The following is a 55,292-nucleotide window of genomic DNA, read 5'->3' on the forward strand; positions in this document are numbered from 1 at the left end:
CGCAGCAGTTACGCCGGGGCGCTCGGCTTGCCACAATTCATGCCCAGCAGTTGGCTGGCCCACGCGGTGGACTTCGATGGCGACGGCCGCATCGACCTCACCGCGAGCGCGGAGGACGCCATCGGCTCGGTTGCCCAATTTCTGCGCGCGCACGGCTGGCAACGCGATCTGCCTGCGCGCTATGGTGTGACGCCACCGCCCCCCGGTGAGGCACTGGCCGCCTTGCTGGCGCCGGACATCCGGCCCACGTTCACGCTGGACGAGGTGCGCACGCTCGGCGCCCGGCCGGCGGCGGAGGCGGAGGGTCACACTGGCCTGCTGGCCCTGGTGGAGCTGCAAAACGGCGATCCCGCCAACGGTGGCGCGCCCCCGACCTACGTATTGGGCACCGAAAACTTCTTCGCCCTCACCCGTTACAACCAAAGCAGCTACTACGCGATGGCGGTGCTGGATCTGGGTCTGGCGGTCGAGCGTGCGCGGCAGGCGCGCTGATGCGCACGGGGGGTGTCGCGCCCGGGTCTGGTCTGCACGGCTTCCGGGGGTTCCCCTGACGGGCGCGCGGGCGGTCGCGCGCTACCATCGGTGATCCATTCGTTGATCCCGAGCAGAGGAGACTCCATGCGCATGATCCGCCAACTGGCCGCTGCCCTTGGCATCGGTGCCGCTTTGTTCGCCAGCACCGCCGCCGCCCAGTCGACACAGTTCATCAACGTCCTGACGGGCGGGCAAAGCGGCGTGTACTACCCCGTCGGCGTCGCTCTGTCGCAGATCTACGCCAAGGAGGTCCCCAACGCCCGCAGCACGGCCCAGGTCACACGCGCCTCGGCCGAAAACCTCAACCTGCTGCAATCGGGGCGCGGCGAAGCCGCCTTCACGCTGGCCGATGCGCTGTCCGACGCCTGGAAGGGCAATGAGGAAGCCGGTTTCAAGCAAAAGCTCGACAAGCTGCGCGGCATCTCGGGCCTGTACAACAACTACATCCAGATCGTGGCCAACGCCGACTCGGGCATCCGCACCCTGGCCGATCTGAAGGGCAAGCGGGTCTCGGTCGGGGCGGCACGTTCTGGCACCGAGCTCAACGCGCGCGAGATCCTCAAGGCCGCCGGCCTGTCCTACAGCGACCTGGCCAAGGTGGAGTACTTGCCCTTCGGCGAATCGGTGGAGCTGATGAAAAACCGCCAGCTCGACGCCACGCTGCAGTCCGCGGGCCTGGGGGTGGCCTCCATCCGCGACTTGGCCACGGCGATCAAGATCGTGGTCGTCCCCGTACCCGCCGATGTGGTGGCCAAGGTGGGCGACCCGGCCTACCAGCCCGCGGTCATCCCGGCCAACACATATACCGGCCAGACCGCGGATGTGCCGACGGCGGCCATCCCCAATTTTCTGGTCACCCATGCCGGCGTGCCCGAGGATGTGGTTTACCGCATGACCAAGGCCATGTACGACAACCTGGACACCCTGTACGCGGCCCACAACGCCGCGCGCGCCATCAAGCGCGAGAATGCGCTCAAAGGCATGCCGGTGCCGCTGCACCCCGGCGCCGAGCGTTACTACCGTGAGGTCGGCCTGCTGAAGTGATCGCCGCATGAACGCCGCCACGGACACCCCGCCGGCGGCCACCCCCTCCCATCGGGCCGACCTGCGCGGCCCGATTTTTTGGGTGGCCCTCGCCTTCGCCGCCTTCCAGCTTTGGATGGCGGCCTTCCACTCCTTGTCCAGCCAGGTCATCCGGGCCATGCACGTCGGTTTCGTGCTGTGGTTGGTGTTCCTGCTGTATCCGCCGTTCCGACAACAACCGGGCTGGCTCGGTCGAGCCGGACGGGCCCTGGGCTGGGGACTGGGCCTCGCCGGCCTGGGCACGGGGCTCTACCAATGGGCGTTCGAGGCCGACCTCACCCAGCGCGCCGGCGAACTGGCGGGCTGGGACTGGTGGGTCGGCATCGTCGCGATCGGCCTGATCTTCGAGGCGGCCCGGCGCGTCATGGGTTGGGGGCTGCCCATCATCTGCGCGGTCTTTCTGGCCTATGGCGCGTTCGGGCAACACCTGCCGGGCGCGCTGGCCCACCGCGGCTACGACTGGGAGATCCTCATCGCCACGCTGGGCTTCGGCACCGAGGGGATCTACGGCACACCGACCTATGTGTCGTCGACCTACATCTTCCTGTTCATCTTGTTCGGCGCGTTTCTGGAGCAGGCGGGCATGGTGCGGCTGTTCACCGACTTCGCCATGGGAACGGTGGGCCACTCGCGCGGCGGGCCGGCCAAGGTGGCGGTGATCTCATCGGGCCTGATGGGCACGATCAACGGCTCCGGCGTCGCCAACGTGGTGACGACGGGGCAGTTCACCATCCCGCTGATGAAGCGCTTCGGCTACAGCCCGGCGTTTGCCGGTGGCGTCGAGGCCACCTCCAGCATGGGCGGACAGATCATGCCGCCGGTGATGGGGGCGGTGGCCTTCATCATGGCCGAGACGATCAACGTGCCCTATCTGGCCATCGTCAAGGCGGCGCTGATCCCGGCCATCCTGTACTTCGTGACGGCATTCTGGATGGTGCACCTGGAGGCCGGGCGCAAGGGCCTGATGGGCCTGCCCCGGGAGCAATGCCCCGACCCGTGGGCCGCGGTGCGCGAGCGCTGGTATCTGCTGCTGCCGCTGGCCTGTCTGGTTGCGCTGCTGTTTTCCGGCTACACGCCGATGTTCTCGGGGACCGTGGGGCTGGCCCTGACGGTGGTGTTGATTTTTGGGGCCGCGGTGATGCAGGGCGTGCGCGGACTGCCACTGCGGATCCTGTTCTGGGTGCTGCTGGCGCTGGCGTGCAGCGGGTTCTTCCGGTTTGGGGCGGGTACCTTTTTCGTGGTGACGGCGGCGCTCGTGGGGCTGACCTATGTGCTGCGCGTCGGCGCCGACGCCCGCTGGACGGCGCTGCAGGCGCTGGTGGACGGCGCGCGCCATGCGCTGCCGGTGGCATCGGCCTGCGCGCTGGTGGGGATCATCATCGGCGTCATCAACCTGACCGGCGTGGCGGCCGAAATCGGCGGGCACGTTATTGCGATTGGCCGGGACAACCTGCTGCTGGCGCTGTTTTTGACCATGCTGACCTGCCTGGTGCTGGGCATGGGTATTCCCACGATCCCCAACTACATCATCACCAGTTCCCTGGCGGCGCCGGTGCTGCTGGAGCTGGGCGTGCCGCTGATCGTGTCCCACATGTTCGTGTTCTATTTCGGCATCATGGCCGATCTGACGCCCCCGGTGGCGCTCGCCGCTTTTGCCGCGGCCCCGATCGCCCGCGAATCGGGGTTGAAGATCAGCCTCAACGCCGTGCGGGTCGCCGTGGCCGGGTTCGTGGTGCCATACATGGCGGTGTACAGCCCGGCGCTGATGCTGCAAGGCGACCCGACTTGGCTGGCCGTGGTGGGGGTGGTGTTCAAGGCGCTGGTGGCCATCGGCCTGTGGGGTGCGGGGGCGATCGGTTTTTTGTGGGGCCCGCTGGCGTGGTGGGAGCGGATCTGGGCCATCGTCGCCGCCAGCCTGCTGGTGATGGCGCTGCCGGTCACGGACGAAGCCGGTCTGGCCGGGACCGTGGCGCTGCTGCTGTGGCATGGACTGCGCCGGCGCCGCCGCTTGCCCGTGCGGACGGGTTGAGCGATCGTGGCCGTGCCCGCGACCTGGGTGCTGTGCCTGCTGTGGGCGGCTTCGGCGGCGGACCTGCCACCGACGGACGGGGGGCCGCCGCTGGAAGCCGAAGTCGTGTTGCCCGCGCGCACCGTGACGCTGGCTTGGACGCATTCCATCGAGCGCGTGCGCTGGGAGGAGTCGTACGCCCTGCTCGCCCCCACCGACACCGGACAGCGCTGCACCCCCGCGCGCAACGGCGTCCTGTGCCCGCTGTGGGCCCGAGTACGGGGGTCGGGCGCGGGGATGGAGCCGGCGCCGGATGCCGTCTGGCGCGAGGGCGGCTATGAATGGTCGCCGCCCCCCGCCGCCCTGTCCGCCCTGCGGCTGATGCACTCGGCCTACACGGCTGACTACACCTTGTGTCTGGACGGCCGGTGTCGGCCGCTGCGCGAGTGGTCCGCCCAAGTCCCGTCCGGCGCCAGCGCCTCCGACGCGGGCGTGGTGCGGCTGCGCCCGTGCCGGGTGGCCGACGACGGCCCGGCGAGCGGGGGCATCAGGCCGACACCGGCAGCAAAAAGGTCTGGCTGATGCGCGTGCCCAGCGCGTTGACCCGCTCCAGAAACTGCGTCAGGAAGGCGTGCAGCCCGTTGGCCAGAATCTCGTCGATGCGGGCGAACCGCAGCTCGGCGCGCAGCCGGCCGGCGTGGCGCTCGGTCTCGGCGGAGTGGTCGTTGCGCACGGCCTCCAGGTTGCGCACCACTTCGTCCAGACAGGCGGTGAGGCTGCGCGGCATGTCCTGGCGCAGGATGAGCAATTCGGCCACCCGCTCCGGCGTGATCACGCTGCGGTAGACCTTGCGGTAGATCTCGAAGGCGCTGACGCTGCGCAGAATGCTGCTCCAGTGGTAGAAGTCCAGCGTCGGATCGGCGGCCGACAGGGGGCCGGCGGGTACGGACACCTCGGGCGCCGCGGCGTGAAACTTGACGTCGAGCATGCGCGCGGTGTTGTCGGCGCGCTCCAAAAACGTGCCCATGCGCAGGAAATGGAAGGCCTCGTCCTGGAGCATGGTGCCGTAGGCCACCCCGCGCGAGACGTGCGAGCGGAACTTGACCCACTCGAAAAAATGCCCCGGATCGCGCTCGAAGTCGCCGGCACGCAACAGGCGCTGCAGCTCCAGCCAGGTCTGGTTTTGCGTCTCCCACATTTCGGTGGTGAGCACGCCGCGCACGGCACGGGCGTTTTCCCGCGCCGCGCGCAGGCACGAGAAGATGCTCGATGGATTGTGCTCGTCGCGCACCATGAAGTGCAGCACGTCGCGCGCGCTGATCTCGCCATACTGGTATTGGTAGGCGGGCATCAGTTCGCTGATGCGCAACAGCGCCTCCCAGCCTTGTCGCGCCACTGCGTCGGACTGTGGCAGCAGCGAGGTCTGGTAGTGCACGTCCAGCATGCGGGCGGTGTTTTCGGCGCGTTCGGTGTAGCGCGCCATCCAGAACAGGTGATCGGCGGTGCGGGACAGCATGTCGGCCTCCAGAAAAATCGGGCGAGGGGTGGGGTCAGGCTTCCAGCACCCAGGTGTCCTTGGTACCGCCGCCCTGCGACGAGTTGACGACCAGCGACCCCTGGCGCAGCGCGACGCGCGTCAGTCCCCCGGGCACCATCTGCACGGTCTTGCCGGACAGCACGAAGGGGCGCAGGTCGATGTGCCGCGGCGCGATCCCCTGCTCGACATAGGTGGGACAAGTGGACAGCGACAGGGTCGGCTGGGCGATGTAGTGGTCGGGGCGGGCGCGCAGCGCCGCGCGGAAGTGCTCGATCTCCGCTGCCGTGGCCGCGGGGCCGACCAGCATGCCGTAACCACCGGCACCATGCACCTCCTTGACGACCAGCTCGGGCAGGTGGTCCAGGATGTAGGCCAGGTCTTGCGGATCGCGCCCCAGGTAGGTGGGCACGTTGGCGAGGATGGGCGACTCCCCCAGGTAGAACTCGATCATCTTGGGCACGTAGGGATAGAGGGATTTGTCATCCGCCACTCCGGTACCGATCGCGTTGCACAAGGTGACGTTGCCGCGGCGATAGGCGTCCAGCAACCCCGCGCACCCCAGGGTGGAGTCGGGCCGAAACGCCAGCGGATCCAGAAAGTCGTCGTCGATGCGACGATAGATCACATCCACCCGCTGCGGCCCGCGCGTGGTGCGCATGTAGACGAAGCCGTCGCGCACGAACAGGTCCTGGCCCTCCACCAGCTCCACCCCCATCTGCTGGGCCAGGAAGGCGTGCTCGAAATATGCGCTGTTGTAGATGCCCGGCGTCATGACGACGACGGTCGGCTCGGCCGTGTGGCTGGGGGCCACGGCGCGCAGCGTCTCCAACAGCAGGTCCGGGTAGTGCGCCACCGGGGCGACGCGATGGTCGCGGAACAGCTCGGGGAACAGCCGCATCATCATGTTGCGGTCCTCGAGCATGTAGCTCACCCCGGAGGGCACGCGCAGGTTGTCCTCCAGCACATAGTACTGGGCCTCGCCCGCACCGCCCGGTATGGGTGCACGCACGATATCGATGCCCGCAATGTGGGCATAGACGCCCATGGGCACGTCAACGCCCACCATTTCGGGGCGAAACTGGGCATTGCGCTCCACCTGCTCGCGCGGCACGACACCGGCGCGCAAAATCTCCTGCCCATGGTAGATGTCGTGGATGAAGCGGTTGAGCGCCGTCACCCGCTGCACCAGTCCGCGCTGCAACAACTGCCATTCGTGCGCGGGGATCACCCGGGGAATCAGATCGAAGGGGATCAGGCGCTCCGTGCCTGCGCCGTCCTCGTCCTTGTCGCCGTAGACGGCAAAGGTGATGCCGACGCGGCGAAAGATCATTTCCGCCTCCTCCCGGCGTGCGGCCATGCGCTCCGGCGGTTGTTCGGCCAGCCAGCGGCCATAGGCGGCGTAGTGGGGGCGCACACCGCCGTCGGCGGCGGTCATTTCGTCGTATCCGGTGCGGGGGGCTGGGGTCATGATCGGTCCCTGGGCGTTTGCGACGCGGAACGAAGCCGGCGCTCGCCCCGCGATTCGCAGTCCATGGTAGCAAGGCTCAGGCCAGCCGGCACACCGGATGGGGAGGCCACACAACGAACGGCGCGCCGCCCCACCGTGACGTGTCACCAATCGGTCACAGAAGACCGGTACGCTGGCGTGCTGCCATGAACGCCATGGATACGCCCATCCTGCCCCTGCCCGGTGCCTCGGCGCCACCCGACCCGCACAGCGTGCGCACCCTGCTGAGCGCGGGCTCGCTGCACATGCACCTGCAACCCATCGTGGACGCTGCGGCGCGCCGCGTCGTCGGGCACGAGGCCCTGGTGCGCACGCCCGCCAGCTGTGCCTGGCGCACGCCGGACACCTTGTTTGCCGCCGCCCGGCGCGAAGGCTGCACGCTGGAGCTGGAACACGCCTGCCTGGTCGCGGCCTTGGCGCGCCGCCACGACGCGCCCGGGCAACTGTTCGTCAACCTGAGTGCGCAGGCGCTGGTGCACGGCGCGCTGCGCATGGGCGGGGGGCCGGGTGCAACAGATCCGCTGCAGACGGCGGGACTGGACCTGGCCGGCGTGGTGCTGGAGCTGACCGAGCATGAGCGGGTGCACGATCTGACCGCCGTGCAGGAGGCGCTGTCGGTCTGGCGCGCCGCGGGCGCCGCGCTGGCACTGGACGATTTCGGCGACGGGCGTTCCAGCCTGCGCCTGTGGTCGGAACTCCGCCCGGAATACGTCAAGATCGACAAATACTTCGTGCGCCGGGTGCACCAGGAGGGTCACAAGCTCAAAACACTGCGGGCGCTGCAGCAACTGGCGGACACCTTCGGCTCGCGTCTGATCGCCGAAGGCGTGGAAGAGGCGGACGAGCTGATGGTGCTGCGCGATCTGGGCATCCCTTTCGTGCAGGGCTATTTGCTGGGGCATCCGCGCACGGAGCCCACCCCCGACGTGCCTGCGGCAGCGCTGGCGGTGCTGGACAGCCGCGAGATCGCCGTGCTGCCGGAAGACCGCCCCGTCATCCACCGCGGACTGACGGCCCGCGCCCTGCTGGTCGATGCGCCGGCCCTGCCTGCCGACGCCACGCACGAGGACGCGCTGGAGCTGTTTCACCACCACCCCGAGTTGGAAGCCGCGGCGCTGGTGGCCGGCGGCTACCCCGTCGGTCTGATCGCCCGCCGCACGCTGCAGGAGCTGTCCATGCAGCGCTATTTTCGAGATTTGTACGGGCGCCGTCCGTGCCTGCTGCACGCCAGCGCCGACCCGCTGTGCGTGGATGTGCACACCCCCATCGAGCAACTCACGCAGGTGCTGACCTCGCCCGATCAGCGCTATCTGCGCGACGGCTTCATCATCACCGAAGGCGGCCGCTACCTGGGCCTGGGCACGGGCGAGCAGCTCGTGCGCCGCGTGACCGAGGCGCGCATCGAAGCCGCCCGCCACGCCAACCCCCTGACCTTCTTGCCGGGCAATGTGCCGCTGACCCTGCACATCGAGCGGCTGCTGGACCACGGCGAGGCCTTCACGGCCTGCTATGCGGATCTGAACCACTTCAAGGCTTTCAACGACCACTACGGCTACTGGCGCGGCGACGAGATGATCCGCCTGCAAGCCCGCTGCCTGACGGGCGCCTGCGATCCGCGGCGGGACTTCATCGGGCATGTCGGTGGCGACGACTTCGTGCTGCTGATGCAAAGCGCCGACTGGCACGCCCGCCTGGAGGCCGCGCTGGAGCGCTTCAACCGCCTGGCCCGCGATCTGTACGACCCCGCGGCACGGCAGGCTGGCGGCATCCTGGCCGAGGATCGGCACGGGGTGATGCGCTTTCACGGCTTGACGACCGTGAGCATCGGCGTGGTGCGCGTCGTCCCCGGCCGCTATCGCAATGCCGAACAGGTGGCCAGTGCGGCGGCGGCTGCCAAACACCTGGCCAAGCAGGCGCAGCGCGGTATCCATGTGGTCGCGGAGGAATGGGAGGCTTCCCCGACAGATGGTCAATTCGCGCCGGCGTCCGACAGCGCATCGGCTCGGGGGTTTCCGGTGCCCGAGGTGCCCACGCGCGGCACGGCGTGCCAGTAGCGCGGTGCTCGCGCCCGTTCGCAGGCCAGGGCGGCCGGCTCTGCGCTGCGCCAAGTGACCGCCCCGCAAGTCGGGGTGTCCACCCAGGGAATACCCCGGTCTTGCAGCCGCTGCAAAACCGCCTGGTGCGGATGGCCGTAGCGGTTGCGCCACCCCGCTTGAATGACCACCGCGCGGGGTCGAAGCGCATCCAGCCAGACGGCCCCCGTGGAGGTGCGGCTGCCATGGTGCGCTGCCACCAACAGGCCGGTGCGCAAGGTCGGATCGGCTGCGACCAGGGACGCTTCCTCCTCCTGGCGGATATCCCCGACCAGCAGGGCCGCGTGCTCGCCCCGACCGATGCGCAGCACGCACGAGCGGGCGTTGTCGCCGCCCTGTCGCGGTGGCACCCAGTCGGGCGTCGGCGGGTGCAGAAATTCGAAGGAGACGCCGTCCCAGACCCACGACACACCGGCGGCGCACGTCTGAACCGGGCCCGCATGCCGCGCCCCGGGGTCGAAGGATGCCCACCAGGTGGCGGCGGGGAAGGCCTGGGCCAGCGTGGACAGTCCCCCCGCGTGGTCGCTGTCGTCGTGGCTGATGACGACCGCGTCGGGCACGCCGCCCAGGGCGCGCAGCCACGGCAGCAGCACGCGCTCGGCCGCATCGCTGCGCCCCATCGGCGGGCCGCTGTCGAACACCAAGGTGTGGCGAGCGGTGCGCACGATGGCGGCACTGCCCTGCCCCACATCGGGCAACAGCACTTCGAACGCCCCGGGCGGCGGCGTGGCGGGCCGGAAAGCCAACACGGGCCATAGCAGCCACAGCCCCCACACCCGCCAGCGCCACGGGGCGCGCCACACCAGCAGCACCGCCCCGGCGCAGGCGGCCACCGCCAGCGGCAGGGGCGGTGCCGGTCGCTCCCACACGGCCATAGGCCACGCCGCCAGCCAGCGCAGGACGGCCAACAGGGCCTGGGCCAGCCACGCGGCGGCCTCCCCCAAGGGCGCCACCGCGACGCCTGCCAGCGCCACCGGTGTCAGGGCCCATGTCACCCAAGGGATGGCGATCAGATTGGCCAGCAGGCCGATGACGGACACCTGGCCGAACAGCAACAGCGTCAGGGGCGCCAGGGCCACGGTGATGACGGCCTGCACCCGCAACAGCCCCATGACCGCATGGCGCAACTGCTGCCCCAGGCCGGTGGGTTGCCACGACGCCCCGCCCTGACCAAACAGAACCGCCACGGCAACGAAGCTCAGCCAAAAGCCCGGCTGCAGCAGGGCCCACGGGTCGAGCATCACGGCCACCACCATGGCGGCCAACCAGGTCGCGCCCCACGGCCAGCGTCGCCCGCTCAAGCGCAGGGCCACGACCAGCGCGAGCATGCTCACCGTGCGCTGGGCGGGCACGCCCCAACCCGCGAACAGGGCATAGGCCGTGGCCAGTGCCACGCCACCCACCCCCGCGGCCACGGGTACCGGCCAGCGCAACAGCACGGCGGGCCAGCGCCGCCCCACGCCCTGCCAGACGAACCCCACCGCCACGGTGGCGATCACCGCGAACATCGTCACATGCAGGCCCGAGATGGAGACCAGATGCGCCACACCCGTGGTGCGGATCGCGGCCCAGTCAGCGGCGGGTATCGCTCCCTGATCGCCCGTCACCAAGGCCGCGACCAGCCCCACCGCCGCCGACTCGTGTCGGGGCTGAAGCCGCTCCACGATCGCATCGCGCACGATCGTGCGAGCCCGCTCCACCGGGTGGCGCCAGGGATCGTCGGCGAGGCGGTGCGGGGCCTCGTGCCGCCCGCCCTCCAACATGCTGCCCGTGGCGACGATGCCCTCTCGCCACAGCCAGGCTTCGGCATCGAAGCCATGCGGATTGGCCAGCCCGCGCGGCGCGCGCAGTCGCAGGCGGCCCTGCCACGTCTCGCCGGGCAACACCTGCGGCACGGCGGCTTCGCCGCGCACCGCACCCAACGGCCGCCAAGTCAGGCGGATCGTGCCCCGAATGGGCAGCTCGTGGCCGTCGCGCGTGCGGGCCTGCACCACCTGGGCTTCGAACGCCACGCTCTGGGCGCTACGGCTGGGCATGGCCGTCACCCGCCAGACGGCCTGCACGAGCGCGCCGTCCGCCGCCGGGGGCAACGCCTGCGCGGCAAACCCGACGGCCCGCCCGCCCGTGGCGGCGAAAGCCAGCACAGCCGCGACCGGCAATCCAGCCCACCGGCTGTGGGGCCAGTATCGCATCGCCCGCATCAGCACCACGCCCGCCATGAGCGCTGCCAGCGCCAGTGCCCCGTAACCCCAACCTGGCCAGAGCGACGCCTGCGTGAGCTGCAACGCCGTCCCCAGGACCCACCCCAGCCCGACCGGCCCCCAGGCCCGGCGGATGGCGGCGGCCCCTGTCCAGATGTGCGCGCCTTCCGACATGGCGCGATCTTTGCTCGGTTCTATCGCGGATGCGTCCAAATGCGCCCGATGCCCCATCGGCATGCCCCCCTCCCTGTTCTTCCGTTCGCCAGAGCACCATGGCCATCCACGTGGCGCTCCGCCACGTCACCCATTATCGATACGACCGGCTCGTCCGTCTTGGCCCGCAGGTGGCGCGTCTGCACCCAGCGCCCCACAGCCGCACGCGCATCCTGTCGTAGCCCCGGCGCGTCGCGCCGGAGCCGCACTTCATCAACTGGCAGCAGGACCCGTTTGCCAACTACCAGGCGCGGCTGGTGTTTCCGCAGCCGACCCGGGTCGAGCGCGGTCCGCGGCGCACGGTGGATTTTCTGGTCGAACTGAACCGCCGGCTGCGACCGGACATCGCCTACACCATCCGGCTGGAGTCGGGCGTACAGACCCCGGAGGAGACGCTGGAAAAGGCCAGCGGATCCTGCCGCGACAGCGGCTGGCTGCTCGTGCAACTGCTGCGCCATCTGGGGCTGGCCGCGCGCTTCGTCACGGGCCATCTGATCCCGCTTGCCCCGGATGCCAAAGCGGTCGATGGCGCTCGGCTGGACGCCCCCTGGAGCGGGCGCGCCTGAGGCCTGCACCGCCACGGCTTGACGAACGCCCCCATCCCGGGCCGCCCGGTCCTGGTGGTCTGCATCAGCGCCGGCGGCGCGTGGTTCGGCGATACTCCCGGTGGTGACCCGTGTGACCCTTCCCCCCTCCTCGAACCGCCCGCTGCACGCCCGCGCGGGCGACCTTGCGCGGCCCAGCGAACAGGCGGCCGCCTGGGGGGAGCCGTTCCCGCCCGGTCATTTCGACGAATGGCGCAGTGGCGCGCTCGATGCCTGCGGCCTGTCGCCCGCCTGGGCGCAGTTCTTCGATGAGCTGGGCCCCGGCGGGCTGGACGAATTGCCCGCGCTCGCCAGCGCGCTGGAGCGGCAGATTCGCGACAACGGCATCACCTACAACGTCTATGCGGATGCCGACAACCCCCAGCGTCCTTGGTCGCTGGATTTGTTCCCCTTCATCGTCTCGCCGCAGGACTGGGCGCATCTGGAGACCGGCATCCTGCAGCGCGTGCGCCTGCTGGACGCCGTGCTGGCCGACCTCTACGGCCCGCGCACGCTGCTGCGCGACGGGCTGATTCCGCCCGCGCTGGTGCAAGGGCACCCGGGTTACCTGCGTGCCATGCACGGCGTGCGCCCGCCCGGGGACACCTGGCTGCACATCGCCGCCTTCGACCTCGCGCACGGCCCGGACGGGCAGTGGTGGGTGGTCTCGCAGCGCACCCAGGCCCCGTCCGGACTCGGTTATCTGCTGGAAAACCGCCTCGCCATCGGGCGCTTGTTTTCTGGGGCGTTCGAGGGCCTGCGGGTGCAGCGGCTGGCCGCGAGTTACCGGGCGCTCATGCGCGGGCTGACGGCGCTGTCCCCGCGTGGGGCCGAATCGCGCATCGCTCTGCTGACGCCCGGCCCGCACAACGAGACCTACTTCGAACACGCCTTCCTGGCGCGCTACCTGGGCCTGCCGCTCGTCGAGGGCAGCGATCTGGTCGTGCGGGATCGCCGGCTCTACCTCAAGACCCTGCAGGGGCTGGAGCCGGTCGATGTGCTCATCAAACGGCTGGACGACGAGTGGCTGGACCCGCTGGAGCTGCGCGCGGACTCCTCGTTGGGGGTGCCGGGCCTGCTGCAGGCCGTGCGCGCGGGCCACCTGCTGCTGGCCAACGCCCCGGGATCCGCCCCGCTGGAGTCGCCGGCGCTGCTCGGCTTTCTGCCGGCGATCCACGAGCGCTGGTTCGGCGGGCCGCTCACCCTGCCCTCCTTGCCGACCTGGTGGTGCGGCGAGGCAGCCGCGCTGGCGGATGCGCTGCCCCGGCTGGATCGGGCCGTGGCCAAGCCCACCCGCCCCGACCGCGACATCGAGACCCTGCTCGGCCCCAGCCTGTCCCCAAGCGAGCGCGAGGCGCTGGCCGAGCGCATCCGCCAATGGCCCGAGGACTTCACGCTGCAAGCCTATCTGCCGCTGTCGCAGCAACCGGCGTGGCGCCAGGGCCGCATCGTGCCGCGCTCGGCCCTGCTGCGCGTGTTCGCCCTGGCTGACGGTCCGCGCTCGTGGCGGGTGTTGCCCGGCGGCCTGGTCCGGCTGGCTCCAGGCGGGCAGCAGATCGTCTCCATGCAGCGCGGGGGCAGCAGCGCCGATTGCTGGGTCCGCACCCACGGTGACGTCGACCGCACCAGCCTGCTGCGCCAGGCGCCAAGCACGCTGTCCCTGGCGCTGCACCAGCGGCCCGTGACCAGCCGCGCCGCGGAAAATCTGTTTTGGCTGGGCCGCTACAGCGAGCGCGCGGAAAACACCGTCCGGCTGGCCCGCATCGCGCTGCAAGGCCTGCGCGGCGAGGACGCCAGCGACCCCGCCGTCCTGGCCTGGCTGACCGCCTGCGCGCGGCACAGCGGGCTGGTACTGCCCCAGGTGCCGGACGCCACCCAGGCCCCACGGGTGTTTGCGCGCGCCCTGGTGGCGCAGTTGGGCGCCGACAGCGGCGCCACCAGCGTCGGCTTCAACCTGCGGGCGCTGCGTCGCGCCGCCGACCAGGTCCGCGAACGCCTCTCGCAAGAACAGCGCAAACTGATCGATGCGCTGGCCACGGATTTCGACGGCCGCTGCCGGGCGTGGGCGCGGCGGTCCGATGGCGGCGAGGCCGAAGCCTTCGCCGTTTTGGAAGAGACCAGCGAACGCCTGTCCGCCATCACCGGCGCACAGGTCGATCGCATGGTGCGCGACGACGGCTGGCGGCTGCTGAGCATCGGGCGGCTGATCGAGCGCGTCGCCGCGCTGGCGCATGCGCTGGCTGCCGCGCTGCACAGCGGTGCCATCGACAGCGACGCTGGCTACGAGGCCCTGCTCGGGTTGTTCGACAGCACCATCACCTTCCACGCCTTGTACCAGCAGCGCCGCGATCTCGTGGCGCTGCTCGACCTGCTGGTCACCCACCGCGACAACCCGCGCGCACTCGCCTGGGTGCTCTCGACGCTGCGCGCCCGGGTGCGCAAGCTGCCTCAGAGCGAGCGCGCAACGGGGCAAGATCTGGTGACGATGCTGCCGGACCCGGACGACTGGGACCTGGTGACGCTCAGCGGGGCCAAGGGCGGCTACGGCCCCGGGGCGGCAACCACCCATTTGCGCCTGATCGAGCTGCTGCAGACCTGCGAGTCGTCCGTGCTGGGCCTGTCGGAGCGGCTGGGGCACACCTACTTCAGCCACGCGGACGCCACCGCGCAGACCCTGCTGGCCTGACCGCTGCCATGCGCCTGCACATCCGCCACCACACCCAATACCGCTACCACAGCCCAGTGGTGTCGTCCCACCACATCGCCATTCTCCACCCGCGCGACGCGGCCGGCCAGCGGGTCGTCTTCCATCGCCTGACCGTCGATCCCGCGCCCGCTCATCAAACGCAGGAGGTGGACGTCTACGGCAATCGGCGCACGCTGTTTGCCATCGACCGGCCACACACGACCCTCGACGTCGTGGCCGACTCCGTGGTCGACACCCAGGCGCCAGAGCAACCCCAGACCGACGAACCCTGGGAGCAGGTGCGCGAGCGGCTGCGCTACCGGGCGGGTACGCCCTATCGCCCCGAGGCGGAGTTCGTCTACGCCTCCCCGCACATCCCGCGCGAGGCGTTGATCGATACCGACCTGATGGCCTACGCCCGGGCCAGTTTCCCCCCGGGAGGGGGGTGGCTTGCGGGCTGCTGCGATCTGACCGCCCGGCTGCACGCGGATCTGGCCTACGCCCCGGCGAGCACCGAGGTGCACACGCCGCTGCTGACGGCGTTTCGCCAGCGTCGCGGGGTGTGCCAGGACTTCGCCCATGTGTTGATCGGAGCGCTGCGCGCGCTGGGCCTGCCGGCGCGGTATGTCAGCGGCTATCTGCTGACCCAGCCGCCGCCGGGCCAGCCCCGCCTGGTGGGGGCCGATGCCTCCCACGCCTGGGTAGCGGTACCCTGGGGCGAGCGCTGGTTCGACCTCGACCCGACCAACCGGCGCTGGGGCTGGGACCGCCCAGACGAGGGCTATGTCACCGTCGCCACCGGGCGCGATTTTGGCGACGTCTCGCCGCTGCGGGGCGTGATCCAAGGCGGTGGCGCGCACGCGCTGCGCGTCGCCGTCACTGTCGCGCCGCCGCAGGAATGGGCGGCGCTCGGCTGGGCCGCGCCAGGCACCGGCTGACTAGAATGCAAGCCCTTTACGGAGCCCGCACATCATGAGCGTTTACGATCGTTTGCAAGCCCTCGACATCCAACTGCCCGCCGTGGCGACGCCCGCCGCCGCCTACGTGCCGTTCGTGCACACCGGCAAGCTGGTGCTGCTCAGTGGCCACATCGCCAAGCGCGACGGCAAGCCCTGGGTCGGGCAACTGGGCCTGACCATGAACACCGACGAAGGCAAGGCCGCGGCCCGCGCCGTGGCCATCGACCTGCTGGGCACGCTGCACGCCGCTTGCGTGGCCGCCGGCACCGACCTCAATGGCGTCAAGCGCATCGTCAAGGTGCTCAGCCTCGTCAACTCCACCAACACGTTCACCGAGCACCATCTGGTGACGAACGGCTGCTCCGAGCTTTTGGGACAGGTGTTCGGCCCCGAGATCGGCGCGCACGCACGCAGCGCCTTTGGCGTGGCGCAACTGCCCTTCGGGGCGTGCGTCGAAATCGAGCTGATGGCCGAACTGGCCTGACGACTCGCCTCGCCGATCGCCTCAAGCGGGCGGTGGCAGGGCCAGCCCGCTTTCCTCGTAGATGGTGGCAAAGTCCGTGGTCAGCTCCACGCTGATCCACTCCACCGGGTCGCCCGGCGTGAGGGTGATGCGCTGCCAACCGATGTCGCCTTCGCGGCGATAGATTTCGATCAACGCCTCGTCCTGCGCGATCAACACATATTCCTGCAGGCTGGGCAGGGTGCGGTAGGCCAACAGCTTCTCGCGCCGGTCGGTGCCCGCGGTGGATTCGGAGAGCACCTCCACCACCAGGCGCGGCGACTCGACCAGAAAATCCTCGCTGCCAACCTGCTGGTGCTGCGGGTGGCAGGTCACCATCACATCGGGGTAGTAGATGCTCTGCTGCTTGGCCACGCGCAGCTTGGCATCGGCCATGAACGTGCGGCAGGGGCTGCCGCGCAGGTGGTGACGCAACAGCGTGTAGACATTGCCGGCGATGATGTTGTGCCGCAGCGAGGCGCCGGTCATGGCGTAGATCTGCCCGCCCACGTATTCGTGGCGCACGGGGCTGCGGGCTTCGAGGCGGAGGTACTCCGCCTCGTCCAGGGGCCGGTACAGTTCTGCTTTCATGGCGGGCCGTCTCCCCACGCTGAGCGTGTGACGCCCCATTATCGCCAAAGCAGCCGGCTCAAAGCCGCGGCTGCCAAAGGCCCATCACAGCATCCGCCACACCTGCAGGGGCTTGAAGCCGAAGCTGGCATCGCGCCCTTTGCGGCCACGGGCGGCGCGGGCGTTGTTGAGGCTGCGGATTTCCAGCACCTCATCCCGCCATTTGCCGCCCCGCCCCACACCGTCGATGCGCACGCTGCGCAGATAGGCCGCGGCGCCGGCCAGGGTGTCTTTGCCCTCCAGCCCCATGAGCATGAGGCCACGCCCGCCCTTGGGCTGGTGCTTGAGGTCGCTCAGATCGAAGGTGAGGATGCGCCCGCCACTGGAGACACAGCACACCTGGGTGGCCGGGGCCAAGGCGGACTGGGCGTCCCCGCCTTCCGGGGCCGTGGGCGGGGCGAGCACGGTGCCGTCCGGGGCGGCCAGCCGCACGACCATGCCGCCGCTGACCAGCGCGGGGCGGCACACGGTCTCGCCCTCGTTCAGGGTGATGAAGGCCTTGCCGCCTTTCAAGCGGCTCGTCATGTCCTCCACCGTGGCCAGAAAACCATAACCGCCCGAGCCGCTGAGCAGCCACAGGGACGACGCGGGCCCCGCCAGGTAATGCACCGGCTGCGTACCCGGCTCCAGGTCGATCAACGTGGTGATGGGCTGGCCGTCGCCGCGCGCCCCCGGCAGGCTGGCCACCGGCACGCTGTAAACGCGGCCGTTGCTGCCCAGCACGATGACCGTGTCCACGGTGCGGCATTCGAAGGTGCCGTACAGGCCGTCGCCCGCCTTGAAGGCGAAGCCCGCGGCATCATGCCCGTGGCCGGTGCGCGCGCGCACCCAGCCTTTGGCCGACACCACCACCGTCACCGGCTCGTCCACCACCTTGATTTCGGCCACGGCCTTCTTCTCGGCCTGGATGAGCGTGCGGCGCTCGTCGCCAAAGGTCTTGGCATCGGCCTCGATCTCCTTGACCATCAGGCGGCGCAGGCTGGCCGGGTTGGCCAAGATGTCTTCCAGCTTGCCCTGCTCCTCGCGCAACTCTTTGAGCTCCTGCTCGATCTTGATGGCCTCTAGCCGCGCCAACTGGCGCAGGCGGATCTCCAAAATGTCCTCGGCCTGGCGGTCGCTCAAGGCAAAACGCGCGATCAGCGCGGCCTTGGGCTCGTCGCTGGCGCGGATGATGGCAATCACCTCGTCGATGTGGAGCAGCACGATCTGCCGCCCCTCGAGGATGTGGATGCGGTCCAGCACCTTGTCCAGCCGGTGGCGTGAGCGGCGGGTGATGGTCGTCTGGCGGAAGGCGATCCACTCCTCCAGCATCTGCCGCAGGCTCTTGGGCACGGGCTTGCCGTCCAGGCCCACCATGGTCAGGTTGATGGGGGCCGACGTTTCCAGGCTGGTGTGGGCCAGCAGCGCGGTGATGAGTTCCTGCTGCTCGATGCGGCTGCTCTTGGGCTCGAACACCAGGCGCACGGGCGCTTCCTTGCTGGACTCGTCGCGCACCCCGTCGAGCACCGCCAGCAGGCTGGCCTTGAGCTGTGTCTGCTCCTGCGTCAGTGCTTTCTTGCCGGCCTTGACCTTGGGGTTGGTGATGTCCTCGATTTCCTCCAGCACCTTTTGCGCGCTGACGCCGGGCGGCAGCTCCGTCACCACCAGTTGCCACTGGCCGCGGGCCAGGTCTTCGATCTTCCAGCGGGCACGCACCTTCAGGCTGCCGCGGCCGCTGCGGTAGGCGTCGTGGATGTCGGCGGTCGGGCTGATGATCTGGCCGCCACCGGGGTAGTCTGGCCCGGGCAGCAGAGCCAACAGGTCGTCGTCGGGCAGTTGCGGGTTTTTGACCAGCGCCACGCAGGCGTCGGCCACCTCACGCAGGTTGTGGCTGGGAATCTCGGTGGCCATGCCGACCGCGATGCCGCTGGCGCCGTTGAGGAGCACGAACGGCAAGCGGGCCGGCAACTGGCGCGGCTCCTCGGTGGAGCCGTCGTAATTGGGCACCCAGTCCACCGTGCCTTGATCGATCTCGTCCAGCAGCAGGGTGCTGATCTTGGCCAGGCGGGCTTCGGTGTAGCGCATGGCGGCGGCACCGTCGCCGTCGCGGCTGCCGAAGTTGCCCTGCCCGTCGATGAGCGGATAGCGCTGCGCGAAGTCCTGCGCCATGCGCACCAGCGCGTCGTACGCGGCCTGGTCGCCGTGGGGGTGGAAGCGCCCCAGCACATCCCCCACCACGCGGGCGCTCTTGACCGGCTTGGCCGGCGTGTTGGCGTTCGGGCCACTGTAGCCAAGGCCCATGCGCTGCATCGCGTACAGGATGCGGCGCTGCACGGGCTTTTGGCCGTCGCACACGTCGGGCAGCGCACGGCCCTTGACCACGCTGAGCGCGTATTCCAGATAGGCCCGCTGCGCGTAGGCGGCCAGGCTGTCGGGGTCGGCCGCCGGCTCGGCGGGCGACCGGTCGGAAGGGGGCAACACGTCTAGACTCATGGGCGGATTGTCGCTCGCCTCGGGGCCTTTGCCCTCGACCCGCGTTGCGCGGTACGCAGGGGGCGACAATAACGAGCGACGACGTCACTTCCTTTTGCCGACAGGAGACTTTCGACATGTTCAGCCATGTGATGGTGGGCACCAACGACATCGACCGAGCCAAGCGCTTCTACGACGCCGTCCTGGGCGTGCTGGGGGCCCCCGAGGGCGTCCGTAACACCGCGGCCAGCGGTCATGAGCGGGTGTTCTACCGCCATGCGGGCAGCACCTTCGGGGTATCGCAGCCGATCAATGGCGAACCCGCCACCTGCGCCAACGGTGGGACGATCGGCTTCAAATGCGAATCGCCCGAGCAGGTGCAGCGCTTTCACGACGTGGCCGTGGCCCACGGCGGCACCCCCATCGAGGCCCCACCCGGCCCGCGCCACGGACCCAGCGGTACCCTCTACTTGGCGTACGTGCGCGACCCGGACGGCAACAAACTGTGCGCCCTGCACCGGCCCCAGTGAGTCTGCGCCCACCCATGTCCTCGTCCCCGTCTGTTGCCCCGAAGCGCCGGGGGGTGGCGCGACTCTGGCATGCCGCGGGTCACTCCCTCGATGGGCTCAAAGCCGGCTGGCACGAGCCGGCCTTCCGGCAGGAAGTGCTCCTGGCCGTGGGCCTGGTGCCGGCCGCTTTCTGGCTGGGCCGGGACTGGGTTCAGATCGCCCTGCTGGTCGGCTCGGTGATGCTGCTCATGGTGGTGGAGTTGCTCAACACCGCCGTCGAGTCGGTCGTCGATCGCGTGGGCCCGGAATGGCACGCCCTCTCCAAGCGCGCCAAGGACCTGGGCAGCGCCGCCGTGCTGCTGTCCCTGCTGTTTGCCGGCGGAGTCTGGGGCGCGGCGTTGTGGAGCTGGTGGCGCGGCTGACGGCCCTTCAGCCCGCGCGGCGGCACGCCGCCAGCAGATCGCGCTCGGCGTCCACCACCGTGCTGCGCACGCCGAACAGCCCGGCGACAGTGTGGAACACATGGTCGTGCGAGGCGGGCTCCTGCGCGCGCCGCTGCAGGCAGGCCCAATCCAGCCCCAGGCGCTGCTGCATGCCGCCGTTGGCCCACAGCAGCATCGGCACCTCCTTTTGCTCGCGCGGGGCCACGGCGTAGGGCATGCCGTGCAGGTACAGCCCACCTTCGCCCAGGGACTCCCCGTGGTCGGAGACATACAGCAGCGCCGTGGGCCCGCGCCGCCGCACCAGCCAGCCGATCAACTCGGCCAGCACATGGTCGGTGTAGCGCAGCGTGTTGTCGTAGGCGTTGACGATGTGCGCCGGCTCGCACGCCTGCAGCTGCGCCGTCGTGCACTCCGGCTGGAATGGCTTGAACGCCGCCGGCGTGCGCTTGAAATAGGCCGGCCCGTGGCTGCCCATCTGGTGCAGCACCGCGAGCGTGCCGACCCGGCGCGCCGCCTCGGGCAGGGCCTGCAGCGCCCCGGGCAACTCGCGCAGCAGGATTTCGTCATGGCATTCGTCGCCACGGCACAGCCCGGGCTCCTGCAGACGGTCGGTCTGGCGCGACGGCACGCGCGCGCACACGCCCTTGCAGCCGGACTGGTTGTCCAGCCACGTCACTGCCAACCCCGCACGCTGCAGCAGATCGAGCAGGTTTTCCTGCGCGCGCGAGGGGTTCCAGCGCTCCCGACCTTCCGGCGCGAACAGGCACGGCACCGAGGTCTGCGTGTTGGTGCCGCACGAGGTGACGGCGGCAAACGACACGATCGGCTGCCCCTGCTGGATCAGCGCGCGCAGGCGAGGCGTGGTGTCGCGCGCGTAGCCGTTCAAGCCCCAGTTGGCCGCGCGCGCCGTCTCGCCCACCACCAGCACCACCAGCGGCGCCTCGTCCTCGCGAGCCGCTGCGGGCAGCGGCGGCACGTCCAGGCCGATGGGCTGCAGCGGCTCGGACGCGAGCGCCCGCTGGCCCACGCCGTGGCGCAGCGCGGCGTAGACGCTGTTGTAGGGATTGATGAGGTAGCGCAGCGCGCGATCGTTGCGCATCAACGCCGCCAGATCCTGGAAGGTCAGCCACAGCAGGGCGACGGCCAGCGCCAGCGCCAGCGCCCCGACACCGGTACGAACCCCCAGCGCGCGCCGCGCGGGCCAGTGCCGCACGGGCAGGCGCCACCACAACCAACCCGGCAGCGCCACGCCCAGCACCAACCCGACGAGCAGGCCCGGGGTCAGCAGGTCACGCGCCTCGCGCAGGTCGGTCTGGAACACGTTGGCCGCCATCGACGCATCGACGACGATGCCGTAGGCCAGCATGAAGTAGCTCGACCCACCGGCCAGCGCCAGCAGCGCCACCCCCAGCGGCCGGCGCAGCGGTCCGGCCGCCAGCCACGCGAGCACCGCCAGGTTGACCAGCGTCAGCGCCAGCACCCATGCGAGCGCCACGGCCCACCCGCGCCAGCCCAACGGCCCCTGCGCCTGCCACACCGCCGACCACAGTGGCACGTTACCGACCGTGGCCAACCACGCCGCCAGCAGAGTCAGCGCGGCCAGCGGGTGCCAGCCGTCCTGGGCGATCTCGGGGGCGTGGTTATTCGTACCTCGGTTTCTTGGAATCCTCATGGTCGGCATCATGCTTCCGACACCTTAGCCCCACCTTAACCTGATCCGGACGGCGCCCCCCAGACCAGCGCAAAGCCCGTAGCCCACGGCGGTGAGGGATTGGGGAGGAACTCGAAGCGCGCCCCCTCATGCTGGGCGATGCGCTGCACCAGCGTCAGGCCCAGACCCAGGCCACCGCGATCGGCGGGTGCTTGCGCGCGCGCACCGCCCTCGTCCAGCACCTCGAGCACGACAGCACCGTCGGCGCGCGGCCCCACGCGCACGGCCACCCGCGTCTGCGCATGGGTATGGCGCAAGGCATTGTCCACCAAGTTGCGCAGCGCCAGCCGCAACAGCGTCGGCCGCGCGTGGACCACACACGACCGCCCTTGCACTTCGGGCGCGCTGCGCTCGCCACCGGCGGACGCGACGCAGTCGTCCACCACGTCATGCACCAGCGTCAACAGATCCACCGGCTGGGCGGTCTCGCCACCGGGGGCGTCGGCACGGGCCAACGCCAGCAATTGCGTCAGGATCTCGCCGGCGCGCAGCGCCTCGCGCTCCACCGTCTGGAGCGCTGCATCGCCTTCCGGAGTGCCCGTCTGCAGCCGCGCCAACCGCGCTTGCCACACCAGCGCCGTCAGCGGCGAACGCAGCTCGTGCGCCACGTCGGAGGTAAAGCACCGCTCGCGCTGCCACAGCGCGTGCAGCCGCTCGACCAGCGCCCGCAGCGCCCGCTGCAAGCGCTGCAATTCGTCGTAGCGCTGCGCCGGTGGCAAGCCACGCGCGGTATCGGGATCGAAGTGCTGCAGCGCCTCGGCCAGCGCCGACAGGGGCGCCAAGCCGCGCCGGATCGCCCACCCCAACAGCAGCGCGACCAGCGGCAGCAACACCACCGCTGGCCGCACCAGGTGCTCGGCCACGTCGCGCCCCAGCTCCGCATGGCGGCTGACATCCAGCCCGACAGCCACTCGGCGTGCGCCATGCTCGGCGACGAACCAGCGCCACGTGCGCACCTCGCCCGCCAGCGGCAGCACCAGCGTGTGATAGCCCTCCGGCAACGACGGCGGCAAGCGCGCTGCCCAGGCTTCCGGATCCCAGCGCAGCGCCCCGCTCTCCCAAACCACCACATGCAGCTCGGGGGCATAGCGCGGCTCTGCGCGCACCGGCAGCGCCGCCGCGTCGACCGCAGGGGCCGGGCCTTGCACCGGAGCGGTCAACAGCAAACGCGCGGCGGCCTTCAGTTGCCCATCGCTGATTTCCCGCGCCTCGTGCACTGCGGTTTGGTAGGCACTGGCCACGAGCACCAGCCACACCCCCAGCAGCGTGGCCAAGGTCCATGCCAGCAGCCGCCATGCCAGCCGAGGGGCGCGTTCAGCCGCGGCCATCGGCGCCCTCCGGCCGTGGGGGGATGGTGTAGCCGACCCCGCGCACGGTCTGGATCAGGTCCTCGCCGAGCTTGCGCCGCAGGTGGTGCACATGCACCTCCAGCGCGTTGCTCTCCACCGTGTCGTCGAAACCGTACAACATCTGCTCGAGCTGGGCGCGCGTCAGCACGCGGCCGCGGGCGCGCAGCAACGCCCAAAGCAATGCAAACTCTTTGGCACGCAGCGCCACCGGCTGGCCGTCGCGCCACACCGCGCGCGCGGCCGGGTCGACCTGCAGCGCGCCATGGCGCAGCACCGCCTCGGCCTGACCGGCGCTGCGGCGCAGCGCCACGCGCATGCGTGCCAGCAGCTCCTCCGGTGCAAACGGTTTGACCAGGTAGTCATCAGCCCCGCTGTCCAGCCCCGCCACCCGGTCGGCCAATGCGTCGCGGGCGGTCAGCACCAGCACCGGCGCATGCAGCCCGGCCGCACGCCGCGCGCGCAGCCAATCGATGCCATCACCATCCGGCAGTCCGCGGTCCAGCAGCACCAGGTCGAACGGCTCGACCTGCAGCGCCCGCGTCGCGCAGGCCAACGTCGTGCAAACATCGCACCCATGCCCCTGCGCGCGCAGCAGCGCGGCCACGCCGTTCGCGATGGCGGTGTCGTCTTCGACGATCAGGATGCGCAATCCTTCCATCTCCTGCCCGCGCTGCAATCCGGGCGTTCCATCCGATCCGAGGGTTTCGCGCGGGGTTAAGGCTTCGTTAAGCCCCGCGGGCGTTTAATCCATTCAACCGGCCGGTCGGGCTGGCGCCGTCCTTGGCGACACACCCGGGCCCGCCGACACGGCATTTTCACGCAGCGCCGGCAATCTGTCGGCCTCTCGATTGCATTGATCGCTATGCGCACCCCGCCGACGCCCTCTCATTCCGTCTCGATGCTTCGCAGTATCTGGTTCTGGGGCCTGCCGGCGCTGTGGCTGCTCGTCATCGCGGGTTTGGTGTTCATTTCGCCCATCGATGCGCTGGTCGGCGTGCAGCGGCTGACGCGGACCACCCCCGATCTGCTGTGGTGGTGGTTGACCTGGCTGGGCGACACGCATTTCGCCCTGGCTATGTTTCTGGCGGCTGCGATCGCGACCGGGCACCGCCGAGCGTCACCCGCATTGCTCTGGAGCATCGCGCCCGCCACACTGACCCTGCACGGCATCAAGGCACTGGCGGCGGCTCCCCGACCCGCCGCCGTCTTGCCACCCGACGCATTTCACCTCATCGGTGACGTGCTCAGGCAGGGCAGCTTTCCGTCGGGGCATACGGTCACGGCCTTTACACTCGCTGCCTGCTGGGTGCTGACGACGCCACCCCCGCAGCGTCGCTTGGCTGCCGCGGCGGCGCTGCCGTTGGCATTCGCCATCGGTCTGTCGCGAGTCGCGGTCGGGGCGCATTGGCCTCTGGACGTCGCGGTCGGGGCACTGCTGGGTTGGCTTTGCGCCGCCGCCGCCGTCGTGGCCGCCAGGCGCTGGGGGCCGCGCCCAGGGGATGTGCTGCACCATTGGGAAATCGCCGCAGCTGGCGTGCTCGGTCTCGGACTGTGGGGGCGCGCCTTGCCCGCCAGCGTCGAGCCGCTGGCCCACGCCCTAGGCGGCTTGGTCGTCGGGGTGGCGCTGGTCGCGGCGGCGCTGCAGATCTGGCTGCTCCGCTCCTCGGCGGTGATGCCGCTGTGGCGACGGAGAGAAACGGAGTGATCGCGGCAATGCGCTGGTTGCTTTGGCTGGTGCCCTTGGCGGCATGGCTCACCGGGCTGGGCACCCCGCCGTTGTTCGACGTCGACGAAGGGGCGTTTTCCGAAGCGACGCGGGAGATGCTGCTCAACGGCGATTGGCTGTCGACCTGGCTCAACGGCGTGCCGCGGTACGACAAGCCGATCCTGATTTACTGGCTGCAGGCGCTGTCGGTTGCTGTGCTGGGCTTGCACGAATGGGCTCTGCGCCTGCCGTCTGCCCTGGCGGCGATCGGATGGGGCTGGGCGGTCTGGCGCTTCGTGCGCGAGCGCGCCGACGCGGCGGCGGCAGAGCGCGCCCTGTGGATCGTCGCGACGGCCCTCGGACCCTGGATCATGGCACGGGCCGCCACGGCCGATGCCTTGCTCAACCTGTGGCTGACGCTGGCCTGTCTGGATCTGTGGCGCTATCTGGAGCGACGGCAACGGCGCGATTTGCTGCGGGTGTATCTCTGGGTGGGGCTGGGGCTGCTGACCAAGGGGCCAGTGGCCGTGCTGATCCCGGCTGCGGCGGGCACCTTGTACACCCTACTGACGCGCGACGGGTCCACCTGGCGGCGCGTCGCTTTCGACGTGCAGGGCTGGCTGATCCTTCTGGCCGTGGCAGCCCCGTGGTATGTCGCCATGCTGCTGACCCACGGACAGGCATTCGTGGACGGCTTCATCCTGCGCCACAACGTGCAGCGTTTCACCGGCACGCTGGAGGGACACAGCGGGGGCTGGCTGTACTACCTGATCGCCCTGCCGTTGCTGCTGCTGCCGTGGAGCGCGGCCCTTCCCGCGGTGCTGCGGCAGATCAAACCCGATGTCCAGACGCCGCTGACGCGCTATCTGTGGCTGTGGTGTGGATTCGTGCTGGTGTTCTTCAGCCTGTCCGGAACCAAGCTGCCGCACTATGTGCTGTACGGCTCCACCCCGTTGATGATTCTGCTGGCGCTGCGCCTGCCCGCGCTGCGTGGTGCCTGGTTGATCGTGCCCGTGGCCCTGCTGGCGTTGTGGCCCCACCTGCCCGCCCTGCTGCACGAGGCCGGGCTGCGCACCGACAACCCCTTTTACCGCGCGCAACTCGCTCTGGCCCGGGATCTGGCACCCGCCTTCTATCCGCCCGTGGCCTGGGCGGCTTTGATCGCGGGCATTGCCGTGGCGATCCAACGGCGCTGGCCCGTCTGGCGGCGGCTGCAGGCACTGGCGGCCATGCAGGCCCTGCTGCTCGGCGCCCTCGTGGCGCCGTGGTTTGGCGATGTGCTGCAGGGCGCCGTGCGCCACGCGGGCCGCCTCGCGCACCAGGCCCAGGCGTCGGCGGTGCTGTGGCGCTTCGATGCCCCCAGCTTCAGCGTCTATGCCCAGGCGATCACGCCGAAGCGCCTGCCCGAGCCGGGGGAGTGGGCCCTTACCCGGCTCGACCGCCTGCCGGATGTGCCCCACACCGTACTCTACCAACGCGGCGGCGTAGTGCTGCTGCGGCGCGATCCTTGAAGGCCTGACTCACGGATGGGGCCGGTTACTCAGACGTCCACCTCCACCGCATCACCCCACTGCTCCATCAGCTCGCGGCGGGCGGCGGCCTCGGCCTTGCCCATCAAGCGATTCAGGCGCGCCGCGGTCGCGGCGGCGTCCAGCCCCCCCAAGGTTACGGGCTGCAGGCGGCGCGTGTCGGGGTTGAGCGTCGTGTCCCACAACTGTTCGGCACTCATTTCCCCCAGGCCTTTGAAGCGGCTGATCTGGCATTTCTCGCGCGGCACGCCCTCCTTGGCGCATTTGTCCAGAATCGCCGCCAGTTCCCCCTCGTCGAGCGCATAGTGCTTGCTGGCGGGCTTTTTGCCACGCGCCGGCACATCCACCCGGTACAGCGGGGGCCGCGCGACATAGACGTGCCCCGCCTCGATCAGGCGCGGAAAGTGCCGGAAAAACAGGGTCAACAGCAACACCTGGATGTGCGAGCCGTCCACGTCCGCGTCGCTCAGGATGCAGATCTTGCCGTAGCGCAGGCCGCTCAGATCCTCCGCGTCGTCGGGACCGTGGGGATCGACCCCGATGGCCACCGCGATGTCGTGGATCTCGGCATTCGCAAACAACCGGTCGCGCTCCACCTCCCAGGTGTTGAGCAGCTTGCCGCGCAGCGGCAGCACGGCCTGCGACGCCTTGTCGCGCCCCATCTTGGCGCTGCCCCCGGCGCTGTCGCCTTCCACCAAAAACAGCTCGTTGCGCGACAGGTCGCGGCTTTCGCAGTCGGTCAGCTTGCCAGGCAGCACCGCCACGCCGGAGCCTTTGCGCTTTTCCACCTTCTGCGCGGCCTTCTGGCGGCTTTGCGCGGCGCGAATGACCAGCTCCGCCAACCGCTTGCCGTGCTCGACGTGCTGGTGCAACCACAGCTCCAGCGCGGGGCGCACATAGGCCGCCACCAACCGCAGCGCATCGCGGGAGTTGAGCCGCTCCTTGATCTGGCCCTGAAATTGCGGGTCCAGTACCCGCGCACTCAACACATAGCTGGCGCGGGCGAACACATCCTCGGGCAAGAGCTTCACGCCCTTGGGACACAACGCGTGCAGCTCGATGAAGCCGCGCACAGCCTGGAACAGCCCCTCGCGCAGGCCGCTGTCGTGCGTGCCCCCGGCGGGGGTGGGGATCAGGTTGACATAGCTCTCGCGCACCAGGGGGCCCTCCTCGGTGAAGGCCACCGCCCAGGCCGCGCCTTCGCCCTCGGCAAAGCTCTCGTGCCCTGCCTCGGCATACCCCTCGCCCTCGAACAGCGGGATCAGCGGCTCGGCCGCCAGCGTCTGCTGCAGATAATCGCTCAAGCCCCCCTTGTACTGCCAAGTCTGGGTCTCGCGCGTGCGCTCGTTGACCAGCGTCACGGTGACCCCCGGCATCAGCACCGCCTTGCTGCGCAGCAAATGCGTCAGCTCCCCCAGTGGCAGGGTGACCTGATCGAAGTAGCGCGCATCGGGCCACACGCGCACCGTGGTCCCTTGGCGGCGCTCGCCCGCCTCGAGCGGCCGGCGCACCAGGGGCTCCGCCACGTCACCGCCAGCAAACACCAGGCGCGCCACATGCCCCTCGCGGTGGCTCGTCACCTCCAACCGGCTGGCCAGCGCATTGGTCACGCTCACCCCCACGCCGTGCAACCCACCGGAAAAGCTGTATGCCCCGCCTTGTCCCTTGTCGAACTTGCCACCCGCGTGCAGCCGGGTAAAGACCAGCTCCAAGACCGGCGCGCCCTCCTCGGGGTGCAGGCCGTGAGGGATGCCGCGCCCATCGTCCTCCACGCTGACGGAGCCATCCGCATGCAGCGTCACGCGGATGCGTCGGCCAAAACCCGCCAGCGCCTCGTCGGCGGCGTTGTCGATCACCTCCTGCACGATGTGCAGCGGATTGTCGGTGCGGGTGTACATGCCCGGACGCTGCTTGACGGGCTCCAGCCCTTTGAGCACCCGAATCGAACTCTCGGCGTAGCCGGGCGCAGCGCCCGGCACAGTGGTGGAGGCGGACATGGCGGCGGATTGTACGGACCCGTACGGACCCGCTCGCGCGGGCGACCGCCCATTGCGGTGCGGCCCGATCATGGCCCCGCCGGGGGGGCTTGACAGCCCGGGGCGGTCTGTGTTTTGCACACCCCTCGCCCCCGGGATGCCCCCTTCAGCCGCGCCACCCGCACCGCCTTGGTTGCACCGCAGCGCACTCGGAAATACATGCAAGATATTGTTTTATATAATATTTTTTGCGTGATTAAAAAATGGGCAATCTGTTCAAGCCCTTGTCGGATGAGGCTTTGCCCCGCATGACCACGTCTTACCCACAAAGTTATCCACAACAACTTGGGACAAGGCCCAAGACCCCCGGTGGGTCAAGGACTTGGGCCATCGACCTCAGATGAGGTCTGCGCATGGCCGCGCAAACCGCCCCAACCCATCCGCCCCACCCGGCCATCGATGTCCCCGCGCACGGGGAGCAGGACCATCCGCTACAGTTGGCGGATGACCGCTGCCCGCCGACTCTCCGCCGCCCAGGTCCTGCTGTGCGGCGCCCTCATCGTGACCTTTTCCATGGGCATCCGCCACGGCTTCGGTCTGTGGCTGCAACCCATCACCCAGGCGCAGGGCTGGACGCGCGAAACCTTTGCCTTCGCGATGGCAGTACAGAACCTGGCCTGGGGGGTGTTCGGCATTTTTGCCGGCATGTTGGCGGACCGCTTTGGAGCCTACCGGGTGTTGCTGGGCGGCGCGCTGCTGTATGCCCTGGGCCTTGCGGGCATGGCGCTGGCCACCTCGGCGTTGGTTTTTGCGCTGACCACCGGCGTGTTGATCGGTGCAGCCCAGGCGGGCACGACCTACGCCATCATTTACGGCGTCATCGGGCGCCAAATTCCGGCCGAGCGCCGCTCCTGGGCCATGGGCCTGGCGGCCGCAGCCGGGTCGTTCGGGCAGTTTTTGATGGTGCCAGTGGAAGGCTGGCTGATCGCCGCCTTCGGCTGGCAGGACGCGCTGCTGGTGCTCGCCGGTGCCGTACTCGCGATCGGTCCCTTGGCCTGGGGCTTGCGGGAACCGGACTTTGCCGGTGGCGCACGGGGGGCGGCGCGCGAACAAACGATCGGCCAGGCACTGCGCGAGGCCTTCGGCTACCGCAGCTTCCAGTTGTTGATGGCGGGCTATTTCGTCTGCGGCTTTCAGGTCGTGTTCATCGGCGTGCACATGCCGAGCTATCTGAAGGACCACGGCCTGTCGCCGCAGGTGGCGTCCACGGCACTGGCGCTGATCGGCCTGTTCAATGTGTTTGGCACCTACGCGGCGGGCGTGCTGGGGCAGCGGCTGGCCAAGCGCAAAATCCTCGCCGGTATCTATCTGATGCGCTCGATCGCGATAGCGCTGTTCCTGGCCGCGCCGCTGACGCCATGGAGCGTGTACGCCTTCGCCGCCGCCATGGGGCTGCTGTGGCTGTCCACGGTGCCGCCGACCAATGCCATCGTGGCGCAAATCTTTGGCGTCGCGCACCTGTCGATGCTCGGGGGCTTCGTGTTCTTCAGCCACCAGGTGGGCAGCTTCATGGGGGTGTGGCTGGGCGGCTTGCTCTACGACCGCACGGGCAGCTACGATATCGTGTGGTGGATATCCATTGCGCTGGGCCTCTTTGCCGCCGTCGTCAACTGGCCCATCCAGGAGGCACCAATCCGCCGAGGGCCAGTGCGCATGACTGGGCCGGCCGCCCCGTGACGGCTCGCAGCCCCTGCGCATTCAAGGCCTTCGCTCGACCGTTTTCAGTCCAAGAATCCGCCCCTGCGATGCCCCTCGCCGCCCCGTCGCCCCAATCGCGCCCGGTCTTGCGTCCGGTCCTGCGCCTGGCCGGCTGGAGTGTGGGGCTGGGGGCGTGTGCCGAGGTGTTCGCCTGGTACCTGGAGCCGACCTTTCTGCTCACGCTGGCGGATCGGCTCTGGAGTTGCTTTTGACCATGCCGCACGCGGACTTGCCCCCCTCGCCTTGGATCACCCGCTTCGAGGCGCTGTTGCCATCCCGCGCGCCGGACGGGGGCCTGCGGCGGGCGCTGGACCTGGCCTGCGGCCACGGGCGCCATGTGCGCTGGCTGGTCGCGCGGGGCTGGCACGTCACCGCGGTCGACCGCGACACGGCAGCATTGACCACACTCGCCGACCTGGGCGCGGCAGTGCGCCCGCTCCCCGCCGATCTGGAAAACGCCCCCTGGCCCCTGGCCGACGAGCGCTTCGACGCAGTGGTCGTCACCCACTACCTTTGGCGCCCCTTGCTGCCGCGCATCGTGCAGGCAGTCGCACCCGGCGGCGTGCTGCTCTACGAAACCTTCGCCCAGGGCAACGAAACCGTCGGCAAGCCGTCGCGCCCCGACTTTCTGCTGGCCCCGGGCGAACTGTTGCGGGCCTGCGCCGAACTGCGCGTGATCGCCTACGAGGATGGCTTTTTGAGCCGGCCGGACCGGTTCGTGCAGCGCATCGCCGCCGTGCGCGAGGCCACGACCACAAACGGCGCACCGCCACGCTACCCGCTCTGACCCGGTGAGCACCACCCGAGCCGCTGGTTAGAATGTCCGCTGGACCCAACATTGGATTTGCGCACACGCCATGAAGCCCATCACCGGCAGCATCGTCGCCCTCGTCACCCCCATGCACGAGGACGGCCGTGTCGATTACGACACCCTGCGCAAGCTCATCGACTGGCACATCGACCAGGGCACCGACTGCATCGGCGTGGTCGGCACCACTGGCGAGTCCCCCACGGTCAGCGTCGAAGAGCACTGCGAAATCATCCGCGTCGCCGTGGAGCAGGCCGCCGGGCGGCGGCCCATCATGGCCGGCTGCGGCGCCAATTCCACGCGCGAGGCGATCGCGCTGGCCGAGTTCGCCCGCCGGGTGGGCGCCGACTGCCAACTGCAAGTCGTGCCCTACTACAACAAGCCCACGCAGGAGGGCCTGTTCCAGCACTTCAAGGCAATTGCCGAAGCCACGGGCGATCTGCCCATCATCCTGTACAACGTGCCGGGCCGCACGGTGGCCGACCTGCAGCCCGAGACGGTGCTGCGCCTGGCCGAGGTGCCGGGCATCGTCGGTATCAAGGAGGCCACGGGCAACATCGAACGCGCCCAGTGGCTGATCCGCGCCAAGCCCGCCGACTTCGCCCTCTACTCGGGCGACGACGGCACGGCCGTGGCGCTGATGCTGTGCGGCGGCCAGGGCAATGTCAGCGTCACCGCCAACGTCGCCCCGCGCCTCATGCACGAGCTGTGCGCCGCCGCGATCGCGGGCGACGCCCGCACCGCCATGCGCATCCAGATGCAGCTCCTGCCGCTGCACAAGCAGCTCTTCGTCGAGGCCAACCCCATTCCCGTCAAGTGGGCCATGGCGCGCATGGGACTGTGCGGCCCGGCGCTGCGCCTGCCGATGACGCCGCTGTCGGCCCAGCACCAGCCTGCAGTCGAGGCGGCTTTGCGCGCCGCCGGTCTGATCTGACGAACACGCCCCACCGCACGCCAAGGGAATTGACATGCCCGCAACCCACCGCCCCCGCCCCTCCACTGCGTGGCGGCTCGCGCCCCTGGCCCTGGCGGCGCTGCTCGCCAGCGGCTGCTCGGTGCTGGAAGAAGACCGCATCGACTACAAGAGCGCCAAACAGATCAACCGCCTGGAAGTCCCGCCAGATTTGACGCAACTGGCGCGCGATTCGCGCTATGCGCTGCCTGGGGCGTCGGTCACCGCATCGGGCTATCAGGCCACGGCCGCCGCCCGCCCCACTGGCACCGCCGCCCCTGCGCAAATCGGTGATGTGCGCATCGAACGAGCGGGTAACCAGCGCTGGCTGGTCGTGGACCGCGCGCCCGATGAGCTGTGGCCCGCGCTGCGCGACTTCTGGCAGGAAAACGGCTTTCTGCTCACGCTGGACCAACCGCAACTGGGCCTGATGGAGACGGACTGGGCCGAAAACCGCGCCAAGATCCCACAGGACATCATCCGCTCCACGATCGGCAAGCTGTTCGACAACCTCTACTCGACCGGGGAGCGCGACAAATTCCGCACCCGCGTGGAGCGCAACGCTGCGGGCGGCAGCGAAATCTTCATCAGCCACCGTGGCATGGTGGAGGTCTACACCACCGAGCGCAAAGACAACACGGTCTGGCAGACCCGGCCTGCCGACCCCGAGCTGGAGGCCGAGTTTCTGCGCCGCCTGATGGTCAAGCTGGGCGTGAGCCAGGAGCAGTCCAAGGTCGCCATCGCTGCGGGCGCTCGGCCGGCGATCGCGCGCATCGAAACGGTCGATGGCCAGCCGACGGTCGTCATCGACGAAAACTTCGACCGTGCCTGGCGCCGCGTGGGGCTGGCGCTGGACCGCAGCGGCTTTACGGTGGAAGACCGCAACCGCGCCGAGGGGACGTACTTCGTGCGCTATGTGCCGCCGGACGAGAATCCGCAGGCGCAAGAGCGCGGCTTCCTGGGCCGCATCACGGGCTGGTTTGGCAGTTCCAACACCGCGCAAAGCGCGCCGACGCGCTACCGCATCCGCGTCACCGCCAGCGGCGAACGCGCGACAGTGGTCGTGCTGGACGGCAACGGCCAACCGGACCGCTCCGCCACCGCGCAGCGCATCGCACAGCTCATCGCCAACGACATGAAATAAATCGGGCGGCGCAAGCGCCGCCCGGGTGCGGGTTCTGGCCCGTCAGACTGCCGCCGGCTCCGCCTGCGGCGCTGGGGTGCGGATCAGGTAATCGAAGGCCGACAGCGCCGCCTTGGCCCCTTCGCCCGCCGCAATGACGATCTGCTTGTATGGCACCGTCGTGCAGTCGCCCGCGGCAAACACGCCGGGCACATTGGTGTGGCCCTTGGCGTCGACCACGATTTCGCCAAAGCGGTTGCGCTCGACCACGCCGTCCAGCCACTCGGTGTTGGGCACCAACCCGATCTGCACGAACACGCCCTCCAGCGCCAGAGTCTGCTCCACCCCGCTGGCACGGTCGCGCCAACGCAGGCCGGTCACCTTCTGGCCGTCGCCTTCCACCGCCAAAGTCTGGGCCTGGGTCAGCACGGTCACATTGGGCAGGCTCTTGAGCTTGCTGACCAGCACCGCGTCGGCCTTGAGCTGATCGGCAAACTCCAACAGCGTCACATGCGCAACGATACCGGCCAAATCGATGGCCGCTTCGACGCCGGAGTTGCCACCGCCAATCACCGCCACCCGCTTGCCTTTGAACAGGGGGCCGTCGCAGTGCGGGCAGTAGGCCACGCCGCGATTTTTGTACTCGGCCTCGCCGGGCACGTTCAGGTTGCGCCAGCGCGCACCCGTGGCCAGAATCACGCTGCGGGCGCGCAGTTCGGCCCCATTGGCCAGTTGCACCCCCACGTAACCGCCCACCGCATCGGCGGGCAGCAGCGCCGCGACCGGCTGACCATTCATCAGGTCCACCTCGTAGTGGCGCACCTGCGCTTCCAGCGCGGCGGCAAACTTGGGCCCGTCGGTTTCCAAGACCGAGATGTAGTTCTCGATCGCCAGCGTGTCGTTCACCTGCCCGCCGAAGCGCTCGGCCACGATGCCCGTGCGAATGCCCTTGCGCGCGGCGTAGACCGCGGCGGCGGCACCGGCCGGGCCACCGCCGACGACCAGCACGTCGAACGGATCTTTGGCCGACAACTGGGCCGCGGCGCGCGCCGCCGAGCCCGTGTCGAGCTTGGCGACGATCTCCTCCAGCGACGTGCGGCCGGAGACGAACACCTCGCCGTTGAGCAAGACCAGCGGCACGGCCATCACGTTGCGCTGCTCGACTTCGGCCTGGAACAGAGCGCCGTCGATGACCGTCGTGTGCACGCGGGGATTGAGAATGGCCATCAGGCTGAGTGCCTGCACCACATCCGGGCAGTTGTGGCACGACAGCGACATATAGACCTCGAAGCGGTACTCCCCGTCGAGGGCCCGCACTTGGTCCAGCACCTCGGGCGCCACCTTGGGCGGATGCCCGCCGGTCCACAGCAACGCCAGCACCAGCGAGGTGAATTCATGTCCCAGCGGGATGGCGGCAAAGGTCAGGTCCTGCGCTCCGTCTGGCCGGCGGATGGCGAAGGACGGACGGCGCGCATCGGCGCCATCGGTGCGCACCGTGATCTTGCCGTCGGACAGCTTGGCGATGGTGCGCAGCAGTTGCTCCAGCTCGCGGGCGCTGGCCGAGTCATCGAGCGAGGCCACGAGCTCGAACGGCTGGCTGACGCGCGTCAGGTAGGCCTGAAGTTGGGATTGCAGTTGATCGTCGAGCATGGGGTTCTCCGGGAATGGGGGGGATGACTGGGGCAGCGTCCGACCTCCGGCCTGGGCCGATGGACACCGGGCCGGAGGGGGTCCGGCTCGGTGGCCGGACCGCGGGACGGTTCAGACCGTCCGGATCAGATCTTGCCGACCAGGTCCAGCGACGGGGCGATGGTCTTGGCGCCCTCGTTCCACTTGGCCGGGCAGACTTCGCCCGGGTGCTCGGCCACGTACTTGGCGGCCTTGAGCTTGCGCAGGGTTTCCTTGACGTCGCGCGCGATGGCGTTGTCGTGGATCTCGGCAGTCTTGATCACCCCCTCCGGGTTGATCACGAAAGTGCCACGCAGGGCCAGGCCTTCTTCCTCGATGTGCACGCCGAAGGCGCGGGTCAGTTGGTGCGTGGGGTCACCCACCAGCGGGAACTTGGCCTTGCCCACGGCGGGGCTGGTCTCGTGCCACACCTTGTGCGAGAAGTGGGTGTCGGTGGTCACGATGTAGACCTCGGCGCCGAGCTTCTGGAACTCGGCGTAGTTGTCGGCCGCGTCCTCGACCTCGGTCGGGCAGTTGAAGGTGAAGGCCGCCGGCATGAAGATCAGGACCGACCACTTGCCCTTGAGGGACTGCTCGGTGACTTCGACGAACTTGCCGTTGTGGAAGGCCTGGGCCTTGAAGGCGGGGACTTGGGTGTTGATCAGCGACATGCTGCTTTCCTTTCGTGGTTGAAAAACGGGTTCGACCGGAGCCGGCGGGGACCGCCTGCGCGGGTGGCTTGACTCCGTGAAAACGAGCATATCATAGTTCATGACAATCGTTTTACATGATTGATAGTTTTTATTCAGCGGATAGTTGCTTTTGTTTTTGTTGTTACGAATCGTTCTCATTTGTATATAATGGACAGCGTCGCTTGCGGCACCTTTCCCACCGCCATCCCTTCCACGCTTGCCCATCGCGCACTCCGCCCTTTGACCACCATGCCACGCTCCCGCCCCACTCACCCCTCGCCCACTCCCCACCGCGCCACCCCGCCCACTCCCGCGCGAAGCACGGCCGCGCTTCCGCTGGGGGCGCTGCTGCTCGCCAGCGGTCTGCAGGCCGCCGCCCAAACCGCCACGCCCGCTGCCGACGCCGTGGCCGGCAGTCTGGATACCGTCACCGTGCGCGATGCAGGCGACCCGACCGAAATCCGCGCCAAAAGCACCCTGCGCGCCACCGCCACCCGATTGGGCAAGGGCCAGCAGGCCCTGCGCGACATTCCCCAGCATGTGACCGTGATGACCGAACAACTGCTGGACGACCGCAACCTCGACGACTTTCGCGAGGTACTCAAGGCAACCGCCGGCGTGACCTTCCTGGCCGGCGAAACCGGCGAGGAGGATGTGCGCCTGCGCGGCTTCTCGCTCGGACAAGCGGGCGACATCTACCGCGACGGCCTGCGCGAGGGCCAGCTCATCACCCGCGACACCTTCGCCACCGAACGGGTCGAGGTGCTCAAAGGGTCGGCGTCGATGTTGTTCGGCAAGGGCTCGACCGGCGGCGTCGTCAACCAGGTCACCAAGCAGCCATTTCTGATGGACCGGTACGAGGCGGAACTCACGCTCGGCAGCGGCGGCCACCGCCGCGCGCAGGCCGATCTGAACCGAACCCTCGGCCCCGACAGCGCGGTGCGCCTGAATGTCATGGCTCAGAACAGCGACAACTGGGGGGCGAAGGACGACCGCCGCGGCCTTGCCGCCAGTTGGCGCACCGGCATCGGCGGACGCGACGAGTTCCAGATCGACCTCTACCACCTGCAGACCGAGGGTCGCCCGAACTACAACCACCCCTGGTTGCTGACGGGCAGCGCCACCGACCCCACCCGAACCATCGCGCCGGTGTTGCCGGCCAAGAATTACTATGGATTGGCCAGTGACTACCAGAACACCGAGCAAACGGCGCTCACGCTGACCCACACCCACCGCTTCGGCCCGCAGGAGGAGCTGCGCACCACCGTGCGCCATGGCCGCTACGAGCGCGACCTGTGGGTGAGCGCCATCGTCTTCGCCCCCGCTGCGCAGCAACCGGGGGGACAGGCGGTTTCGCTCGCCAACCCGCCCACCGATGCCACGCGGCTCAACCGCAATCCCAAGGGGCGCTATGGCCAAAGCGACATCACCCAGATCCAAAGCGACTACAGCCATCGCTTCCACACCGGGGGGCTCGCCCATCACCTGACGGCCGGTGTGGATCTGACCGTCGAGGACGCGCGACGCAACAACAGCTTCGGCGGCGCTGCCTCCGGTCTGGGCACCACGGTGGGCACGCCCAACGATGGCGCCTGGCGGGCCGACACCCGGGGTGCGCCCCCGCTCAACACCTTCGACGCCGACAGCCTGGGGCTGTATGTCCAGGATGTGGTGACCCTGACGCCGCACTGGAAGCTCGTGGGCGGGCTGCGCTTCGACCGCTTCCGCGCGACCTACCGCGACACCGCGGGCAACACCGGATCGGTCACCGAAAATCTGTGGAGCCCGCGCATCGGCGCGCTGTACCAGCCGAGCGAGACCGCGTCGTACTACGTGTCGCTGGGACAGTCATACAACACCTCGGGGGACACCTACCAGTTCGCCCTGGGCACCTTCGCCCCTGGTGGCACCAACGCCAAGCTGGCCAACACCCCGCCCGAAAAGAGCCGCAACGCCGAAATCGGCGCCAAATGGGAGCTCTTCCAGCAACGCGCCAGCCTGGGCGTTGCGCTGTTCCGCGCCGAAAAATTCAACGAGCGCAACACCGACCCCGACAGCGCCGCCCAGCAAATGCTGCTGTCGGGCAAGCGCCACGCCACCGGGGTGGAAATCAGCGCGGCGGGGCGCCTGACCCCGAAGTGGGAGGTGTTCTACAACCACACCTGGATTCCGAGCGCGCGCATCGACCGCAGCAACCAGGCCCTGTCCGCCACCGGTGCAGGCGCCCAGGTCGAGGGCGACCGCCCCGCCCTCACCCCCCGGCACAGTCTGAGCGCCTGGACCACCTACCGCATCGCCCCCCAATGGCGCGTCGGCATCGGGTGGACGCACCGGGGCGCCCAAAACCCCGAGGGCCAACGCACCTACGTGGCGCCGTCCTTCACGGTCTGGGACGGTATGGTGGAGTACACGGTCGACGAACGGACCACGGTCAAGCTCAACGTCACCAACCTGACCGACAAGCGGTATGCCGATGCGCTCTATCGCGGGTTCTACACCCCCGGGGCACCGCGCAAGGTCATGTTGAGCGTCAAAACCGTGTTCTGAGTCCGCTGGTGCCATCCCATGCTGTTGCACCTCAAAGGCGTTCTGACGCCCGAGGAACTGGCCACCGCGCGCGGGCTGCTGAGCGACGAATCCCTCTGGCTGGACGGCCGCACCAGCGCAGGCGCCCAGGCCTCGGCCGTCAAGCGCAACGAACAACTGGCGCAGGACAGCGAGGCCGCCCGCCGTCTGCAAGCCTTGGTACGGGCGGCGGTCGCTCGCGATCCGCTGTTCTTCTCGGCGGCGCTGCCGCGGCGCCTGTACAACCCGCTGTTCAACCGCTACCGCCCCGAGGCCCCCGCCTACGGCCCCCATGTGGACGGCGCGGTACTGCACTCGCATGCCGACGACACCTGGGTGCGGACCGACCTGTCGTGCACGTTGTTCCTCAGCGATCCGCAGGACTACGACGGAGGAGAGCTGACCATCCACGACACCTACGGGACGCAACGCATCAAGCTCCCGGCGGGCGACGCCGTGCTCTACCCCGGCACCAGCGTGCACGAGGTGACGCCGGTGACGCGCGGCGCACGCCTGGCCAGTTTTTTCTGGATCGAGAGCATGGTGCGCAGCGACGAACAACGCCGTTTGCTCTTCGAGCTGGACATGAACCTGCTGCGGCTGCGCCAGCAGTTGGGCGAAACGCGCGAGACCCTGGCGCTCAGCGGGGTCTATCACAACCTGCTGCGACTCTGGGCCACGCCATGACCGCCCGTGCCTACGACACCACACCCGCCGCGCCGCTGGCAGCGTCCGCCATCCGCGCCTACTTCGAGGGCGGGGCGGGCGACGAGGTGACGCTGCACGCCAACGTCGCGGCCTGGCGCGCCATCGGCCTGCGTCCGCGGGTGCTCGCCACCCCGCGGCAGGTGGACACCCAGATCACGCTGCTGGGGCGCCGTTGGCCGACACCCTGGCTGGCCGCGCCCATGGCCCACCTGGCGCTGGCCCACCCGGATGCCGAACGGGGCCTCGCCCTCGCCTGCGCCGCCCAAGGCGCAGGGCTGGTGCTGTCCACCCAGTCGACCACGGCGCTGGAGTCGGTGGCGCGGGCGGTGCTGCCCGAGCCACAGCGCGGGCCCCTATGGTTCCAGCTCTATCCATACGGCGAACGCGACGACTGGCTGCGCCTCGTGCAACGGGCCCATGGCGCGGGCTACGAGGCGATCGTGCTCACCGTGGACGCCCCAGTGCAATGGGCGGGGGAGCGCGAGCGCGCCAGCGGCTTTGCGCTGCCCGCCGACTGGCCGCAACCCAACCTGCCTGCCCTTCCCGAAACCGGCACGCTGGAAGCCCTGTTGGCGCGAGCCCCCGACTGGGACGACGTCGCGTGGCTGCGGTCGCACAGCCCGCTGCCGCTGCTGCTCAAGGGCATCACCCACCCGGCCGACGCGCAGCGCGCGGCGGCTCTGTGCGACGGGCTCATCGTGTCCAACCACGGCGGGCGCGTGCTCGACGGCCTGCCCCCGACCGCCGCGCTGCTGCCAGCCGTGGTGGACGCCGTCCGGGGGTGCTGCCCCGTGCTGGTCGATGGCGGCCTGCGCCAGGCGACGGATGGGCTGAAGGCGCTGGCCCTGGGCGCGGACGCGGTACTGGTCGGTCGGCCGCTGGTGGCCGCCCTGGCCCGAGGTGGTTCCCCTGGCGTGGCCGCCTTGTGGCGGCGCTGGCACGACGAGCTGCGCGGCGCCATGGCGCTGTGCGGGGCCGCGACCCTCGACGCGCTGACGCCGGCCCTGCTGTGCCATGGGGCTTTCCACCCACCGGAGTGTCTATGATCCCGATTGCGGTCCTCTTGGCCAGCCTCGTCCTCGTGCTGCTGGCGACGACCTGGATTCTGAAGGCATGATGCGCGCCGCATTCGTCCCCCCGGCCCCTGCGCCGGCTCCGCCACCGCCGGGCCGCGCCACGACCCACCGTACCCGGCTGCCCGGCACGGTGGCGGGGGTGCTGGCTGCGCATGCTGCGGCCTTGTGGGCCGTGCACGGTGCCTGGAGCGCGCGCTCCCCGTCCCCGCCCGCGCCCACCGTGGTGCAGGCCACTCTGCTGCCCGCGTCTTCTGCCGCGGCCCCCGCGCCGCCCGCCGCCTCGGTCGAGGCCCCGTCCCCGCCACAGGGGCAGCGGCCCCGCCCTCTGGCCGTCGCCAAGCGCCCACCCAGCGCGCCGGCCCCTGCGCCCAGCGCAATGCCCGCCCCGAACGCGCCGCCGCCATCCGTTGTGCCGGCAGCATCCCCGCCCGGGCCGGCCGATCCGGCGCCCGCTGCGGCCGCCGCCCTTTCCAGCGTGGCACCGTTGCCGTCCGCCGGCTCCGCGTCCACCGCGCCGGCAACCGACGGGTCAACGGCCACTGCGGCCGCGGCCCCCGCCCGGATCGATCTGCCCTCGGCCAGCGCGGCCTACCTGAGCAATCCACCGCCACCCTATCCACCACTGAGCCGGCGCTTGGGCGAACAAGGCAAGGTGGTCGTGCGTGTGCGCATCGAGGCCGACGGCACGGCCTCGGCCGCCGAAGTCCGCACCTCCAGCGGCTTCGAGCGGCTGGACCAGGCCGCGCTGCAAACCGTCCTGCGCTGGAAGTATGTCCCCGGCAAACGCAACGGCGTGCCGGAAGCCATGTGGTATCTGATCCCGATTCAATTCGTCCTGGAGTGACCCCCGATGGAAACCAACCCCACCCCCCCCGCCTTTGGCCTGGCCCACCTGTGGGCCCAGGGCGATGGCGTCATCCGCACCATTGCGGTGCTGCTGTTGCTGATGTCCGTGGCCTCCTGGGTCGTCATCGTGCTCAAGGCGCTGGACCTGCGCCGTCACCGCACGCAGGCCCGGCAGGTCGAGGCCTTCTGGCACAGCCGCGACTTCGCCGACGGCCTGGCCCGGCTGGGCGATGGTGGCGACAACCCGTTTTATCTGCTGGCCACGCAAGGCCGTGAGGCGGCGGCGCACATCCGCGGGCTGGACGGGGAGCGCGCCCCGCAACTGCACGACGGCTTCGACGTCAGCGAGTGGGTCACGCGCGCCCTGCGCCACGCCATCGACGACTTCGTCGCCCGGCTGCAGGCGGGCCTGTGGATTCTGGCGTCGGTGGGCTCGACCGCCCCGTTCGTGGGGCTGTTCGGGACCGTCTGGGGCATCTACCACGCGCTGATCGGCATCGGCACCAGCGGCTCGGCGGCCCTGGACCAGGTGGCTGGCCCCATCGGCGAGGCGCTGATCATGACCGCACTGGGCTTGGCCGTGGCCATCCCCGCCGTCCTCGGCTACAACGCGCTCGTGCGCGGCCACAAGGCCTTGGTGCACCGGGTCAACCGCTTTGCGCACGAACTGCACGCCTACTTCGTGACCGGGGCACGGGTCGGGGGTGCGGCCAACGATGGCAAGGTACGCCCCCTGCGCAGCGACGGCCGCTGACCGCCCGCACGACGGAGACCGACCATGGCGTTTTCTCTCAACGACCCGGACGACGGCGAATTGCTCAGCGAAATCAACATGATTCCGCTGATCGACGTAATGCTGGTGCTGCTGATCGTGTTTCTGATCACCATCCCGGTGATGAAACATGCGGTGCCGGTGGACCTGCCGAAAGCGGCGGCGCAAAAGCAGGCACCGGCCCCCGAGGCCGTCCGGCTGACCATCGACGCCGACGGCCGCTACCTGTGGAACGACACGCCGGTGAGCGATGCGGAACTGGCGACGCGCCTGGCCGAAGCCGCCGCCCAGGACCCGCAGCCCCCGCTGCACTTGCACGGGGACCGCGCGGTGCGCTACGAGCGGGTGGCGCAGGCGTTGGCCGCAGCCCAGCGCGCCGGGCTGCACGGCATTGGCTTCGTCACCGAGCAGCCGTGAACGCGGCGCCCGCCGCGCGCTTCACGGCGCGGGGTCACAGCCCGAGCGCGGCGATCCCGGCGCGGGCGATCTGGGCGTCCTCGCTCGACTTGACCCCGCTGACGCCAACGGCGCCGATCACCTCGCCCTCGTGGATGATCGGCACGCCGCCTTCCAGCAGGCCTTCCAGTGTGGGCGCAGACAAAAAGGACGTGCGCCCCTGGTTGATGACGTCCTCGTAGACCTTGCTCTCGCGACGCCCCAGGGCCGCCGTGCGGGCCTTGGCCGGTGCGATGTGAGCCGAAACGGGGGCGGCGCCATCCAGACGCTGCAGCCACAGCAAATGGCCGCCCTCGTCCACGATGGCGATGGTGACCGCCCAGTGGTTTTTCAGGGCCTCCGCTTCGGCGGCGGCGGCGATGGCCTTGACGTCGGCGAGTTCGAGCACGGCGCGGGATTTCATGAACTTCTCTTCCGCAAAAGATTCAAACGGCAAGCAAGCTTAGCGCATTGCCCCTTGTCCCTCTCACCATAGGAGTGATCGATCCATGAGTCTGACCACCGTCTCCACGCGCCCGGGCACCGCCGTCGCCGGCGGCGAACGCCAGCGCGTGCTGCGCAACACCTACTGGCTGCTGGCGCTGAGCCTGGTGCCCACGGTGCTGGGCGCCTGGATCGGGGTGAGCACCGGCATCACAGCAGCCCTGTCCGGCGGCGTCGGTGTGCTGGTGTTCCTGGCGGGTGCCTTCGGCTTCATGTTCGCCATCGAGCGCACCAAGCATTCGGCCACGGGCGTGGCCGTGCTGCTGGCCTTCACCTTCTTCATGGGGTTGATGCTGTCGCGCCTGCTGGCCGCGGTGCTGGGCCTGAGCAACGGGGCGCAGCTCATCATGACGGCCTTCGGCGGCACGGCCGGGGTGTTTTTCGTGATGGCCAACTTGGCATCGATCGTCAAGCGCGACCTCGACGGCCTGGCCAAATGGCTGTTCTTCGGCGCCATCGTGCTGCTGATCGGCGGACTGGTCAACGTCTTCGTCGGCAGCACCGCGTTCATGGCGGCCCTGTCGGTCATGGCCATCGGCATCTTCAGCGCCTTTTTGCTGGTGGACCTCAAGCGCATCATCGACGGCGGCGAGACCAACTACATCACCGCCACGCTCGCGCTGTACCTGAGCCTGTTCAACATCTTCCAAAGCCTGCTCGCTCTGCTGGGCATCTTTGGCGGCGAACGGGACTGATCGCAGCCAGCCTGGGACCGGGCTACCTCCGCCGCGCCAAGCGGGTCAAAAGCGACGGCTTTGGCCCGCTTTTTGACGCATGGATGGGGGTAGCCAGCCTCTCCCCGGTGGCCGACAATCCCCACCATGCGCTTGCTCACCGTCGTGCCCACGCCGTCCCCAGCGCCACCCGCCGCGTCCCGGCGGGTTCGGGCCATGGCGGCCTTGCTCGCCTGCTCGGCGCTGCTGGGGGGGTGTGACATGCTGGGCATCGATACCCCCGCCAAGCAGGCGGCGCGCCGCGAGGCCGACGGGCGCGCGATCGGCGCGGGCTGCCGCCACACCCAGCGCAGCCTGGAAGACTGTTACGCCGCCAACCCGCGGGCGGCCAAAGCGGCGATCTTTGCCGGTTGGCGCGAAATGGATGAATACATGCGGGAAAACGACATCCCCGCGATGCCACCGGCACCGGCGCCACCCGTCCAGCCGGCCGAATCCACCGGCCCGAGCGAGGAGGTCGTCAGCCCCTCCCCAGCCAAACCGTCGGCGCCACCCGCGACCCCGCCCACCGGCAGCATCGTTCCGCGCATTGCACCACCCGCTCCGGCCACCGCGCGGCCCTCCGCCCCTGCCGCCCCCACCGCCAATCGCTGACCGCGCGCGTGGCCCGCGCATGGCCGCAGCGGTCCATCCTCAGCGATCGTCCGGCCGGTCGAACACCGCGATGCTTTCGACGTGCGCCGTGTGGGGGAACATATTGACCACGCCCGCCGCCGTACAACGATAACCTGCCTGATGCACGAGCAAGCCCGCATCGCGGGCCAGGGTGGCGGGATTGCAACTGACGTACACGATGCGTCGCGGGGGACGCCATGGCTCGCCGGTCCGGGTGGGAACCGCTTGCGAACCGGCCAGGGCGGCCTGGTGCAGATCGGCCAGCGCCTTGGCCAGCGCAAACGCGCCTTCGCGCGGCGGGTCCACCAGCCAGCGATCGGCCACGCCGTCGGCCACCAGTTGCGCCGGCGTCATCTCGAACAGATTGCGCGCGACGAACGTGGTTGGCGCCAATCCCCCGCGCCGGGCCTGGTTGCGCTGCCAGTTTTCGCGCGAACGCGCCACCAGGGCCTCGCTGCCCTCGATGCCCAGCACCTCGCCCGCCTGGGTCGCCAACGGCAGCGTGAAATTGCCCAGCCCGCAGAACCAGTCGATGACGCGCTCGTCGCGGCCCGCCTGCAACAGCCGCAGCGCGCGCGCGACCAGCACGCGGTTGATGTGCGGATTGACCTGGGTGAAATCGGTGGGCCGAAACGGCATGACCAGACCAAACTCCGGCAGGCCATACGACAGTTCGGGCGTGCCATCGTCCGGGTCCAGCCGGTGCACGCTGTCCGGCCCTTTGGGCTGCAGCCACCATTGCACGGCGGCATCGGCGTGCGCCCGGGCAAAGTCGCGCAGGCGCTGCCGGTCCGCGTCGGACAAGGGCTCCAGGTGCCGCAACACCAGGGCCGTCACGCCGTCCCCGCAGGCCAGCTCGATTTGGGGGCAGGTCTCTCGTGCGTCCATGCCCATGAGCAGGCCGCGCAGCGGCCGCAGCAGGGCGCTCACATGCGACGGCAGCACGGCGCACATGTCCATATCCGCCACATAGCGGCTCTTGCGCTCGTGAAAACCGATCAGCACGTCGCCCTTTTTGGCGACATAACGCACCGACAAGCGCGCGCGCCAACGGTACCCCCAGGCGGGCCCGGCAATCGGGCGCAGCACCTGCTGCGGCCGCACCTTGCCCAGCCGCCACAGATTGTCTTCCAGCACGCGCTGCTTGATGGCCACCTGCGCCAGCGGCTCCAGATGCTGCATCTTGCAACCGCCGCAGGCCCCCGCGTGCATGCCGAAATGCGCGCACCGCGGCGCGACGCGCAGGGGCGAGGCGCGGTGCAGCGTGCGCAGCTCGGCCGCCTCCCACTGGTTTTTGCGGCGGGTGACCTGCACCTCCACCCATTCCCCGGGCAGAGCGCCCTCGACGAAAACCACCTTGCCGTCCGGCCGGCGCGCGATGCCCTGCGCCTCCAGGTCCAGGGCCTGGACGCCCAGCGCATCGACCGGAATGCCCGGGGGACGCGGGAAGTCGGTCGCGGGTTCGCTGGGGGTGGCGGAGGCGTCGCCGGGCTGGCTGCCGGCGCTCCAATCGGGGGCCTGGCTCATCAGCGGCTCGGCAGCAAGCTCAGCGGATCGATGGGTTTGCCCTGCCGCCGCACCTCGAAGTGCAGCTTTACCCGATCGGCATCGCTGCTGCCCATTTCGGCGATCTTCTGCCCTTGCCGGACCGTCTGGTCCTCGCGCACCAGCAAGGTCTGGTTGTGGGCGTAGGCCGTCAAGTACGTGTTGTTGTGCTTCAGGATGATCAGATTGCCGTAGCCGCGCAGATCCGAGCCGGCATAGACCACGCGCCCGTCAGCCGCGGCCAGCACGGGGTCCCCGGCTCGGCCGCCGATGCCGACCCCCTTGCTGCGGGTTTCGTCGAAGTGGTAGAGCACCGGACCACGCGCCGGCCAGACCAGGGCGATCGCTTCACCGTTGGCTGCAGGGGCGGGCGTGGGCGCCGACGCCGGTGCAGCGGCGGGGGCAGGAGCGCTGGCGGTCGGCGGCCGCGATCCCGCCGCCCCCGCCGACGTGGCCGCGGGTGCGCTGGGGGTGTTGGCGGTATTGGCGGCATCGAGCGGCCGCGCCTGGACACTGGCCCCGGTGACGGGCTGGGTGGTCACGGCGGCCGTGGCCGCGGCGGGCGTGGCGCCCGGGGGCACCACGCGCAGCACCTGCCCCACCTCGATCAGATGGGGATTGGTCAGCCCGTTCCAGGCCGCGATGTCGCGCCAGCTCTGTCCCTGCTCCAGACCAATGCGGTACAGGGTGTCACCGGGGCGAACCGTGTAATAGCCCGGCTTGCCGGCGTTTTCGCTGCCGGGCGGGGCGGCGACGGGCGCAGCCGGCGCAGAACCGCTGGCCGACGTTGGTGCGGGCACAGGCGAGCGATCGACGACCGGCGCCTGCCGCGCCGGCTGCTTGGGTGCGGCGCAGCCGGCCAACACCAGGGCGACGCCCAGCAGCGCCCCGCACAGTCGGGTCGCAACGGCGGTCGAGGCCAGGGTCGCGTGTCGTTGGCGATTCATCGGTGCGTACGTCCTCCGTCAAGCAACCCCGGATTTTAGGGGGACGAACCACACACCCTCGAGCACTTGGCGCTCGAACCCCCGCGGCGTGCGCTCCACCACCACCAGGCTTTGCCGGCCCGGCTGGAGTTCGGCCGGGGCCACCAGCCGCGCCCCTACCGCGAGCTGCTCCAGCCACGCGGGCGGAACGTCCTCGCCGCCGGCCGCGGCGATGATGCCGGCGTAGGGTGCCCCTTGCGCAAACCCCGGCATGCCGTCGCCGAAAATCAAATGAATATTCGGAATGCGCAGCGGCCGCAGGTTCTCGCGCGCCTTGTCGTGCAGCGCCCGCAGGCGCTCCATGCTGTAGACCTCGCGGCACAGGTGCGACAGCAGGGCCGCCTGGTAGCCGCAGCCAGTGCCGATCTCCAGCACGCGGCCCAGCGGCAACGATCGCCCCGCGCACAGCAGCTCCAGCATGCGCCCGACGACGCTCGGCTTGGAAATCGTCTGTCCCCAGCCGATCGGCAGGCTGGTGTCCTCGTAAGCCTGGGCCGCCAGCGCGGAATCGACGAAACGGTGGCGCTCCACCCGCTCGAAGGCCTGCAGCACGGCGGGGTGCGTGATTCCCTGCTCGGCCAGCCGCCCGACCATCGCGCGCCGCACGGCCGCCGAATCCAGCCCCACGCCCGCCGCCGGCGGGGTGGCCCGCTCCGGCCGGCGCGCCGCTGCACTGCCCGGCGTACCAGGACGACCACCGACCGCTGCCGGCGCCACCCGCTCCAGGGTCGCCGGAAACCGTGGCCGCGTGCCCGCTGCCGGGGGCGCGGCCGGAGAGACGGGGTCGGGCCGCGGCTTTACCATGGGCGCTGGTCTGGGTGGTTTGTCTGGGGGATATCGGAGGTGTGGGTCCCATGGGCCCCGGCCGCTGGTCCGAGCGCCCCGACACCGGCCACAGCGGACAAGGCAGCAGCGGTCTGGGCCCAGTAGGCCAGCCGGCCATGGTCCGTCAGGTCGATCTGCAGTGGTGTGATCGACGCATAGCCCTGGCGCGTGGCGTGAAAATCCGTGCCCTCGGCATCGTCCTTGGCCGGGCCGGCCGCACCGATCCAGTACATGGTTTCGCCGCGCGGATTGACCTGGGTGATCACCGGCTCGGCCGCATGGCGACGCCCCAGTCGGGCAACCTTGAAGCCACGGATGGCCTCGCGCGGCAAACTGGGGATGTTGACATTGAGCAGCCACGGGCCGGGATGGGCGGCATCGGGCGCGGCATCGGCCATGGCGCGGCGATGGGCCTCGGCGGCCGGCTGTAGGGCCCGCACCAGCTCCGCAGCCAGGGAGGCGGCAGTGTCCAAATGGGCCCAGCCCTTTTCCGTCAAAGAAAACGCAATGCCCGGAATGCCGAACAGATAGCCCTCCATGGCCGCGCCCACGGTCCCCGAGTAGATCGTGTCGTCGCCCATGTTGGCCCCGTTGTTGATGCCGGAGACGACCAGATCGGGCCGGTAGTCGAGCAGCCCCGTGAGCGCGATGTGCACGCAGTCGGCCGGGGTGCCGTTGACATAGCGCACCCCGGGGGAGGCGCGGTGCACATACAGCGGAGCGTTGAGCGTCAGCGCGTTGGATTTGGCGCTGTTGTTGTGCTCGGGCGCCACGACCTCGACGTCGGCAAACGCGGACAGCGCGCGGGCCAGCGCCACGATGCCCGGCGCCTGGTAGCCGTCGTCGTTGGAGAGCAGGATCCTCATGGCGAGGCATTGTAGGCGGCCCGACCGCAACGCCGGTGACACCCCTGGGGGGCGCCCGCCCCTATGATGCCGCGGCACCCCCGCAAACCACACATCATCCCAAGGAGACACCGGATGCACGCCTGGCTGTGCGAAAACCCCGTGGGCGTCGACGCCCTGACCTGGAAGGAACTGCCGACCCCGACCCCGGGCCCGGGCGAGGTGCTGGTCGAGATCGCGGCCGCGAGCCTCAACTTCCCCGATCTGCTGATCGTTCAGAACAAGTACCAGTTCAAGCCCCCGCTGCCGTTCGTGCCGGGATCGGAGTACGCCGGAACCGTCCGTGCCGTCGGCCCGGGCGTGACGCATCTGCAGCCGGGCCAGCCGATCGCCTGCCTGAGCGGCACCGGGGGGTTTGGCACCCACACCCTGGCGCCGGCCGAACGGTGCATCCCGCTGCCCGCGGCATTCGACCTGACGGACGCCGCGGCGTTCATCATGACCTATGCCACGTCCTACCACGCCCTGATCGACCGGGCGGCGCTGCAGCCGGGCGAAACGGTGCTGGTGCTCGGCGCGGCGGGGGGTGTGGGGACCGCGGCCATCCAGATCGCCAAACACCACGGCGCCCGGGTCATCGCCGCCGCTTCCAGCGCCGAAAAATGCGCCCTGGCGCAACGCCTGGGGGCCGATGCAACGCTGGATTACTCGATCCACACCGCGGGCGGCAGCTTTCGCGACGAGATCAAGCGGCTGACCGAAGGCCGAGGGCCGGATGTGATCTACGACCCGGTGGGCGGCGATCTGGCCGAGCCCGCCTTCCGTTCGATCGCTTGGCGGGGCCGCTACCTGGTGGTCGGCTTCGCGTCGGGCCCCATTCCTCAACTGCCGCTGAACCTGCCGCTGCTCAAGGGCGCGTCGCTGGTGGGTGTGTTCTGGGGCGACTTCGCCCGCCGCGAGCCCCAGGCCAACGCCGCGATGCTGCAGACGCTGGCGCAGTGGTATCTGAAGGGCCACATCAAGCCCGTGATCGACCGCGTGCTGCCCATGGAACAGTTGCCCCAAGCCTACGCCTTGATGGCATCGCGCCGGGTGATGGGCAAGGTGGTGCTGCGCAACGCGCACTAGAATCGCGGTTTTCAAACGTCGCCAGGGGAGCCCTGAGCCGCCGTGACCGGCGCGCAACGGGCTGAGAGTGGGCGTGGGCCATGGGGGCCGACGACCAGACCCTGGAACCTGATCCGGTTCGTACCGGCGGAGGAAGTGCGACATGAATGCGTTGCCGATCGCGACGGTGGGCGCGGCGTTGCTCGCCTTTTTGTGGGTGGGTTTGCGGGCCCGTTCGGCGGACACCACCCTCGATGAATACCTGACCGCCCGCGGCTCGCAGTCCGCGACCACCCTGGGCCTGTCCTTTCTGGCCTCGGGGTTGGGGGCCTGGATCCTGTTCGTGCCGCCGGAAATCGGCGCCTTCGTCGGTCCGGTGGCGTTGGCGGGTTACGCCATCGGGGCGGCGCTGCCCTTTTTGGTGCTGGCGTGGTGCGGCCCGGCCATCCGGCGCCGAATGCCCGCCGGGCGCAGCCTGACCGAGTACGCGGGCGAGCGCTTCGGGGGGGCGGTCCGCCGCTGGGTGCTGCTGCTGTCGCTGCTGTACATGCTGTGCTTTCTGACCGCGGAGCTGACCGCCATCGGCGGCATCGTGGCGCTGCTGACGGGCCAGGATGGGCGCTGGGCGGTGTTGGCCGTCGCAGCCGTCACGCTGATCTACACCGCCTGGGGCGGGCTGCGCGCCAGTCTGGCCACCGATCGCTGGCAGGCGTGGTTGCTGCTGGCGCTGCTGGCCTGGGTGGGTGCGGTGGTCGCCCATGCCCCGACGCCCCCCGCGGCTGCGCCATCGGCGCCGGCCGCCGCACCCCTGCCCGTGGGCCTGTCCGTGGCACTCACGCTGATCATCGCCGTCACCGCGGCCAACCTGTTCCACCAAGGCTACTGGCAGCGCATCTGGGCGGCCCACAGCGAGCGCGCGCTGCACCGGGGGGCCTGGCTGGGTGCCGTGACGACCGCCGCCGCCATCGCGCTGGTGGGGGGGTTGGGGATGCTGGCGGCCCAGCAAGGCCTGCCGTTGGGGACGCCACCGGTGCCGTTTTTTGCGCTGGTGCAGCAGGCGCCGGGCTGGGTCGTCGCACCGGTGCTGGTGCTGGCGGTGGCCCTGGTCGCGTCGTCGGTGGATACGCTGCAAAGCGGCATCGCCGCCCTGCTGGTGACGCAGCGCGCCGGCGCGACCCTTGCGGGCGCGCGCTGGGCCACCGTGCTGCTGATGGTGCCGGTGATCGCCGTGGCGTGGCAGGGCCTGTCGGTGCTGCGGCTGTTCCTGGTGGCCGACCTGCTGTGCGCCACCGCCGCGGTGCCGCTGCTGCTCGGACTGTGGCGGCGCACGCCGCGCCACGCGGCGCTGGTGGGCATGGCCGCCGGGCTGGTCGGCGCGGTGCTGCCGGACGCCTGGGCCGCGGGCAGCCTGTGGCAGGGCTTGGTCGCCGCCACCTTCCCCGCCAACGTGCCGACGCTGGCGCCGTTCGCCGGCGCGCTGATCGCCTCCACCGCGGCGACGCTCACGCTGGCGTGGCTGGCGCCGGTGCGCGCGGCCGACGCCGCACGCTGACGCGACCCCGCAGCCTCCCCGCGAGCGCGCTCGCCAGACCGCCCGGACGGGGGGATGGCCGGCGGTCGGTTGCCGGCCGCGGCGGTCCGCGCCTCAGGCGCGCGCGTCGCCCCAGCGCAGCGGGCAACGGTCGTCGCCGACGTAGGTGGCGCGGCCGTGGCGGTCCACGCAGTAGCTCGGCGAGACGATCATGTCCTGGAACAGCATGCCGGCGCCGATGCGCGTGTACTCGAACAGCACGCTGCGCTCCACCCGCGAGCCGGCGCGCAGGTGACTGCCGTGGCCGATCCACGCCGGCCCGACGACGGAGCTGCCCTCCTCCAGCCGCACGCTGGAGCCCAGGTACACCGGCCCGGTGATTTGCACGCGGTCGAAGTCGACGCGCGTGTTGAGCCCGACCCACACGCCCGGGCGCACCTCGGTGCCCGGCATACGCAGGTCGGCGATCTCGCCGCTGAGCACGCGCTGCAGCACCGACCAGTAATCGCTGACGCGGCCGATGTCGATCCAGTGGAACGGCCGGCTCTGCGCATAGAAGGGCAGGCCGCGCTCGACCAGCAGCGGAAAGAGCTCCGAACCGATATCGAACACCCGCCCGGACGGCACCAGATCCAGCACCGCCGGCTCGAAGATGTAGATGCCGGTGCTGGCCAGATTCGAGCGCGCTTCCTCGGGCCGGGGCTTTTCCTGGAACGAGACCACGCGCCCGTCCTCGCCGGCCACCACGATGCCGTAGTTGCCCACCTGCTCGCGCGGCACCGGCAGCGTCACCACGCTGGCCAGCGCTCCCTTGGCGCGGTGCTCCGCCAGCGCCGCGCCGATGTCCAGGTCGACCAGCGCATCGCCACACAGCACGATCGTGGTCTCGTCGAAGAAGCCGCTCATGTCCTGGATGCGCTTCATCCCACCCGCGGAGCCCAGCGGCCGCGGCAGGATGTCGCCATGCTCGTAGACGCCTTCGTACGAGTAGCCGATCTCCACGCCCCAGCGGCGCCCGTCGCGGAAGTACTGTTCGATCTTGTGGTGGTTCCAGGCCACGTTGACCATGATGTGGCGCACGCCGTGCGCGGCCAGCCGCTCCACCAGGTACTCCATCACCGGCTTGTCCAGGATGGGGATCATCGGCTTGGGCAGGTCTTTGGTGAGCGGACGCACGCGGGTGCCCTGTCCCGCGGCGAGGATCATGCCTTTGGCCATGTCAGTCAGATTGGGGTCGATGATTCAACGGGGAGGGACCGGCGCGCCGATCGGCCCGGCATGGTCGCGTCCTCCCTGGCGGGATTGTGCCATTCCGCCGGACGCACCCTCGACATCAGGCAACACCGATGCCCCCCGCGCCTGCCGATGCGCGGCCTTGGTTCCGTACATGCGCGCATCGGCCACCTGCAGCAGCCGCGCCCCATCGTAGCCGTCCTGCGGATACTGCGCCACGCCGACACTGGCCCCAAGGGGCACGTCCACGTTGGGCTCCACTACCGTCCGCTGCAACTCGGTACTCAGCCGCTGGCGCAACCTGAACCCCTCGTGCAGCAGGCGCTGCCGCTGCCACGCAGCCATCAGACCGATGACATTGGCACTGGCAAAAAAGAACACATGCGCCAACAGAGCCGCCCAGTCCCCCGGCTGGGTCATGCGCTGGACCTCGATCGCGATGAACAGATAAACGCCCAAGAACCCAAAGCCGATCACGCCCAGGATCCACGGAGACAAGTACATAGTCGCCCCTGAAATATTCATAACCTCATGATTTTCCGTGTGTTATTGCCTGTTTGCGGGTACAATAACCCCCAGATTTGATTGTCTGATGCGCCGTTTTCTTGGAGTTTTTCGATGTTTGCCTGCCCCGCCACTGAGGACTTCTTCCGCGCCCGGCTCGATCAGATGATCGACCTGCGCCATCCGCTGGCGGTTTTGGCCTCGCGCATGCCGTGGCAGGAGTTGGAAGCAAGGCTTGCGCACCTGTTCATGCGCAAAGCGCGCGCAGGTGTCGCAATGCCCGATCTGGACCTCTTTGGCGAAGCGCCGGTGCGTGCAGCTCGGGTGTCCAATGTCGGGCGTCCCCGCGTGCCGCTGCGCGTGATGATCGCGCTGCTGTACCTGAAGCACGCCTTCAACGAGTCGGACGAAGGGGTGGTGGAGCGCTGGGGCGAAACCCCCACATGGCAGTTTTTCTCGGGGCGGGCGTACTTTGAACATCGCCGGCCGTGCGACGCCACGACGCTGGTGAAGTTTCGCCGGCTGCTGGGCGAGGAAGGGGTGGAGGAGCTGCTTGCGCAGACCATCAACGTGGCGGTGGAAGCCGGACTCATCAAGCCGCAGGACTTGAAGCGCGTGGTGGTGGACACCACCGTGCAGCCCAAGGCGATAGCGCACCCGACCGACAGCCGGCTGCTGGAGACGGCGCGCACCAAGCTCGTGCAGGCGGCCAAGGCAGCCGGCATTGCGCTGAAGCAGACCTTTGCCAAGGAAGGCAAGGACCTGAGCCGCAAGGCCGGCCGCTACGCCCATGCGCGGCAGTTTGCACGTATGCGCCGCGCCATCAAGCGTCAGCGCACGATCGTCGCCAGACTGCAGCGGGAGATCGAGCGCAAGGCCGCCCGCCTGGGGCAGGCCATCCAGAGCGCACTTTGCGACACTCTCAACAAGGCGGCGCGTCTGGTGGCACAAACCGCCAACCGAAAGACCACCGAGCAGGAACGCAAGCTCTACGCCTGGCATGCCCCGGAGGTGGAGTGCATCCACAAGGGCAAGGCCCGCCAACCGTATGAGTTCGGGGTCAAGGTCGGCATCGCCAGCACCTTGAAGCACAGCCTCATCGTCGGCGCGCGGGCCTTTCACGGCAACCCCTACGACGGGCATACGCTGCCAGCGCAGCTGCAGCAGGCCACGATCCTGATGCAGGACACGGGCGTCAAGCCCTCTGCCGCCTATGCCGATCTGGGCTACCGTGGCGTGCAGGCCGACATCCCCGGGGTGCGCCTGGTGCACCGCGGCAAGATCAAGCGCCTCACCCAGCAGGAACGCAAGCTGCTCAAACGCCGCCAAGCCATCGAGCCCATCATCGGGCATCTCAAAGCGGATCACCGCATGGACCGCTGTCATCTCAAAGGCGAGCAAGGTGACCGGCTGCACGCGGTGCTGTGTGCGGCCGGCTACAACATCCGATGGCTGCTGCGCATGATCGCCAAGAAGGGTGTGCCCTTCTTGACGGAAGCTTCTTTGCGCCTCATCACGGCCGTGCAGCTGCTCGGCCGGTGGCTTGCCCAGCCGCGAACAAACGAGACCGGCGGCGCCAACCCGGCCTCGCTGCGGCCGCAGGTGGCTTGAAAGTGAATATTTCAGGGACGACTACATAAACGTGTACAACGCCATGACGACCAGGATCAAGCCGGTGTAGTACAGCCAGCGCGCCAGATCCCCCGGACCGGCGAGCACGACCATGGCCTCGATGCCCGCCCCCACGACTGCGAAACTGCTCAGCATCGCCACCGCGTAATGGCGCACAAAAGTGGGCCGATAGGTGTACGCCAACAGACACAGCAGCCAGGCCACGACGCCGGCACGCAAAACCCAGACCTTGTACACGGCCGTGGGGATGGCCCACCAGTCCAGGATCGCGAAAAGTGCGTACAAGACGGCCGCAAGCACCGCGAACTCGCGTGCGCTGCGGATGCGTGCCGGCGCCAGCTCCCGTTCGTAAGCGGACTGCTCTGCAGGCGACATGGCTTTGGGGGTCATGAAAAATATGGTACGTCAGCGCTCTGCCCGATGCTTACCCCGGCGCAGCGCGGGGACGGACCCGTTGCCCATCGCGCACCAGTTGTCCCGGATACAACACCACGGTGTCGCCGGCACGCACGCCGTCCGTGATCCAGGCCACGTCGGCGTTGCGATCGCGCAACGCCACTCGGCGCGCGACGGCGCGCCCGCCTTCCACGACCAGCACCTGCCAGCCCGCGCCGTCGCGCACCAGCGCGCCGGTGGGGACCAGCGTGGCCCGCTCCTGCGCCGAGACGACGATGCGCGCCTCGACCCGGTAACCATCGCCGAGCGTCGCGTCGGTGAGCGGCCCGTCCAGGGCCAGGACGACCGGCACACGCTGTTCCATCGGCCGCAGCCGGCCGTCCTCCTGCACCGTCTGTTCGAAGCGACCTTCGCGTACGGTGGCCACGTCGACCATCAGTGGGCACGGCTGTAGCACCCAAGCCCCCAGCGCAGCCACCCCCAGCACCCCGGCCGCGATGGCTGCGCGTCGCCCCTACGGCGACCGTGTCGGTGTGTCGTTCATTCCCTCACCGTCAAAACCGCGACCAGATCCAGCCGGTCGATGGGGCGTCGCACCAGCCAGGCGCTGACCACACCCGAGGCGAGCACCACCAGCGCCGCCCCGGCATACGTCGCCGGGTCGATGACGTTCGCCCTGCGCCAGATCGGCGTGCAGCACGGCGTGGGTGACACCGTCGCCGTTGCGCGCCAGCAAGGGCCAGGTCGTGGGCCTGCCGGGTGTGGAACCAGGTGGCTAGGCCCGCGGTGGGGGTATCCAGCCCACCCAGGATGTTGAGCAGTGTCGATTTGCGCTGTCCGAGGCCCCCAGCAGCACGACGAAAACCGCCGCCGGATCGACGTCAGAACGGAGAGCGGGAAATGCGGGCGACTGCATGGGAGATTGGCATCATCGCACGCTGCCCGGGGTGCACGCGGAACGGCTGTCGTTTCACCGCGTGGGCATTTGACGATCGTCAAATGGGGGTGGGGTGGCTGATGGGACTCGAACCCACGACAACCAGAATCACAATCTGGGACTCTACCAACTGAGCTACAGCCACCGCAGAAGCTGACATTATATCGCCGTTTTGGAGGGGTTTCCCCCTCGTGCCCCTCACTTGACGAGGATCTCGGCCTTGTAGCGCTGACGCAAGGCCCCCAGGTAGGCCTGGGCCTCGCCCTCGCCCCACAGCCGGGCGAG

Annotated in this window: 50 protein-coding genes, 1 tRNA gene, 1 pseudogene and 1 riboswitch (2 of these 53 running past the window's edge); of the genes and pseudogenes, 29 read left to right on the plus strand and 23 right to left on the minus strand. The window is 69.5% G+C overall.

What is annotated here, in order from left to right:
• The 4 genes from ACK4TH_RS00715 to ACK4TH_RS00730 form a co-directional block, all read left to right on the plus strand.
• Window positions 1-492, plus strand: partial view of a transglutaminaseTgpA domain-containing protein gene (locus ACK4TH_RS00715; protein ID WP_409621229.1) — the final stretch only. Its footprint begins 2,733 nt before the window's first position; 492 of the gene's 3,225 nt are visible here — the last part of the coding sequence; the start codon falls outside the window, past its left edge; it ends in the stop codon at window positions 490-492.
• Between the two features lie 126 nt (window positions 493-618).
• Window positions 619-1,578: a TAXI family TRAP transporter solute-binding subunit gene (locus ACK4TH_RS00720; RefSeq protein WP_409621232.1), complete on the plus strand. Its 960-nt coding sequence runs from the start codon at window positions 619-621 to the stop codon at window positions 1,576-1,578.
• A 7-nt stretch (window positions 1,579-1,585) separates the two neighbouring features.
• Window positions 1,586-3,646, plus strand: a complete 2,061-nt coding sequence (locus ACK4TH_RS00725; RefSeq protein WP_409621236.1) for a TRAP transporter permease — start codon at window positions 1,586-1,588, stop codon at window positions 3,644-3,646.
• A 12-nt stretch (window positions 3,647-3,658) separates the two neighbouring features.
• Complete coding sequence (locus ACK4TH_RS00730; protein WP_409621239.1) at window positions 3,659-4,207, plus strand: DUF1850 domain-containing protein; 549 nt, start codon at window positions 3,659-3,661, stop codon at window positions 4,205-4,207.
• Here the strand turns inward: ACK4TH_RS00730 and ACK4TH_RS00735 are convergent.
• Both ACK4TH_RS00735 and ACK4TH_RS00740 read right to left on the minus strand, forming a co-directional pair.
• Window positions 4,173-5,141 (minus strand): alpha-E domain-containing protein, encoded by a 969-nt coding sequence (locus ACK4TH_RS00735; RefSeq protein WP_409621242.1) that lies wholly within the window; start codon window positions 5,139-5,141, stop codon window positions 4,173-4,175. The two genes, ACK4TH_RS00730 and ACK4TH_RS00735, sit on opposite strands and share 35 nt — an antisense overlap.
• 34 nt (window positions 5,142-5,175) lie before the next feature.
• Entirely contained in the window at window positions 5,176-6,630 is a 1,455-nt protein-coding gene (locus ACK4TH_RS00740; RefSeq protein WP_409621245.1) for a circularly permuted type 2 ATP-grasp protein, read from the minus strand.
• Between the two features lie 194 nt (window positions 6,631-6,824).
• On the opposite strand from ACK4TH_RS00740, the gene ACK4TH_RS00745 reads away from it, so the two are divergent.
• On the plus strand, window positions 6,825-8,723 hold the full coding sequence (locus tag ACK4TH_RS00745) for an EAL domain-containing protein (protein WP_409621248.1): 1,899 nt from the start codon (window positions 6,825-6,827) through the stop codon (window positions 8,721-8,723).
• Here the strand turns inward: ACK4TH_RS00745 and ACK4TH_RS00750 are convergent.
• Window positions 8,639-11,137, minus strand: coding sequence for a DNA internalization-related competence protein ComEC/Rec2 (locus ACK4TH_RS00750; protein ID WP_409621251.1), 2,499 nt, complete (start codon window positions 11,135-11,137; stop codon window positions 8,639-8,641). The two genes, ACK4TH_RS00745 and ACK4TH_RS00750, sit on opposite strands and share 85 nt — an antisense overlap.
• Window positions 11,138-11,235: 98 nt before the next feature.
• On the opposite strand from ACK4TH_RS00750, the pseudogene ACK4TH_RS00755 reads away from it, so the two are divergent.
• The 4 genes and pseudogenes from ACK4TH_RS00755 to ACK4TH_RS00770 all read left to right on the plus strand — a co-directional run.
• Window positions 11,236-11,706, plus strand: a pseudogene (locus tag ACK4TH_RS00755) (transglutaminase N-terminal domain-containing protein); the annotation flags it as partial.
• A gap of 148 nt (window positions 11,707-11,854) precedes the next feature.
• The gene (locus ACK4TH_RS00760) at window positions 11,855-14,446 is read left to right on the plus strand and encodes a circularly permuted type 2 ATP-grasp protein (protein ID WP_409621254.1); all 2,592 of its coding nucleotides are present in this window, start codon (window positions 11,855-11,857) and stop codon (window positions 14,444-14,446) included.
• An 8-nt stretch (window positions 14,447-14,454) separates the two neighbouring features.
• On the plus strand, window positions 14,455-15,384 hold the full coding sequence (locus ACK4TH_RS00765) for a transglutaminase N-terminal domain-containing protein (protein WP_409621256.1): 930 nt from the start codon (window positions 14,455-14,457) through the stop codon (window positions 15,382-15,384).
• Window positions 15,385-15,418: 34 nt separating this feature from the next.
• The gene (locus ACK4TH_RS00770; RefSeq protein WP_409621259.1) at window positions 15,419-15,889 is read left to right on the plus strand and encodes a RidA family protein; all 471 of its coding nucleotides are present in this window, start codon (window positions 15,419-15,421) and stop codon (window positions 15,887-15,889) included.
• A gap of 21 nt (window positions 15,890-15,910) precedes the next feature.
• On the opposite strand, the gene ACK4TH_RS00775 is transcribed toward ACK4TH_RS00770, so the two are convergent.
• Entirely contained in the window at window positions 15,911-16,498 is a 588-nt protein-coding gene (locus tag ACK4TH_RS00775) for a Uma2 family endonuclease (RefSeq protein ID WP_409621262.1), read from the minus strand.
• An 84-nt stretch (window positions 16,499-16,582) separates the two neighbouring features.
• Window positions 16,583-19,009, minus strand: coding sequence for a DNA topoisomerase IV subunit A (gene parC, locus ACK4TH_RS00780; protein WP_409621265.1), 2,427 nt, complete (start codon window positions 19,007-19,009; stop codon window positions 16,583-16,585).
• A gap of 116 nt (window positions 19,010-19,125) precedes the next feature.
• On the opposite strand from parC, the gene ACK4TH_RS00785 reads away from it, so the two are divergent.
• Window positions 19,126-19,518: a VOC family protein gene (locus ACK4TH_RS00785; RefSeq protein ID WP_409621268.1), complete on the plus strand. Its 393-nt coding sequence runs from the start codon at window positions 19,126-19,128 to the stop codon at window positions 19,516-19,518.
• Window positions 19,519-19,532: 14 nt separating this feature from the next.
• Window positions 19,533-19,919 (plus strand): diacylglycerol kinase, encoded by a 387-nt coding sequence (locus ACK4TH_RS00790; RefSeq protein WP_409621271.1) that lies wholly within the window; start codon window positions 19,533-19,535, stop codon window positions 19,917-19,919.
• Between the two features lie 7 nt (window positions 19,920-19,926).
• Here the strand turns inward: ACK4TH_RS00790 and ACK4TH_RS00795 are convergent, their stop codons facing one another.
• From ACK4TH_RS00795 to ACK4TH_RS00805, 3 genes are read right to left on the minus strand one after another with little or no spacing between them, the layout of a single operon-like run.
• Window positions 19,927-21,612 (minus strand): phosphoethanolamine transferase, encoded by a 1,686-nt coding sequence (locus ACK4TH_RS00795; RefSeq protein WP_409621274.1) that lies wholly within the window; start codon window positions 21,610-21,612, stop codon window positions 19,927-19,929.
• Window positions 21,613-21,647: 35 nt separating this feature from the next.
• The gene (locus ACK4TH_RS00800) at window positions 21,648-22,979 is read right to left on the minus strand and encodes a histidine kinase dimerization/phospho-acceptor domain-containing protein (protein WP_409621277.1); all 1,332 of its coding nucleotides are present in this window, start codon (window positions 22,977-22,979) and stop codon (window positions 21,648-21,650) included.
• The gene (locus ACK4TH_RS00805; RefSeq protein ID WP_409621645.1) at window positions 22,966-23,649 is read right to left on the minus strand and encodes a winged helix-turn-helix domain-containing protein; all 684 of its coding nucleotides are present in this window, start codon (window positions 23,647-23,649) and stop codon (window positions 22,966-22,968) included. The genes ACK4TH_RS00800 and ACK4TH_RS00805 overlap by 14 nt, the downstream gene beginning before the upstream one ends.
• Window positions 23,650-23,898: 249 nt before the next feature.
• On the opposite strand from ACK4TH_RS00805, the gene ACK4TH_RS00810 reads away from it, so the two are divergent.
• Together ACK4TH_RS00810 and ACK4TH_RS00815 are read left to right on the plus strand one after the other, a co-directional pair.
• Window positions 23,899-24,705 carry a phosphatase PAP2 family protein gene (locus ACK4TH_RS00810; RefSeq protein WP_409621280.1) on the plus strand — a complete coding sequence of 269 codons (807 nt, stop codon included), beginning with the start codon at window positions 23,899-23,901 and terminating at the stop codon, window positions 24,703-24,705.
• Between the two features lie 8 nt (window positions 24,706-24,713).
• A complete protein-coding gene (locus ACK4TH_RS00815; RefSeq protein ID WP_409621283.1) occupies window positions 24,714-26,216 on the plus strand; it encodes an ArnT family glycosyltransferase in 1,503 nt (500 codons plus the stop codon).
• 29 nt (window positions 26,217-26,245) lie between these two features.
• Here ACK4TH_RS00815 and ACK4TH_RS00820 read toward each other — a convergent pair whose 3' ends face one another.
• Entirely contained in the window at window positions 26,246-28,231 is a 1,986-nt protein-coding gene (locus ACK4TH_RS00820) for a DNA topoisomerase IV subunit B (protein WP_409621286.1), read from the minus strand.
• A gap of 483 nt (window positions 28,232-28,714) precedes the next feature.
• Between ACK4TH_RS00820 and ACK4TH_RS00825 the strand changes: the two genes are divergently transcribed.
• The 5 genes from ACK4TH_RS00825 (at window position 28,715) to bamC (ending at window position 32,872) form a co-directional block, all read left to right on the plus strand.
• Window positions 28,715-29,947 (plus strand): MFS transporter, encoded by a 1,233-nt coding sequence (locus ACK4TH_RS00825; RefSeq protein ID WP_409621289.1) that lies wholly within the window; start codon window positions 28,715-28,717, stop codon window positions 29,945-29,947.
• Window positions 29,948-30,015: 68 nt separating this feature from the next.
• On the plus strand, window positions 30,016-30,180 hold the full coding sequence (locus ACK4TH_RS00830; RefSeq protein WP_409621292.1) for a hypothetical protein: 165 nt from the start codon (window positions 30,016-30,018) through the stop codon (window positions 30,178-30,180).
• 2 nt (window positions 30,181-30,182) lie between these two features.
• Window positions 30,183-30,755, plus strand: a complete 573-nt coding sequence (locus ACK4TH_RS00835; RefSeq protein ID WP_409621648.1) for a class I SAM-dependent methyltransferase — start codon at window positions 30,183-30,185, stop codon at window positions 30,753-30,755.
• 70 nt (window positions 30,756-30,825) lie between these two features.
• Window positions 30,826-31,710: a 4-hydroxy-tetrahydrodipicolinate synthase gene (gene dapA, locus ACK4TH_RS00840; protein WP_409621295.1), complete on the plus strand. Its 885-nt coding sequence runs from the start codon at window positions 30,826-30,828 to the stop codon at window positions 31,708-31,710.
• 34 nt (window positions 31,711-31,744) lie between these two features.
• Window positions 31,745-32,872 carry an outer membrane protein assembly factor BamC gene (gene bamC, locus ACK4TH_RS00845; protein ID WP_409621297.1) on the plus strand — a complete coding sequence of 376 codons (1,128 nt, stop codon included), beginning with the start codon at window positions 31,745-31,747 and terminating at the stop codon, window positions 32,870-32,872.
• A gap of 42 nt (window positions 32,873-32,914) precedes the next feature.
• On the opposite strand, the gene ahpF is transcribed toward bamC, so the two are convergent.
• Together ahpF and ahpC are read right to left on the minus strand one after the other, a co-directional pair.
• Window positions 32,915-34,501 (minus strand): alkyl hydroperoxide reductase subunit F, encoded by a 1,587-nt coding sequence (gene ahpF, locus ACK4TH_RS00850; RefSeq protein WP_409621300.1) that lies wholly within the window; start codon window positions 34,499-34,501, stop codon window positions 32,915-32,917.
• Window positions 34,502-34,626: 125 nt separating this feature from the next.
• Window positions 34,627-35,190: an alkyl hydroperoxide reductase subunit C gene (gene ahpC / locus ACK4TH_RS00855; RefSeq protein WP_068610816.1), complete on the minus strand. Its 564-nt coding sequence runs from the start codon at window positions 35,188-35,190 to the stop codon at window positions 34,627-34,629.
• A 270-nt stretch (window positions 35,191-35,460) separates the two neighbouring features.
• On the opposite strand from ahpC, the gene ACK4TH_RS00860 reads away from it, so the two are divergent.
• The 6 genes from ACK4TH_RS00860 (at window position 35,461) to ACK4TH_RS00885 (ending at window position 41,595) form a co-directional block, all read left to right on the plus strand.
• On the plus strand, window positions 35,461-37,758 hold the full coding sequence (locus tag ACK4TH_RS00860; RefSeq protein WP_409621303.1) for a TonB-dependent receptor: 2,298 nt from the start codon (window positions 35,461-35,463) through the stop codon (window positions 37,756-37,758).
• Between the two features lie 18 nt (window positions 37,759-37,776).
• The gene (locus ACK4TH_RS00865; protein WP_409621305.1) at window positions 37,777-38,463 is read left to right on the plus strand and encodes a Fe2+-dependent dioxygenase; all 687 of its coding nucleotides are present in this window, start codon (window positions 37,777-37,779) and stop codon (window positions 38,461-38,463) included.
• On the plus strand, window positions 38,460-39,530 hold the full coding sequence (locus ACK4TH_RS00870) for an alpha-hydroxy acid oxidase (protein WP_409621307.1): 1,071 nt from the start codon (window positions 38,460-38,462) through the stop codon (window positions 39,528-39,530). Before ACK4TH_RS00865 ends, ACK4TH_RS00870 begins: the two co-directional genes overlap by 4 nt.
• A gap of 67 nt (window positions 39,531-39,597) precedes the next feature.
• A complete protein-coding gene (locus tag ACK4TH_RS00875; protein ID WP_409621309.1) occupies window positions 39,598-40,404 on the plus strand; it encodes an energy transducer TonB in 807 nt (268 codons plus the stop codon).
• A gap of 6 nt (window positions 40,405-40,410) precedes the next feature.
• Window positions 40,411-41,160 (plus strand): MotA/TolQ/ExbB proton channel family protein, encoded by a 750-nt coding sequence (locus ACK4TH_RS00880; RefSeq protein ID WP_409621310.1) that lies wholly within the window; start codon window positions 40,411-40,413, stop codon window positions 41,158-41,160.
• Between the two features lie 24 nt (window positions 41,161-41,184).
• Window positions 41,185-41,595 carry an ExbD/TolR family protein gene (locus ACK4TH_RS00885; protein WP_409621313.1) on the plus strand — a complete coding sequence of 137 codons (411 nt, stop codon included), beginning with the start codon at window positions 41,185-41,187 and terminating at the stop codon, window positions 41,593-41,595.
• A 34-nt stretch (window positions 41,596-41,629) separates the two neighbouring features.
• Here ACK4TH_RS00885 and ACK4TH_RS00890 read toward each other — a convergent pair whose 3' ends face one another.
• Complete coding sequence (locus ACK4TH_RS00890) at window positions 41,630-42,037, minus strand: GlcG/HbpS family heme-binding protein (protein WP_409621315.1); 408 nt, start codon at window positions 42,035-42,037, stop codon at window positions 41,630-41,632.
• Window positions 42,038-42,122: 85 nt separating this feature from the next.
• Here ACK4TH_RS00890 and ACK4TH_RS00895 point away from each other — a divergent pair, with 85 nt between their 5' ends.
• On the plus strand, window positions 42,123-42,812 hold the full coding sequence (locus ACK4TH_RS00895) for a Bax inhibitor-1 family protein (RefSeq protein WP_409621317.1): 690 nt from the start codon (window positions 42,123-42,125) through the stop codon (window positions 42,810-42,812).
• Between the two features lie 126 nt (window positions 42,813-42,938).
• Window positions 42,939-43,445: a hypothetical protein gene (locus tag ACK4TH_RS00900; protein WP_409621319.1), complete on the plus strand. Its 507-nt coding sequence runs from the start codon at window positions 42,939-42,941 to the stop codon at window positions 43,443-43,445.
• Window positions 43,446-43,484: 39 nt separating this feature from the next.
• Here ACK4TH_RS00900 and rlmD read toward each other — a convergent pair whose 3' ends face one another.
• From rlmD to surE, 4 genes are read right to left on the minus strand one after another with little or no spacing between them, the layout of a single operon-like run.
• Entirely contained in the window at window positions 43,485-44,993 is a 1,509-nt protein-coding gene (gene rlmD / locus ACK4TH_RS00905; RefSeq protein ID WP_409621322.1) for a 23S rRNA (uracil(1939)-C(5))-methyltransferase RlmD, read from the minus strand.
• Complete coding sequence (locus ACK4TH_RS00910) at window positions 44,993-45,958, minus strand: peptidoglycan DD-metalloendopeptidase family protein (protein ID WP_409621324.1); 966 nt, start codon at window positions 45,956-45,958, stop codon at window positions 44,993-44,995. The genes rlmD and ACK4TH_RS00910 overlap by 1 nt, the downstream gene beginning before the upstream one ends.
• Before the next feature lie 18 nt (window positions 45,959-45,976).
• Window positions 45,977-46,801, minus strand: a complete 825-nt coding sequence (locus ACK4TH_RS00915) for a protein-L-isoaspartate(D-aspartate) O-methyltransferase (protein WP_409621326.1) — start codon at window positions 46,799-46,801, stop codon at window positions 45,977-45,979.
• Window positions 46,795-47,688, minus strand: coding sequence for a 5'/3'-nucleotidase SurE (surE, locus tag ACK4TH_RS00920; RefSeq protein WP_409621328.1), 894 nt, complete (start codon window positions 47,686-47,688; stop codon window positions 46,795-46,797). Before surE ends, ACK4TH_RS00915 begins: the two co-directional genes overlap by 7 nt.
• Window positions 47,689-47,802: 114 nt before the next feature.
• Here surE and ACK4TH_RS00925 point away from each other — a divergent pair, with 114 nt between their 5' ends.
• Both ACK4TH_RS00925 and ACK4TH_RS00930 read left to right on the plus strand, forming a co-directional pair.
• A complete protein-coding gene (locus ACK4TH_RS00925; RefSeq protein ID WP_409621331.1) occupies window positions 47,803-48,795 on the plus strand; it encodes an NADPH:quinone oxidoreductase family protein in 993 nt (330 codons plus the stop codon).
• A 13-nt stretch (window positions 48,796-48,808) separates the two neighbouring features.
• Window positions 48,809-48,948: riboswitch (TPP riboswitch) on the plus strand.
• The gene (locus ACK4TH_RS00930) at window positions 48,938-50,326 is read left to right on the plus strand and encodes a sodium:solute symporter family transporter (protein WP_409621334.1); all 1,389 of its coding nucleotides are present in this window, start codon (window positions 48,938-48,940) and stop codon (window positions 50,324-50,326) included. Its footprint overlaps the riboswitch before it by 11 nt.
• Before the next feature lie 93 nt (window positions 50,327-50,419).
• Here ACK4TH_RS00930 and ACK4TH_RS00935 read toward each other — a convergent pair whose 3' ends face one another.
• Together ACK4TH_RS00935 and ACK4TH_RS00940 are read right to left on the minus strand one after the other, a co-directional pair.
• Complete coding sequence (locus ACK4TH_RS00935) at window positions 50,420-51,511, minus strand: sugar phosphate nucleotidyltransferase (RefSeq protein ID WP_409621651.1); 1,092 nt, start codon at window positions 51,509-51,511, stop codon at window positions 50,420-50,422.
• Window positions 51,512-51,547: 36 nt separating this feature from the next.
• Window positions 51,548-52,042: a hypothetical protein gene (locus ACK4TH_RS00940; protein WP_409621337.1), complete on the minus strand. Its 495-nt coding sequence runs from the start codon at window positions 52,040-52,042 to the stop codon at window positions 51,548-51,550.
• A 114-nt stretch (window positions 52,043-52,156) separates the two neighbouring features.
• On the opposite strand from ACK4TH_RS00940, the gene ACK4TH_RS00945 reads away from it, so the two are divergent.
• Window positions 52,157-53,653, plus strand: a complete 1,497-nt coding sequence (locus ACK4TH_RS00945; RefSeq protein WP_409621340.1) for an IS5 family transposase — start codon at window positions 52,157-52,159, stop codon at window positions 53,651-53,653.
• Between the two features lie 21 nt (window positions 53,654-53,674).
• On the opposite strand, the gene ACK4TH_RS00950 is transcribed toward ACK4TH_RS00945, so the two are convergent.
• The 5 genes from ACK4TH_RS00950 to ACK4TH_RS00970 form a co-directional block, all read right to left on the minus strand.
• Window positions 53,675-54,064, minus strand: a complete 390-nt coding sequence (locus ACK4TH_RS00950) for a hypothetical protein (RefSeq protein WP_409621343.1) — start codon at window positions 54,062-54,064, stop codon at window positions 53,675-53,677.
• A 34-nt stretch (window positions 54,065-54,098) separates the two neighbouring features.
• The gene (locus ACK4TH_RS00955) at window positions 54,099-54,506 is read right to left on the minus strand and encodes a hypothetical protein (protein ID WP_409621346.1); all 408 of its coding nucleotides are present in this window, start codon (window positions 54,504-54,506) and stop codon (window positions 54,099-54,101) included.
• Between the two features lie 104 nt (window positions 54,507-54,610).
• Complete coding sequence (locus ACK4TH_RS00960) at window positions 54,611-54,784, minus strand: hypothetical protein (RefSeq protein ID WP_409621349.1); 174 nt, start codon at window positions 54,782-54,784, stop codon at window positions 54,611-54,613.
• A 292-nt stretch (window positions 54,785-55,076) separates the two neighbouring features.
• Window positions 55,077-55,152, minus strand: a tRNA-His gene (locus ACK4TH_RS00965).
• Between the two features lie 53 nt (window positions 55,153-55,205).
• Window positions 55,206-55,292: the 3' end of a SurA N-terminal domain-containing protein gene (locus ACK4TH_RS00970; RefSeq protein WP_409621352.1), read on the minus strand. The gene runs 1,821 nt beyond the window's last position; only the last 87 of its 1,908 coding nucleotides appear in the window; its start codon lies off the right edge, out of view; its stop codon occupies window positions 55,206-55,208.

It is taken from the genome of Tepidimonas sp. (assembly GCF_046292505.1).
GTDB lineage: Bacteria > Pseudomonadota > Gammaproteobacteria > Burkholderiales > Burkholderiaceae_C > Tepidimonas.

Bases quoted from the DNA above. Each gene is read 5' to 3' on its own strand.
- ACK4TH_RS00785 (WP_409621268.1), top strand. From the start codon at position 19,126: ATGTTCAGCCATGTGATGGTGGGCACCAACGACATCGACCGAGCCAAG.
- ACK4TH_RS00955 (WP_409621346.1), bottom strand. From the start codon at position 54,506: ATGGTCGACGTGGCCACCGTACGCGAAGGTCGCTTCGAACAGACGGTG.
- ACK4TH_RS00860 (WP_409621303.1), top strand. From the start codon at position 35,461: ATGCCACGCTCCCGCCCCACTCACCCCTCGCCCACTCCCCACCGCGCC.
- dapA (WP_409621295.1), top strand. From the start codon at position 30,826: ATGAAGCCCATCACCGGCAGCATCGTCGCCCTCGTCACCCCCATGCAC.
- ACK4TH_RS00750 (WP_409621251.1), bottom strand. From the start codon at position 11,137: ATGTCGGAAGGCGCGCACATCTGGACAGGGGCCGCCGCCATCCGCCGG.
- ahpC (WP_068610816.1), bottom strand. From the start codon at position 35,190: ATGTCGCTGATCAACACCCAAGTCCCCGCCTTCAAGGCCCAGGCCTTC.
- ahpF (WP_409621300.1), bottom strand. From the start codon at position 34,501: ATGCTCGACGATCAACTGCAATCCCAACTTCAGGCCTACCTGACGCGC.
- ACK4TH_RS00940 (WP_409621337.1), bottom strand. From the start codon at position 52,042: ATGTACTTGTCTCCGTGGATCCTGGGCGTGATCGGCTTTGGGTTCTTG.
- ACK4TH_RS00830 (WP_409621292.1), top strand. From the start codon at position 30,016: ATGCCCCTCGCCGCCCCGTCGCCCCAATCGCGCCCGGTCTTGCGTCCG.
- ACK4TH_RS00790 (WP_409621271.1), top strand. From the start codon at position 19,533: ATGTCCTCGTCCCCGTCTGTTGCCCCGAAGCGCCGGGGGGTGGCGCGA.
- ACK4TH_RS00775 (WP_409621262.1), bottom strand. From the start codon at position 16,498: ATGAAAGCAGAACTGTACCGGCCCCTGGACGAGGCGGAGTACCTCCGC.
- ACK4TH_RS00720 (WP_409621232.1), top strand. From the start codon at position 619: ATGCGCATGATCCGCCAACTGGCCGCTGCCCTTGGCATCGGTGCCGCT.
- ACK4TH_RS00795 (WP_409621274.1), bottom strand. From the start codon at position 21,612: ATGAGGATTCCAAGAAACCGAGGTACGAATAACCACGCCCCCGAGATC.
- ACK4TH_RS00800 (WP_409621277.1), bottom strand. From the start codon at position 22,979: ATGGCCGCGGCTGAACGCGCCCCTCGGCTGGCATGGCGGCTGCTGGCA.
- ACK4TH_RS00810 (WP_409621280.1), top strand. From the start codon at position 23,899: ATGCTTCGCAGTATCTGGTTCTGGGGCCTGCCGGCGCTGTGGCTGCTC.
- ACK4TH_RS00735 (WP_409621242.1), bottom strand. From the start codon at position 5,141: ATGCTGTCCCGCACCGCCGATCACCTGTTCTGGATGGCGCGCTACACC.
- ACK4TH_RS00930 (WP_409621334.1), top strand. From the start codon at position 48,938: ATGAATGCGTTGCCGATCGCGACGGTGGGCGCGGCGTTGCTCGCCTTT.
- parC (WP_409621265.1), bottom strand. From the start codon at position 19,009: ATGAGTCTAGACGTGTTGCCCCCTTCCGACCGGTCGCCCGCCGAGCCG.
- ACK4TH_RS00915 (WP_409621326.1), bottom strand. From the start codon at position 46,801: ATGGTAAAGCCGCGGCCCGACCCCGTCTCTCCGGCCGCGCCCCCGGCA.
- ACK4TH_RS00825 (WP_409621289.1), top strand. From the start codon at position 28,715: ATGACCGCTGCCCGCCGACTCTCCGCCGCCCAGGTCCTGCTGTGCGGC.
- ACK4TH_RS00880 (WP_409621310.1), top strand. From the start codon at position 40,411: ATGGAAACCAACCCCACCCCCCCCGCCTTTGGCCTGGCCCACCTGTGG.
- ACK4TH_RS00745 (WP_409621248.1), top strand. From the start codon at position 6,825: ATGGATACGCCCATCCTGCCCCTGCCCGGTGCCTCGGCGCCACCCGAC.
- ACK4TH_RS00725 (WP_409621236.1), top strand. From the start codon at position 1,586: ATGAACGCCGCCACGGACACCCCGCCGGCGGCCACCCCCTCCCATCGG.
- ACK4TH_RS00925 (WP_409621331.1), top strand. From the start codon at position 47,803: ATGCACGCCTGGCTGTGCGAAAACCCCGTGGGCGTCGACGCCCTGACC.
- ACK4TH_RS00820 (WP_409621286.1), bottom strand. From the start codon at position 28,231: ATGTCCGCCTCCACCACTGTGCCGGGCGCTGCGCCCGGCTACGCCGAG.
- ACK4TH_RS00900 (WP_409621319.1), top strand. From the start codon at position 42,939: ATGCGCTTGCTCACCGTCGTGCCCACGCCGTCCCCAGCGCCACCCGCC.
- bamC (WP_409621297.1), top strand. From the start codon at position 31,745: ATGCCCGCAACCCACCGCCCCCGCCCCTCCACTGCGTGGCGGCTCGCG.
- surE (WP_409621328.1), bottom strand. From the start codon at position 47,688: ATGAGGATCCTGCTCTCCAACGACGACGGCTACCAGGCGCCGGGCATC.
- ACK4TH_RS00865 (WP_409621305.1), top strand. From the start codon at position 37,777: ATGCTGTTGCACCTCAAAGGCGTTCTGACGCCCGAGGAACTGGCCACC.
- ACK4TH_RS00835 (WP_409621648.1), top strand. From the start codon at position 30,183: ATGCCGCACGCGGACTTGCCCCCCTCGCCTTGGATCACCCGCTTCGAG.
- rlmD (WP_409621322.1), bottom strand. From the start codon at position 44,993: ATGAGCCAGGCCCCCGATTGGAGCGCCGGCAGCCAGCCCGGCGACGCC.
- ACK4TH_RS00765 (WP_409621256.1), top strand. From the start codon at position 14,455: ATGCGCCTGCACATCCGCCACCACACCCAATACCGCTACCACAGCCCA.
- ACK4TH_RS00875 (WP_409621309.1), top strand. From the start codon at position 39,598: ATGATGCGCGCCGCATTCGTCCCCCCGGCCCCTGCGCCGGCTCCGCCA.
- ACK4TH_RS00815 (WP_409621283.1), top strand. From the start codon at position 24,714: ATGCGCTGGTTGCTTTGGCTGGTGCCCTTGGCGGCATGGCTCACCGGG.
- ACK4TH_RS00740 (WP_409621245.1), bottom strand. From the start codon at position 6,630: ATGACCCCAGCCCCCCGCACCGGATACGACGAAATGACCGCCGCCGAC.
- ACK4TH_RS00945 (WP_409621340.1), top strand. From the start codon at position 52,157: ATGTTTGCCTGCCCCGCCACTGAGGACTTCTTCCGCGCCCGGCTCGAT.
- ACK4TH_RS00910 (WP_409621324.1), bottom strand. From the start codon at position 45,958: ATGAATCGCCAACGACACGCGACCCTGGCCTCGACCGCCGTTGCGACC.
- ACK4TH_RS00950 (WP_409621343.1), bottom strand. From the start codon at position 54,064: ATGACCCCCAAAGCCATGTCGCCTGCAGAGCAGTCCGCTTACGAACGG.
- ACK4TH_RS00885 (WP_409621313.1), top strand. From the start codon at position 41,185: ATGGCGTTTTCTCTCAACGACCCGGACGACGGCGAATTGCTCAGCGAA.
- ACK4TH_RS00770 (WP_409621259.1), top strand. From the start codon at position 15,419: ATGAGCGTTTACGATCGTTTGCAAGCCCTCGACATCCAACTGCCCGCC.
- ACK4TH_RS00890 (WP_409621315.1), bottom strand. From the start codon at position 42,037: ATGAAATCCCGCGCCGTGCTCGAACTCGCCGACGTCAAGGCCATCGCC.
- ACK4TH_RS00895 (WP_409621317.1), top strand. From the start codon at position 42,123: ATGAGTCTGACCACCGTCTCCACGCGCCCGGGCACCGCCGTCGCCGGC.
- ACK4TH_RS00935 (WP_409621651.1), bottom strand. From the start codon at position 51,511: ATGATCCTCGCCGCGGGACAGGGCACCCGCGTGCGTCCGCTCACCAAA.
- ACK4TH_RS00870 (WP_409621307.1), top strand. From the start codon at position 38,460: ATGACCGCCCGTGCCTACGACACCACACCCGCCGCGCCGCTGGCAGCG.